At 44.6% G+C, this 57,671-nt stretch carries 41 protein-coding genes, 1 tRNA gene and 1 pseudogene (1 of these 43 running past the window's edge); 23 read left to right on the top strand and 20 right to left on the bottom strand.

Annotated features, from left to right (window positions below; genetic code table 11):
* Window positions 1-682 carry the 5' end (the start) of an acetolactate synthase 3 large subunit gene (locus FTV52_RS09565; protein WP_019836444.1) on the bottom strand. 1,046 nt of this gene lie to the left of the window's left edge, so the window shows 682 of its 1,728 coding nt (coding positions 1-682); its start codon is at window positions 680-682; its stop codon lies off the left edge, out of view.
* A gap of 728 nt (window positions 683-1,410) precedes the next feature.
* On the opposite strand from FTV52_RS09565, the gene FTV52_RS09560 reads away from it, so the two are divergent.
* The 4 genes from FTV52_RS09560 (at window position 1,411) to holA (ending at window position 6,310) form a co-directional block, all read left to right on the top strand.
* Entirely contained in the window at window positions 1,411-1,782 is a 372-nt protein-coding gene (locus FTV52_RS09560; RefSeq protein ID WP_373683423.1) for a DUF4124 domain-containing protein, read from the top strand.
* Between the two features lie 130 nt (window positions 1,783-1,912).
* Window positions 1,913-4,534 (top strand): leucine--tRNA ligase, encoded by a 2,622-nt coding sequence (gene leuS, locus FTV52_RS09555; RefSeq protein ID WP_179990712.1) that lies wholly within the window; start codon window positions 1,913-1,915, stop codon window positions 4,532-4,534.
* A 225-nt stretch (window positions 4,535-4,759) separates the two neighbouring features.
* Window positions 4,760-5,290, top strand: coding sequence for an LPS assembly lipoprotein LptE (gene lptE / locus FTV52_RS09550; RefSeq protein WP_004974973.1), 531 nt, complete (start codon window positions 4,760-4,762; stop codon window positions 5,288-5,290).
* A 21-nt stretch (window positions 5,291-5,311) separates the two neighbouring features.
* The gene (holA, locus tag FTV52_RS09545; RefSeq protein WP_179990711.1) at window positions 5,312-6,310 is read left to right on the top strand and encodes a DNA polymerase III subunit delta; all 999 of its coding nucleotides are present in this window, start codon (window positions 5,312-5,314) and stop codon (window positions 6,308-6,310) included.
* 47 nt (window positions 6,311-6,357) lie between these two features.
* On the opposite strand, the gene FTV52_RS09540 is transcribed toward holA, so the two are convergent.
* Window positions 6,358-6,807, bottom strand: a complete 450-nt coding sequence (locus tag FTV52_RS09540; protein WP_160243533.1) for a bacteriohemerythrin — start codon at window positions 6,805-6,807, stop codon at window positions 6,358-6,360.
* Window positions 6,808-7,220: 413 nt separating this feature from the next.
* Here FTV52_RS09540 and FTV52_RS09535 point away from each other — a divergent pair.
* From FTV52_RS09535 to FTV52_RS09525, 3 genes and pseudogenes are all read left to right on the top strand, one after another.
* A pseudogene (locus tag FTV52_RS09535) lies at window positions 7,221-8,210 on the top strand (efflux RND transporter periplasmic adaptor subunit); the annotation flags it as partial.
* Between the two features lie 346 nt (window positions 8,211-8,556).
* A complete protein-coding gene (locus FTV52_RS09530; protein ID WP_373683422.1) occupies window positions 8,557-10,536 on the top strand; it encodes a MacB family efflux pump subunit in 1,980 nt (659 codons plus the stop codon).
* Window positions 10,537-10,558: 22 nt separating this feature from the next.
* Complete coding sequence (locus FTV52_RS09525) at window positions 10,559-11,995, top strand: efflux transporter outer membrane subunit (protein WP_004974963.1); 1,437 nt, start codon at window positions 10,559-10,561, stop codon at window positions 11,993-11,995.
* A gap of 96 nt (window positions 11,996-12,091) precedes the next feature.
* Here FTV52_RS09525 and FTV52_RS09520 read toward each other — a convergent pair whose 3' ends face one another.
* Window positions 12,092-13,360: a sensor histidine kinase KdpD gene (locus FTV52_RS09520; protein WP_004974961.1), complete on the bottom strand. Its 1,269-nt coding sequence runs from the start codon at window positions 13,358-13,360 to the stop codon at window positions 12,092-12,094.
* 815 nt (window positions 13,361-14,175) lie between these two features.
* On the opposite strand from FTV52_RS09520, the gene FTV52_RS09515 reads away from it, so the two are divergent.
* Entirely contained in the window at window positions 14,176-16,410 is a 2,235-nt protein-coding gene (locus FTV52_RS09515) for an NADP-dependent isocitrate dehydrogenase (RefSeq protein ID WP_179990708.1), read from the top strand.
* 191 nt (window positions 16,411-16,601) lie between these two features.
* Window positions 16,602-16,904, top strand: a complete 303-nt coding sequence (locus FTV52_RS09510) for an HNH endonuclease (protein WP_136144735.1) — start codon at window positions 16,602-16,604, stop codon at window positions 16,902-16,904.
* An 843-nt stretch (window positions 16,905-17,747) separates the two neighbouring features.
* Here the strand turns inward: FTV52_RS09510 and FTV52_RS09505 are convergent.
* The 10 genes from FTV52_RS09505 to FTV52_RS09460 form a co-directional block, all read right to left on the bottom strand.
* A complete protein-coding gene (locus FTV52_RS09505) occupies window positions 17,748-21,224 on the bottom strand; it encodes a DEAD/DEAH box helicase family protein (RefSeq protein WP_257221717.1) in 3,477 nt (1,158 codons plus the stop codon).
* A complete protein-coding gene (locus FTV52_RS09500; RefSeq protein WP_218950472.1) occupies window positions 21,155-24,331 on the bottom strand; it encodes a DNA methyltransferase in 3,177 nt (1,058 codons plus the stop codon). The genes FTV52_RS09505 and FTV52_RS09500 overlap by 70 nt, the downstream gene beginning before the upstream one ends.
* Window positions 24,328-27,279 (bottom strand): SNF2-related protein, encoded by a 2,952-nt coding sequence (locus FTV52_RS09495; RefSeq protein WP_179990706.1) that lies wholly within the window; start codon window positions 27,277-27,279, stop codon window positions 24,328-24,330. Before FTV52_RS09495 ends, FTV52_RS09500 begins: the two co-directional genes overlap by 4 nt.
* The gene (locus tag FTV52_RS09490; RefSeq protein ID WP_179990705.1) at window positions 27,276-27,482 is read right to left on the bottom strand and encodes a helix-turn-helix domain-containing protein; all 207 of its coding nucleotides are present in this window, start codon (window positions 27,480-27,482) and stop codon (window positions 27,276-27,278) included. The genes FTV52_RS09495 and FTV52_RS09490 overlap by 4 nt, the downstream gene beginning before the upstream one ends.
* A 271-nt stretch (window positions 27,483-27,753) precedes the next feature.
* Window positions 27,754-28,227: a hypothetical protein gene (locus FTV52_RS09485; RefSeq protein ID WP_179990704.1), complete on the bottom strand. Its 474-nt coding sequence runs from the start codon at window positions 28,225-28,227 to the stop codon at window positions 27,754-27,756.
* Between the two features lie 739 nt (window positions 28,228-28,966).
* Entirely contained in the window at window positions 28,967-30,154 is a 1,188-nt protein-coding gene (locus FTV52_RS09480) for a hypothetical protein (RefSeq protein ID WP_179990703.1), read from the bottom strand.
* 134 nt (window positions 30,155-30,288) lie between these two features.
* A complete protein-coding gene (locus FTV52_RS09475) occupies window positions 30,289-30,519 on the bottom strand; it encodes a hypothetical protein (RefSeq protein WP_114237816.1) in 231 nt (76 codons plus the stop codon).
* Between the two features lie 207 nt (window positions 30,520-30,726).
* Complete coding sequence (locus FTV52_RS09470; protein ID WP_171338985.1) at window positions 30,727-30,936, bottom strand: transcriptional regulator; 210 nt, start codon at window positions 30,934-30,936, stop codon at window positions 30,727-30,729.
* A 122-nt stretch (window positions 30,937-31,058) separates the two neighbouring features.
* Window positions 31,059-32,480: an integrase arm-type DNA-binding domain-containing protein gene (locus FTV52_RS09465; protein ID WP_179990701.1), complete on the bottom strand. Its 1,422-nt coding sequence runs from the start codon at window positions 32,478-32,480 to the stop codon at window positions 31,059-31,061.
* A 161-nt stretch (window positions 32,481-32,641) separates the two neighbouring features.
* Window positions 32,642-32,728 (bottom strand) — tRNA-Leu (locus FTV52_RS09460).
* Between the two features lie 177 nt (window positions 32,729-32,905).
* On the opposite strand from FTV52_RS09460, the gene queA reads away from it, so the two are divergent.
* Genes queA through FTV52_RS09445 form a run of 3 tightly spaced genes read left to right on the top strand, consistent with a single transcriptional unit; the run spans window position 32,906 to window position 35,586 of the window.
* On the top strand, window positions 32,906-33,943 hold the full coding sequence (gene queA / locus FTV52_RS09455; RefSeq protein ID WP_179990699.1) for a tRNA preQ1(34) S-adenosylmethionine ribosyltransferase-isomerase QueA: 1,038 nt from the start codon (window positions 32,906-32,908) through the stop codon (window positions 33,941-33,943).
* A gap of 25 nt (window positions 33,944-33,968) precedes the next feature.
* On the top strand, window positions 33,969-34,997 hold the full coding sequence (locus FTV52_RS09450; RefSeq protein ID WP_178867885.1) for a hypothetical protein: 1,029 nt from the start codon (window positions 33,969-33,971) through the stop codon (window positions 34,995-34,997).
* Between the two features lie 22 nt (window positions 34,998-35,019).
* Window positions 35,020-35,586, top strand: a complete 567-nt coding sequence (locus tag FTV52_RS09445; RefSeq protein WP_104852521.1) for a LemA family protein — start codon at window positions 35,020-35,022, stop codon at window positions 35,584-35,586.
* A gap of 80 nt (window positions 35,587-35,666) precedes the next feature.
* On the opposite strand, the gene FTV52_RS09440 is transcribed toward FTV52_RS09445, so the two are convergent.
* Window positions 35,667-36,617: a sensor domain-containing diguanylate cyclase gene (locus FTV52_RS09440; protein ID WP_179990697.1), complete on the bottom strand. Its 951-nt coding sequence runs from the start codon at window positions 36,615-36,617 to the stop codon at window positions 35,667-35,669.
* Between the two features lie 622 nt (window positions 36,618-37,239).
* Here FTV52_RS09440 and FTV52_RS14740 point away from each other — a divergent pair.
* From FTV52_RS14740 to secF, 6 genes are all read left to right on the top strand, one after another.
* On the top strand, window positions 37,240-37,548 hold the full coding sequence (locus tag FTV52_RS14740) for a hypothetical protein (protein WP_208012178.1): 309 nt from the start codon (window positions 37,240-37,242) through the stop codon (window positions 37,546-37,548).
* Between the two features lie 74 nt (window positions 37,549-37,622).
* Window positions 37,623-38,681 (top strand): RNA-guided endonuclease TnpB family protein, encoded by a 1,059-nt coding sequence (locus FTV52_RS09430; RefSeq protein WP_167846297.1) that lies wholly within the window; start codon window positions 37,623-37,625, stop codon window positions 38,679-38,681.
* 291 nt (window positions 38,682-38,972) lie between these two features.
* A complete protein-coding gene (tgt, locus tag FTV52_RS09425; protein ID WP_004974942.1) occupies window positions 38,973-40,103 on the top strand; it encodes a tRNA guanosine(34) transglycosylase Tgt in 1,131 nt (376 codons plus the stop codon).
* Between the two features lie 103 nt (window positions 40,104-40,206).
* Window positions 40,207-40,536, top strand: coding sequence for a preprotein translocase subunit YajC (yajC, locus tag FTV52_RS09420; RefSeq protein ID WP_004974939.1), 330 nt, complete (start codon window positions 40,207-40,209; stop codon window positions 40,534-40,536).
* A gap of 51 nt (window positions 40,537-40,587) precedes the next feature.
* On the top strand, window positions 40,588-42,483 hold the full coding sequence (gene secD / locus FTV52_RS09415; protein WP_004974938.1) for a protein translocase subunit SecD: 1,896 nt from the start codon (window positions 40,588-40,590) through the stop codon (window positions 42,481-42,483).
* An 8-nt stretch (window positions 42,484-42,491) separates the two neighbouring features.
* On the top strand, window positions 42,492-43,469 hold the full coding sequence (gene secF / locus FTV52_RS09410; protein WP_179990724.1) for a protein translocase subunit SecF: 978 nt from the start codon (window positions 42,492-42,494) through the stop codon (window positions 43,467-43,469).
* A gap of 90 nt (window positions 43,470-43,559) precedes the next feature.
* Here secF and FTV52_RS09405 read toward each other — a convergent pair whose 3' ends face one another.
* The 6 genes from FTV52_RS09405 to FTV52_RS09380 form a co-directional block, all read right to left on the bottom strand.
* The gene (locus tag FTV52_RS09405) at window positions 43,560-44,213 is read right to left on the bottom strand and encodes a 4'-phosphopantetheinyl transferase superfamily protein (RefSeq protein WP_179990695.1); all 654 of its coding nucleotides are present in this window, start codon (window positions 44,211-44,213) and stop codon (window positions 43,560-43,562) included.
* 75 nt (window positions 44,214-44,288) lie between these two features.
* Window positions 44,289-46,595: a bifunctional (p)ppGpp synthetase/guanosine-3',5'-bis(diphosphate) 3'-pyrophosphohydrolase gene (locus FTV52_RS09400; protein WP_004974935.1), complete on the bottom strand. Its 2,307-nt coding sequence runs from the start codon at window positions 46,593-46,595 to the stop codon at window positions 44,289-44,291.
* Between the two features lie 29 nt (window positions 46,596-46,624).
* Complete coding sequence (gene rlmD / locus FTV52_RS09395; protein WP_179990693.1) at window positions 46,625-48,016, bottom strand: 23S rRNA (uracil(1939)-C(5))-methyltransferase RlmD; 1,392 nt, start codon at window positions 48,014-48,016, stop codon at window positions 46,625-46,627.
* A 6-nt stretch (window positions 48,017-48,022) separates the two neighbouring features.
* Window positions 48,023-48,898: a 3'-5' exonuclease gene (locus FTV52_RS09390; RefSeq protein WP_179990691.1), complete on the bottom strand. Its 876-nt coding sequence runs from the start codon at window positions 48,896-48,898 to the stop codon at window positions 48,023-48,025.
* A gap of 35 nt (window positions 48,899-48,933) precedes the next feature.
* Window positions 48,934-49,866: a cysteine synthase CysM gene (gene cysM / locus FTV52_RS09385; RefSeq protein WP_179990689.1), complete on the bottom strand. Its 933-nt coding sequence runs from the start codon at window positions 49,864-49,866 to the stop codon at window positions 48,934-48,936.
* A gap of 271 nt (window positions 49,867-50,137) precedes the next feature.
* A complete protein-coding gene (locus FTV52_RS09380) occupies window positions 50,138-51,199 on the bottom strand; it encodes an RNA-guided endonuclease TnpB family protein (protein ID WP_179990687.1) in 1,062 nt (353 codons plus the stop codon).
* A 163-nt stretch (window positions 51,200-51,362) separates the two neighbouring features.
* Between FTV52_RS09380 and FTV52_RS09375 the strand changes: the two genes are divergently transcribed.
* The 5 genes from FTV52_RS09375 (at window position 51,363) to rsfS (ending at window position 57,434) form a co-directional block, all read left to right on the top strand.
* The gene (locus tag FTV52_RS09375; RefSeq protein ID WP_179990685.1) at window positions 51,363-54,179 is read left to right on the top strand and encodes an ATP-binding protein; all 2,817 of its coding nucleotides are present in this window, start codon (window positions 51,363-51,365) and stop codon (window positions 54,177-54,179) included.
* A 195-nt stretch (window positions 54,180-54,374) separates the two neighbouring features.
* Window positions 54,375-55,160 (top strand): crotonase/enoyl-CoA hydratase family protein, encoded by a 786-nt coding sequence (locus FTV52_RS09370; protein WP_179990684.1) that lies wholly within the window; start codon window positions 54,375-54,377, stop codon window positions 55,158-55,160.
* Between the two features lie 90 nt (window positions 55,161-55,250).
* Complete coding sequence (locus tag FTV52_RS09365) at window positions 55,251-56,117, top strand: NAD(P)-dependent oxidoreductase (protein ID WP_004974928.1); 867 nt, start codon at window positions 55,251-55,253, stop codon at window positions 56,115-56,117.
* Between the two features lie 45 nt (window positions 56,118-56,162).
* Entirely contained in the window at window positions 56,163-56,957 is a 795-nt protein-coding gene (locus tag FTV52_RS09360) for a hydroxypyruvate isomerase family protein (RefSeq protein WP_096901402.1), read from the top strand.
* A gap of 75 nt (window positions 56,958-57,032) precedes the next feature.
* Window positions 57,033-57,434, top strand: a complete 402-nt coding sequence (rsfS, locus tag FTV52_RS09355; RefSeq protein WP_004974926.1) for a ribosome silencing factor — start codon at window positions 57,033-57,035, stop codon at window positions 57,432-57,434.
* Window positions 57,435-57,671: the final 237 nt, after the last annotated feature.

Below are 57,671 nucleotides of genomic sequence, written 5' to 3'. Positions count from 1 at the left end.
CAGTCAATTGCTCAGATGCATTGCCTTGAACCACGCCACCGCCTGAATAAATAACAGGGCGTTTTGCATTCAACAATTCATCAATTGCTTTACGAATTTGACCTGAGTGACCACGATGCGGTGGCTGATACGAACGCATCTTCACTTTTTCTGGATATTCGTAAGCAAATTTTTCCGCTGGGTTGGTTGCATCCTTTGGAATATCAACCACAACAGGACCCGGACGGCCTGAAGATGCAATATAGAAAGCCTTCTTAATCACTGAAGGAATTTCACTTGCATGGCGCACTTGGAAACTGTGTTTTACAATCGGACGTGAAATACCCACCATATCGGTTTCTTGGAAGGCATCTTCACCAATTAAGTGTGTTGCAACCTGACCAGACAAAATCACCATTGGGATTGAGTCCATATACGCAGTTGCAATTGGAGTTACTGTGTTGGTTGCACCAGGACCTGAAGTCACTAGCACTACACCAGTTTTACCTGTTACGCGCGAGTAGGCATCTGCCATATGACCAGCAGCTTGCTCATGGCGCACGAGGTAATGATTAATTTTGTCTTGTTGAAAGAACGCATCGTAAATATGAAGTACTGCGCCGCCTGGGTATCCAAAAACATGCTCAACGCCTTCGTCCGCCAATGCGCGAACGAGCATTTCACCACCAGATAAAAGTTCCAACGTGATTCACCCTAGTCTTATCACTGCAAAATGGGAGACACCTGCAGTGTTTTGTTCATTAATTCCTGCACTGTTATAGCACACATATTTCATAGTTTTCATGGCAATAGGAAAAATTTCTGATCTGATTACCGTATAAGCAATATGAGATCTAAAACGTGTTGGGGTAAACACATTTTATAAGCTTTGTTCAGCTTCTCGGCTAGAGAAGTTGCCCATTGCATGACATGACACTTATTCGAAGGGTGATCGATCTAAGGCACATAAAACTAAAGTGTGCATTTTTGTAGTTTACCCGACTAAAGTCAAGTTTAAAAATCGGCTTTTTCTGCTTTATTTATAAACTGGGTATTTTTTGCGCTCTGTGTCATCCATCACAATTTAATCCAAAGTCTAATATTTCCATATAAAACAAATAATTTCAGAGATTTGCTGAATTTTTTATAATTTTTTCATATCACATACATAAAAATAAAGAATGAATTAAAAAATATATAAATCGCTTGGTTATGATTCACCAACGCATTTCAGCTTATTTTAACTTGCAAATTGGCAAGCCAATGCTCCAATTTTGAATAGGCACTATTGCAGATAAAAATCATCGAAAAATTGTCAACAAACCCTAGCTTCATGGGGAATTATTGCTAAAATTTAGCCAACATGATTTTTGTAATTGGTTTTCTGCCATTACTCTTTTTTGCTTAGGACTTCCAAACATGAAAACGCCAATGATCCGCTTGAGTTGTCTTTCTGCAAGCTTGATTTTAATTTTTGCCACTAGCTCAGTTTCTGCAAAACAATATTACAAGTGGGTCGATGCAAATGGTTCAACCCATTACACCACGACACCGCCGCCAAAAACTGCCAAGAAAAAAGGTAAAGTCGATACCTATGGCTGGAGAAACTCAGCACCGACTGTTGCCATTCCTGCAAATTCTACTGCGAACCCTGAGCCTACTGCTGCAAATACAACAAACCAACATGCGACACCTACCACAAATCATCCTGCAGGAAATCCAGCTATGGATCAGCAACAACGTGAAGCCAATGCAGCTTTAAATCAGGCACAACAAGAACGTGCCAACCCACAAGTTTTTTAAGTTTTAAGCCATAAAGTACGACTCGCTTAAATTTTCCTGCACAATCCAACGCGCAAAATTCAATTTAGCTGCATTTTGCGCTATGCTGTGTGACACACTTTTTTTAACCGTTTATTCCTGATTTAACCTTATGACTACTCACATTGACCCTGAATATCAAGCCAGTGCGATTGAACCCCAAGTCCAAAGCGACTGGGAATCTCGTAAAGCCTTTAAAGTTGCCGACACAGTCGAAGGTCCACATCGTTATATCCTCTCGATGTTCCCTTACCCAAGCGGCAAACTGCACATGGGTCACGTGCGTAACTACACCATTGGTGATGTAATTAGCCGTTTTCACCGTTTAAAAGGTGAAACAGTCTTACAACCTATGGGTTGGGATGCGTTTGGCTTACCTGCTGAAAACGCAGCGATTGCGCATCAGGTTGCCCCAGCTAAATGGACTTTTGAAAATATCGCCTACATGCGCGACCAATTGAAAAAACTAGGTTTGGCAATAGATTGGGATCGTGAATTTGCCACTTGTACTCCAGAGTATTACCACTGGGAACAATGGTTATTCGTGCAACTGTATAAAAAAGGGTTAATTTATCGCAAACTCTCGACAGTCAACTGGGATCCTGTCGATCAAACAGTTTTGGCCAATGAACAGGTCGAAAATGGTCGTGGTTGGCGTTCAGGTGCATTGGTAGAAAAACGCGATATTCCAATGTACTACTTCCGCATTACCGATTATGCCCAAGAATTATTAGACGATTTAGAAACTTTAAAAGATGGTTGGCCACAGCAAGTCTTGACCATGCAGCGCAACTGGATTGGGCGTTCGCAAGGGATGGAAATCACATTCCCATCGGCAAATCCTGAAATTTATGCAGATGGTCTGACTGTATTTACAACGCGTGCTGACACGTTAATGGGTGCAACTTATGTGGCTGTTGCTGCAGAACATCCTATGGCGTTAAAAGCAGCAGAAAACAATGCACAATTAAAAGCCTTTATTGAAGAATGCCGCATGGGTTCTGTGGCAGAAGCTGACCTTGCCACTGCCGAGAAAAAAGGCATGGCGACTGGCTTATTTGTGAAGCATCCAGTAACAGGTAAAGAATTACCTGTGTGGATTGCCAACTATGTGTTGATGTCTTACGGTTCTGGCGCAGTGATGGCTGTACCTTCACACGATGAGCGTGATTTTGAGTTTGCCAATAAATTCCAATTGCCAATTATTCAGGTGATTGATGCCAAAGGTGCAGACGATGCGGACTTTGACACAACCCAATGGCAAGAGTGGTACGGTTCTAAAGAAGGTAAACTGGTCAACTCAGGCGAATTTGATGGTTTAGATTTCCAAGCGGCTTTTGATGCACTTTTAGCGAAATTAGAGCCACAAGGTTTAGCCAACGTAAAAGTACAATTCCGTTTACGTGACTGGGGTGTTTCACGCCAACGTTACTGGGGTTGCCCAATTCCAATGATCAACTGTGAAAAATGTGGACAAGTTCCAGTTCCAGAAGATCAGCTTCCTGTCATTTTACCTACCGATGTTGTGCCAGATGGCTCAGGCAACCCGTTAAATAAAATGCCTGAATTCTATCAAACCACTTGCCCATGCTGTGGTGGCGAAGCACGTCGTGAAACCGATACCTTAGATACTTTTGTAGAGTCATCTTGGTATTACGCACGTTACGCATCTCCAGACTTTACAGGTGGCATGGTCAAGCCTGAAGCTGCGCAAACTTGGTTGCCAGTTAATCAATATATTGGTGGTGTAGAACACGCCATCTTGCACTTATTGTACGCGCGTTTCTTCCACAAACTTATGCGTGATGAAGGCGTGGTACAAGGCAATGAGCCATTTACCAACTTACTGACTCAAGGCATGGTCTTGGCTGACACCTTCTACCGCGAAGCAGAAAGCGGCAAGAAAACTTGGTTTAACCCTGCCGACATCGAACTTGAAAAAGACGAAAAAGGCCGTGTGCTTTCTGCAAAATATATGGGCGATGGTCAAGCGGTCATTGTTGGCGGTCAGGAAAAAATGTCGAAATCGAAAAACAACGGTATCGACCCGCAAGCGATTATTGACCAATACGGTGCAGATACTGCACGTGTGTTTATGATGTTCGCAGCACCACCTGATCAGTCTTTAGAATGGTCAGATGCAGGTGTTGAAGGTGCTAACCGCTTCTTAAAACGTGTATGGCGTTTGGCGGCAGGCTTCCTTGAAAAAGGCAGCAATGCAACAGCTATTGAAAGCAGCAAACTTGCTACAGCAGCGCAGGACTTACGTCGCAAAACCCATGAAACCATTCAAAAAGTGGGCGATGATATTGAGCGTCGTCATGCATTCAACACTGCAATTGCAGCCTTGATGGAACTCTTGAATGCTTGCAACAAGTTTGAAGCACAAGATGAGCAAGACCTCGCCGTTGAGCGTGAAGCGATTGTGACCTTATTAACCTTGCTTGCACCTTTTGCACCACACTTAAGCCAGACTTTATTGGCACAGTTCGGAATTGAGTTAACTTCAACCCTCTTCCCAACCGTAGATGAGTCTGCCTTAACCCGCAACACACAAACGATTGTGGTGCAAGTCAATGGTAAATTACGTGGCAAGCTAGATGTGGCTGTAGATTCATCTAAAGAGGACATCCTTGCACTGGCCAAAGCTTTACCAGAAGTACAACCTTTCTTGACTGGTCCAACCAAGAAAGAAATTGTAGTACCAAATAAGTTAGTGAATTTGGTAGTTTAAATCCTTAAGTTCCCTCTCCTTTTAGGAGAGGGCTAGGGAGAGGTAAATATATACCCCCTCATCCTCTTGCGGAATATATTCCTCATCCCTGAGGAGAAGGAACTTTCTGAAGGATTTCACAATTTCCAAACAAAGCCCGTTGTCAGTCAACGGGCTTTGCACCTACAATCAAGATATTCTCAACTTCCGCTTTTAAACCTTCAAGAATATTACAGAGGACAACACATGCACTTTAGCCAACGTTTAGCAGTCATTGTTTTAACTTGCGGACTCAGTGCTGGTTTAGTCGGCTGTGGTTTTCATTTAAAAGGCACCAATCCAAGCATTGCGCCAGTGGCCTATTCAAAAATGAGTCTGGCACTCCCTAGCAATGCCGAAGAATTAGAAGAAAAGCTCTCTATTCACATGGGCACAGCAGGCGTCCAACTCAGCAATGACCCTAATGCCTATGTACTGCGTGTACTTGACTATACGCCACGTCGCTTGGAATTGAATGGCAAACTGGTAGAAACCTTATTGCGTTTGAGTGTGACTTTCCGTATTGAAGATGCGCAAGGCAACCCGATCACCGAACCTCGTACCGTCATGGCAACGCGCAGTTATCAATACGATGTCGCAACTGTGAATACCGATGATCAGGAACAAAAATTCTTAAAAGAAGTCATTATTGATGATGTAGCACAGCAAATTGTGCGTCAAATTTCATCTAATCGTTTACCTTTGGTCAACCCACCTGTGTATTCAAACCCTAAATAAGTTTTCGAGTGCGAATTTTTTATGAAACTTGACTATCTACAAGCCCTCAAACGTGTGGATGAAGCACGTGGCGTATGGATTTTGCATGGTCAAGAACCCTTACTCGAACAAAACTTGCTGGATGCTTTTCGTGCCAGTTGGCAAAAACAGGATATTGAACGTCAGCGTTATGATTTAAATAGCGTTAGCGATTGGAAAAATGTATTCAATGCCTTAAACAGTCTGTCACTGTTTTCGAGTCAATTGGCGGTTGAAGTACACGGCAATATCAAGCCTGATGCCAGCACACTAAAACAACTGAAAAGTTATATTCAACACAATGAACAAAACTTGCTGTTGGTGGTAATGCCGAAACAAGACAACAATAGTCTGAAATCCAGTTTTTTTCAGTTGATTGATGCCAATGGGGTCAATGTTGCGCTTACGGCGAATTATCCTAAAGATCGGCAGCAGATTTTAGGTTTGGAAGCAGAAAAGCTTGGCATTCAATTAGGACATGATGCGTGGCAATGGTTGGAACAACATCATGAACACAACCTTTTGGCTGCCAAAAATAGCTTAATGCGGGTCAGTGACACCTTTCCTGAAATTCAGCAGATTCAGATTGAACATTTACATGCCTGTTTACAAGATCAATCTCGTTATAGCACTTATGATTTAAATGATGCTTTACTGACGGGAAATCTAGCGCAAGCTATGAAAATTTTTCAATACCTCATGGCTTCGGGTGAAGCCATGAGTTTAATTTTGTGGAGCATCAGCAAAGAAATGCGCTTACTGATGCAATTATTTGAACAACCACAAAATGCTTTGCAACTGGGTATTTGGAAAAATAAAGTCAGTGTTTATCAACAGGCCTTACGGCGTTTAAACCCAAACTGTTTTTTGTACTGGCCAGCTTTATTATTACGCATTGATGCTGCAATTAAAGGGATGTCCAAAGAAAACCCTGAACATCTGGTGCTTCAAGCGATTGCTGAATTGTGCGGTAAAACCCTGTTTGCGACATCACCTGCCTAATAGCTTAAGTTAAATTCTTAATTTAGACGGTTGATGAAAATTCAAACCTAGCTAAAGAAACGCGCAAACCAACTTTTACCTTTCTTTTGTTCTTGCGAACGCAAATAATGCAGCATATTGTCACGCACAGCATCGACATAGTCCTGATCATCATGCTGAATATGGTTAATCAACCATTTAGACAATAAACGATACAAATCATTTTCTACCGATTCACCATTGGCAAAACGCTGACGGCAATCATTCAGACGTTTCACAAACAATTCATGAATACCGCGGTGCGAAGGCAAATATTGATAATTCACCTGCGCCAATAAGTTTTCTTCAAAACTAAAATGCGATTGTGTGTAATCAATCAAATCATCTAAAACTTCTTTAATTTGTTCACGCGCACCTGTGGCCCGAATTTTTTCTAGCGCATTAATATAGTCCAAAATTTGACGATGCTGATTGTCAATCACATCAATTCCAATATTAAACTTTTCACTCCATTCCATGATTTACCCCTCAGATTTTTTGATTAAAGTCGTGTTTTATCGCATCATCCGGATGCCGTATTATCCTAATGATTAAAGCCATAACTATTTTATGGAATTCGATACTAGCTGCTTTTAATTTTTAAATCCATATAGAAAATAAGTTTTTTTTAATCATCTTAGACCATAGTTGTAGTTTCAACTAAATTTTAATTAAAATTCATAAAAATATCATAGAGATGAACTAAAATAATGCAGGGGTAAATTGACCTAAATTAGGGCAAATTTATGTCACTATGTGGTGCAATTAAAAAGCACTTTAATCCCCCCTAAATCAGATAATAATTCTCATTTGCAATTTCTTTAAAAAATTCACGATTTATCCTTATTTCGCTTCTATAATTCCCTTAATTTATTTTTCTGTTTTTTGACTCATGCCAAAAATAAAATCGACCAAACTTATTCTGGGAATTGTGATTGCCTGTTTAGTTGCACTTGCAACATGGTATTTTTTCAAACCAAAAACAGAGCAGCCGCAATACATCACCGCTGAAGTTAGCCGTGGCGATATTGAAAGTGCGGTTCTGGCAACAGGCGTACTTGAAGCCACCAAAATGGTCAGTGTCGGTGCGCAGGTTTCAGGTCAGGTCAAAAAAATGTATGTCGAGCTGGGTGATCAGGTCAAACAAGGCCAATTGATTGCCCAAATTGATTCGGTACGTCAAGAAAATGAATTTAAAACCGCACAAGCCAGTATTAAAAATCAACAGGCTCAATTGGCAGTCAGACAAGCCAATCTCGCCAAAGTCGCAGCAGAATATCAACGTCAACAAGCCATGTATGCGCAAGACGCCACTTCACGCGCTGAACTGGAAAGTGCTTTAGCCAACTATAAAACGGCACAAGCCGAGATTGCTGCAATTAACGCTCAAATTGAACAGTCCCGTCTAACCTTAGACACTTCTAAAGAAAATTTAGGCTATACCCAAATTCTTGCACCCATGGACGGCACTGTGGTGGCGATTGTGACCGAAGAGGGTCAAACCGTAAACGCCAACCAAAGTGCACCCACCATTGTCAAACTGGCTAAATTAGACACCATGACTGTAAAAGCAGAAATTTCTGAAGCAGATGTGATGAAGGTCGAAGAAGGTCAAACCGTTTATTTCACCACTTTGGGCAACAGTGAGAAAAAGCATTACGCAGCCTTGCGCCAAGTTGAACCTGCACCAAAATCCATTAATACCGAAACCAGTAATAATAGCTCTTCATCATCTAGCAATGCGGTGTATTACAACGCCTTATTTGATGTACCCAATGAAGATGGCAAGCTGCGCATTAACATGACAGCACAAGTGTCGATTGTATTGGCCGAAGCACGTAACGTACTCACAATTCCAGCTGCTGCCGTGCAAGGCTCCAATCGCTCACGTGGTCGTAGCAACAATTCAGACACACCTGCACGTACTGAACGCAACAAAACGGATGAAAAATTGCCAAATCGCCCTGCCCGCTTAGAACTCACGGCCAATGAAAAAGCACTTATAGATCAAGGCAAAGCGTCTTTAGGCACAGTACGTGTTTTACAGGCCGATGGTTCAGCCCAGCCGCAACCTGTATTGCTCGGGCTAAACAACCGTGCAACCGTACAAGTCATTCGCGGCTTAAAACTGGGTGATCAAGTGATTATTGCCGATGGTTCTGATACATCCAACGATGCAGCGAAACGTAGTGGACGTGTTGGCCCTTCGGTGAGAATGTAATATGAGCATGCCGCAGCATCAAACACAGCCACTCTTAGCGGTTAAAGACCTGACCCGAGAATTTCCTGCGGGTGAATCGACCGTACAAATTCTCAAAGGCATTGATCTGGAAATTTACCCAGGTGAATTGGTTGCTATTGTGGGGCAATCGGGTTCTGGTAAATCCACGCTTATGAATATTCTAGGCTGCCTTGACCAACCCACTACAGGCAGCTACAAAGTTAAAGGACGCGAAACCCGACAACTCGAAGCTGATGAATTGGCACAACTACGGCGTGAGTATTTTGGCTTTATTTTCCAGCGCTACCATTTATTGGGTGATTTAAGCGCTGCGGGTAATGTCGAAGTTCCCGCAATTTATGCAGGTGCCGATGCCGCAGAACGCCAAGCACGTGCTACCGCATTGCTGAGTGATTTAGGCTTGGCAGATAAAACCCAGAACAGACCAAGTCAACTTTCAGGCGGGCAGCAGCAACGTGTGTCCATTGCTCGTGCCCTGATGAATGGCGGTGATGTGATTCTAGCCGATGAGCCAACAGGTGCACTCGACAAGAATAGTGGTATTGAAGTCATGCGTATTTTGCGTGAGCTGAATGCCAAAGGTCACACCATCATCTTGGTCACACATGACCATAATGTCGCTAAAAATGCCACACGGATTATTGAAATCAGTGATGGGCTTATTATTTCTGATCAGCCCAACACACCTGCCGATCAGGATGATATTACTCAACAAACCTTGCAACATCCGCCACAAAAAAGAACTTCAGCTTGGCGCTCTGTATTTGATCGTTTAGGTGAAGCCTTCCGCATGGCGCTACTGGCGATGAATGCACATCGCATGCGCACCTTTTTAACCATGCTCGGGATTATTATCGGGATCGCTTCGGTTGTATCTGTTGTGGCACTGGGCAATGGTTCACAGAAACAAATTTTAGAAAACATCAGCAGTTTAGGCACCAATACCATCACCGTATTTCAGGGGCGAGGTTTTGGGGATACCTCTCGCTCCTCTCAAGTCAGAACACTGGTTCCTGCCGATGCCGATGCTTTAGCAGAACAACCTTATGTAGATGGTGTCAGCCCTTCAGTCAACAGCAATGTCACAGTCCGTTTTAAAGACACGGAAGCTTCAGCCACAGTCAATGGGGTAAGTGAAGACTTTTTCTATGTACGCGGCATGAATTTCCAGTCGGGTCAGCCTTTTGACAAACACAGCGTGCTGGAACAAGCGCAAGATGTGGTGATTGATCACAACACCAAAAATACATTTTTTAGTGATGGCAGCAACCCTGTCGGGCAAGTAATTTTATTGGGCAGCGTACCCAGCCGTATTATTGGCGTGGTCGAAGAACAAAAAAGCATGATGGGCAATGCCGACAGCTTAAATGTGTATTTGCCCTACTCTACGGTAATGAGCCGCATGCTTGGCCAAAGCCATGTGCGCAGCATTATTGTACGAGTCAAAGATGAATATCCAAGTGCTGCAGCAGAAAATGCCATCCTAAGTCTGTTGGTACAGCGTCATGGTGCGCAGGATGTATTTACTCAAAATGCCGACAGTATCCGTGAAACCATCCAACAAACTACCGCCACCATGACCTTACTGGTTTCTGCTATTGCAGTGATTTCACTGGTGGTCGGTGGAATTGGCGTAATGAACATCATGTTGGTCTCTGTCACAGAACGCACCCAAGAAATTGGGGTACGCATGGCAGTCGGCGCACGACAAAGCGATATTTTGCAGCAATTTTTAATTGAAGCCATTTTAGTGTGTATTTTAGGCGGTGTACTTGGCGTCTTGCTCGCACTCGGAATTGGGCAATTGATTAATCATGTGGCAGGTGGAACCTTTCAAATGGCGTACTCCACCACCTCGATTGTAGCCGCTTTTGTCTGTTCAAGCCTGATTGGAATTGTGTTCGGTTTTATTCCTGCACGTAATGCTGCCCAACTGAACCCTGTCGATGCGCTATCTAGAGAATAAGGAATTAGAGTAAGGAATGATGATGCGATTTAACCAGAAGTCACGACAATTCAGCCAACTCGTCACTGCGCTTTTTCTTGGCAGCAGCTTAGTGGGTTGTGCAGCCGTAGTCAAAACACCTTATCAGGCACCTGCTGTAAATATTCCTCAACAGTTTGAGCAGCAGCAAAAAAGCCAGCAAGTCCTTGCACAACTAAATACAGACCGTTGGTGGACACTCTTTCACGATGCTGCTTTAAATCAATTGGTTGAACAAGTCTTGGCGCGTAACAGTGACCTCGCGGTTGCAGGACTGAATTTACAACAAGCCAGATTACAAGCCAAACAAAGCCAAAGTCAGCAAGGTGTCCGGATTGGCAATGCAGGTATTTCTACAGGGCATCAATTTAGTTTAGAGGGCAATGGTGATACAGCGCGTGGGATTTCGCTGAATTATCCCGGACTGAGCTATGAATTGGACTTATTCGGTAAACTTGCCAATCAGACTGAAGCTGCACGTTGGGAAGCCTTAGCCACCGAACAAGACTTACAAGCCACCGCACAAAGCCTGATTGCAACCACTGCCAATTTATATTGGCAATTGGGTTATTTAAATGAACGCTATGTTGTCGCACAACAAAACCTTGCCAGTACGCAAAAAACGTATCAATTGGTCAGTGCGCAATATCGCGCGGGTGCAGTTTCAGGATTGGATTTAAACCAAGCCGAACAAGCCCTGCAAAGTCAAAAATCAACCTTGAGCCAAATTGCACAGCAAAAAGTTGAAACACGCACCGCCTTGGCAGTTTTACTGCATCAACCTGTGCAAATGTTGAATATCAATGAACCACAGAGTTTAGCCGCTGTTCGTTTACCGAATATTACTGCTGGCTTACCTGCAGAACTGCTGTCACGTCGTCCCGACTTACGTGCAGCCGAATTACGTTTACGTAAAGCCTTGGCCAATAAAGATGCCAATCGAGCCAGTTATTACCCATCCATCAGTCTTACAGGCACACTCAGTACAGGTGTCGGTACAGGCGCGCATACCTCTTTAAGCGATGCCCTAAAAAACCCAATTGCCACTTTAGGTGCAGGTTTAACCCTGCCATTTTTGCAATGGAATGATATGCAGCGCGATCTAAAAGTGAATGCTTTGGAATATGAAAAAGCCATTGTGCAATATCGACAAACTTTATATAAAGCCTTTGCCGATGTCGAAAATGCACTGTCAGCACGAACCGCGCTGAATCAACAAGTCGCGCTGCAAAGCCGCAATTTAGCACTGGCAGAGAAAACTGAACGCTTAACAGAGGTGCGTTATCGGCATGGTGCGATTGCCTTAAAAAACCTGCTAGATGCACAAGAAACCACCCGCAATGCACGTTTAAGTTTATTGCAGACCAAGCAAAACCAATACAACGCCTATGTGACTTTATTGCAAGCGTTGGGTGGTAGTCCGATTCAAAACATTCAATAATGCAAGAGTTGATCTAAATTGATCACGATAAAAAAAGCCTGTGGATGATTTTAAACATCCACAGGCTTTTGCTTGCTTTGTATATAAACTTTGAAATTAAGTTTTCTCAGATAATAACGCTTCTTTACTTAATACTTGATGGCTACTGGTCGCAATTGGCAAACTGACTTTAAAAGTCGTTCCCACACCTTCTTTCGATTCCACCACAATTTGCCCGTGGTTCAAATCGACAAAACGCTTACACAACACCAAACCTAAACCAATACCCTTTTCACCTGCAGTGCCTTTAAAACTAACAGTAAGTTTAGGCTCGAACAGCGTTTCGAGTTGTTGTGCAGTCATGCCCAAACCCGTATCTTGAATATAAATATCCACACTGGTTTCTGTTTGCTCTGCACGTAAAATGACTTTGCCTGTGCCATCGGTAAAGGTAAATTTCAGCGCATTCGACACCAAATTTTGAATCACCGAGGTAATCATATTGATGTCGGCATAAACTTTAATGCCTTCTTCAACTTGATCAATCAGTTCAATATTTTTCTTGATTGCCAAACTTTTCAACACATCGCAAACAATTTTGGTCGATTGCTTTAACTCAAAATTAATTGGGTGATACACAAAGCGTCCACCCTCTGCCATCGCCCAATTCAATAAACTTTCTAGCAAGTTATAGGTCGATTGTGCTGTGTCGAATAAATAGTCGGCAATATTTTGAATACTAGAATCATCCAAAGTTTCGCGCTCTTGCGCTAAAACTTCCGAAAACCCCAATAAGCCATGAAATGGCGCGCGCAAATCATGCGCAATAATTTGGAAAAATTTGGTTTTACTAAAATTCAATGCAGACTGCTGTTCATACAGTTCTTTTAAGCTTGCATAATCAACTTTTAATTCAATATAACGCACCAAACCTGCAGCAAACTCCGCCACTGTCGGCAAAGCACCTAAACTAAACGCTTCTTCACGATGATCAAATAACAACAACTGCCCAATCGACTCGCCATCGGTTTTGAGTAAATCCAGTGCGATTAGGCGCGCGGCTTCTATCCCCAAACTTGCGATGTGCTGCACAAAATTTGCATATTGAGGATGTTGAGGTTCAATCAGTTGCTGACCTTGAAAGAAAGCGTCTAACCGTGCGTTTGGGTTGGCACGAAAGGCTTTAAAAACTTGATTGGTGGAATACCAGATGTACGGCTCATTTTTAAAAGTCAAAATGGCATGATCTACTTGCAGCATTTGACGGGCAAACTTCAAAAAACCATCAATTTGGTTACTTGGCGTATGTACACCCAATAATAACGAGAGTGTGCAAGCACTGAGTTGCTCCGTTTCAGGACCAATTTCCAGCAACTGTATTTTCATTTTTGCCTCGTTAATTAAAGTGTGCCGCGCCTATGAATTATTTTGTCTACAAAACTCATCCACTGAATTCAGAGTTAACCTACAAACTTTAACACAAAACACAAGCTTTCAAACTAATTTAAAAAACTGCGTAACAACTCGGCATTTCTTCTTTACTACTTGATTTTTCATCTATGGATTAACAAGGGTTTAGCTCACGCTTGATTATGATTTTTGATGGATCAAACGGTGCTACAAACCCGCTAAAAAATACGCTTATTTTTGTAAAATTTGGACCATAAAAATAGATCTAAACTTTTAAAATATAAATCAGGCTTTTTATCTGTAGATTTCCCTCCGTTTTTGAAGAAAATCTCAACTTCTATACAAGAGTTTACATTGCATCACACTGTAAAAAATAGAAGCAACATATTGATAAACATATAAAATAAATAGAATAAATATATTCACCTATCATTTTCATCGGTTATTTATCAAACATTCGACTTAAGTCGAACCCTCAACTGGTTAATTTATAATAAAATATACATATATTTTTGATGTCATATCTTCATCATACGATTTGATTAGTATTTCAACAGTAAATACTCAAGGCGATTTTTAGGTTTAAATAGGCTCATTTTTACATTAAGCCGTGTCTTGACTCGCACAAATGCGACACATCATTTCGTAGCGAAATGGCGTCATCACTGTAATTACGTTGACTGAAATGCATAGAGAGTCGATACTCTCAAGGTTAAATTAGGCAAATCGGTTCGCAGGGGCTGAGTCATCATCTCGCTCCTAAAAAACTCAATCAAAGCAAGGGGCTATATATGGCTGGTGGAAAGTCAAAAATCATTTACACACTGACCGATGAGGCGCCATTGTTGGCGACCTACTCTCTACTGCCGATCATTGAGACCTTTACTAAGCCTGCTGGCATCGAGATTGTCAAGAGTGATATCTCTGTAGCAGCACGCGTACTCTCTGAATTCTCGGAATACCTAAGCGAAGAACAGAAGGTAGCCGACAACCTCGCAGAGCTTGGACGTCTCACGCAAGATCCAGATACCAATATCATCAAACTTCCGAACATCAGTGCTTCAGTTGCTCAGTTAATTGCATGTATCAAGGAATTACAAGCAAAAGGCTATGCAATTCCTGACTATCCTGAAAATGAAAATACTGCAGAAGATAAAGCTTTACGCGCTCGTTTTGGCAAATGCTTAGGCTCAGCAGTAAACCCTGTATTACGTGAAGGTAACTCTGACCGTCGTGCACCTGCTGCAGTGAAAAACTATGCGAAAAAACACCCGCACTCTATGGGTGAATGGAAGCAATGGTCACAAACTCACGTTTCACACATGGATGAAGGTGACTTCTACCATGGCGAAAAATCAATGACGCTTGACCGCGCACGTAACGTAAAAATGGAACTCATCACTCATTCTGGTGAAACCATTGTATTGAAAGAAAAAGTAGCGTTACTTGATGGCGAAATCATCGATTCTATGTTCATGAGCAAGAAAGCGCTTTGCGACTTCTATGAAAAAGAATTGGATGATTGTAAAGAAGCAGGCATTTTGTTCTCTTTACACGTAAAAGCGACCATGATGAAAGTTTCACACCCGATTGTATTCGGTCACTGTGTGAAAATTTACTATAAAGAAGCGTTTGAAAAACACGGTAAATTGTTTGAAGAACTTGGCATTAACGTCAACAACGGTATGGCAGGTCTTTATGAAAAGATCGAAACCTTACCAACTTCTTTACGTGAAGAAATCATCGAAGATTTACACGCATGCCAAGAACACCGCCCTGCACTTGCAATGGTGGATTCTGCAAAAGGCATCACCAACTTCCACTCTCCAAACGACGTAATTGTAGATGCTTCTATGCCTGCAATGATTCGTGGTGGCGGTAAAATGTGGGGTGCTGACGGTAAACCTTACGACTGTAAAGCAGTAATGCCTGAATCTACTTTCGCGCGTATTTACCAAGAAATGATCAATTTCTGTAAGTGGAATGGTAACTTCGACCCACGTACGATGGGTACTGTGCCAAACGTAGGTTTGATGGCGCAAAAAGCTGAAGAATACGGCTCACACGACAAGACTTTTGAAGTTCCTGCTGCAGGTGTTGCAAACATCACTGATATTGACACTGGTGAAGTGTTGATGACTCAAAACGTAGAAGAAGGCGACATCTGGCGTATGTGTCAGGTGAAAGATGCACCTATTCGCGACTGGGTTAAACTTGCAGTAACACGTGCACGTAACTCTGGTATGCCAGCAATTTTCTGGTTAGACCCGTACCGTCCACACGAAAACGAAGTGATCAAGAAAGTTCAAAAATACTTAAAAGATCACGACACGACTGGTTTAGATATTCAAATCATGTCACAAGTTCGTGCGATGCGTTATACACTTGAGCGTGTTGCGCGTGGTTTAGACACCATTTCTGTAACAGGTAACATCTTACGTGACTACCTCACTGACTTGTTCCCAATTATGGAGCTTGGTACTTCTGCGAAAATGTTATCTATCGTTCCGTTAATGGCGGGTGGTGGTATGTACGAAACTGGTGCGGGTGGTTCTGCGCCTAAACACGTACAACAACTTGTTGAAGAAAACCACTTACGTTGGGATTCATTAGGTGAGTTCCTTGCGCTTGCTGCTTCTTTAGAAGAAATGGGTATTAAAGAAGATAATACTCGTGCGAAATTACTTGCATCAACTCTTGATCAAGCGACCAGCAAATTACTTGATAACGACAAGTCTCCATCACGTCGTACTGGCGAACTGGACAACCGTGGCAGCCACTTCTACTTGGCAAAATTCTGGGCAGAAGCACTTGCTGCTCAAGATGAAGATGCTGAGTTGAAAGCGAAGTTTGCACCACTTGCACAAGCTTTAGCTGCAAACGAAGACAAAATTGTTGCTGAACTTGCGGAAGTACAAGGTAAATCGGTTGATATCGGTGGTTACTACGCAGTAGATCAAGCTAAAGTGAATGCAGTAATGCGTCCAAGCGCAACATTCAATGCTGCACTTGATGCAGCTCAATAAGATGATGCAAAACTAACCTAAGTTAGTGATGTAAAAAACCAGCGCTTCGGCGCTGGTTTTTTTACACCCTCATTTATATAGTGTTATGACAACTATTTCATTTTATGCTTAGATCTAAATTTTATGAATGTGAGTTATCAAAGGTTAGGATTTTTCATTCAACTATAGCCATAAAATAAGGAAAACCTAAAATGGCAAATTCATGGGGAATACCAAAGCACATAGAAGATGCGGTCTCGGAGCGAGACCTGTGCTGTGTATATTGCGGCAAAAAGTTTGGTACTGAAAGAGCTAATAAGAAGTCTTGGGAACACATTATCAACGATATAAGAATAACAACCTTATCCAATATTGCATTGTGCTGTGTTGGCTGCAATGCATCTAAAGGCAATAAAGACTTAGCAACTTGGCTCCATTCTGAGAATGCTCGAAAAAGAGGCGTCACCACTGAGACAATTGCAGATGTCATCAAAGTAGCTTTAGATAGTGAATAAAGCTTTTAAGTACTACAAGCCCTATAAGACACCCGATCAATCACATTTGATTATTGTATTGATCTAATAATTTAAGCTTAGCATCTGATTCCACCATGAGTACCAATGAAAAATCAGGTACTCATTTGGGTACTCATTTTCCAAAGTGACCACCTGAATTGTGGCTAATGGAATCATTAAGACTGGAGCTAAAAAATGGCACAACCCATTAATATACAGACAATAAAAAAGCCCCCGAGTCTTAATATGCTTGAGGGCTTTTCCTTTATATGGTCCGAGGGTCAGAACCATATCCTAGACATTATCAATTGATTTATAAGCCAATTTAAAATAAAATCAGCCTGATGTATCTGCACTCGTATCTTTATTCCCGAAGGTACCATAAAGCTAAAATCTAATTTTGGATGACTAAACTATCAACAAAAGAGCCAACAACTCAAGTGACCAAATTATCAACAATCAAGCTTTTCTACCGTTGAATATCCTTACCATCAACAATCTCACCTTTAGCATTAATATGTTTCTAGTGTGCCTACTAGTGTCGCCTTCCACAAGTTGGTTCACCTAGACCGAGCGCAACTCCCATTATACACTTGCAGTTGATCTATTTGGTCGGCTTTGGATTGCGGCTTACGCCATAAAGATACTAGTGGCAGTGCTCTGGGGGCTACTTGCATCTCAGAAGAAAATGGCTACCACTAAGCCTCGCAAAGACCATGCAAAGTACATATATATCTATATCGTCATGGCTCTACTGCCCGACAGCAGCCCCAAAACCATATTCAAAATGGCAAGAGAAGCGGCTAAAGCTGCTTCACTCACCCTCGACTTTCTCCCGCTTCTCTAAACCAAGTTTACAAACAGTTTCTTCAAGTATGTACTTGGGCCATCCTCCATGAACAGAACATTGCGGCTTTCTAGATCAGCCTTCTTTGTTGGATCACCGACATTGAGTAGGTCAGAAAACTTCGTGGGCGACAGCACAAAAGCATTCAAGACAAGCGATGCCTCGCCCGCCTTAGCCTGCGATGCTAGCATTGATTCCAGCATCTTCACTTCCTTGTACAGGCCCAGCTTGGGGTGCGACAAATTGAGATTGTATAGCCCCTTCGGATCGACAAAGGTCAGCCACTGCTTGCCGCTGATATCGTCCACTAACCACAGCAGAAAGTCTGGATAGAAATTACCAGCCAAGGCGAAGCCCAAACCTTTTCCCTCTCGATCTGCATTACGCAGCAGGTACAGGCTGCGCTGACCAATGGCATCCTTACCATCAGGCGAGTTGTAGAATGCTTCCAGATCGCGGACAAACGTCACCTCACTTGGCGCGCCCAGGCCCAAAGGCTTTAGCTTCAATGGGACAATATCTTTGTCCTCATTCTGCTCGAAGCTAAACAAGGGGTAAAACAGGTGCCGGTCGAAGCTAATGGCCACCATGTGTGGTGCGTTCCATGTGCTGGCCTCGCCGATTTTGCCGTCCGCCACCAGCTTTTTCAGCATTTCCAGCTTAGCTAGATACTCCAGACCGTCGTCGCTGTTCTCGATCTCGAACTGGTACAGATTGAGCATCGACCCGTGATCTTCGTCGATGTAGGTGATGTCGTAGAACTGGCCTTCGTAGCCTGTCTTCAGGGCCTTGTAGAAGCGGTCGGTGTAGTCCGTCAGCAGTCGAAGTAGGATGTCTTCCTGCTTGCGGACGTCAGCGAAGGTCGTCACGTTCAGCTCCGCTACCGGAATGAACAGCGTGTACCAATCCTGCGCGCCCGCGCAGAAGTCGATCAGCTTCTGCCGTTCCAGCCGCAGGTTGCTCCAGCTGCGCTGCAACTTGTAATCCTGCAACGCCAGGTAGATGCGATCCCAATTGAAAGCCGGGAACAGCGTCTGATTCAGCTTGCCCTTGTTGCGGGCTTCCGCCGTCGTGGGGGTTGCGCCCTTGTCCTTGCTGGACAGCGCTTCGACACGCGGATACAGGTCGAGTACCACATGGGGGGGCTTGATCTTACCCTGGAACTGCGCGGGTATTTCGTACAGCCACGGAAAGTGCGTGCGCTTGAACCCAAGTTTCTGGTTGTCCTTGTAGCCATCCTTCAGCGCCAAGGTCTTGAGTTTGCCTTTGGGCAGGTTGGCCCGCGTTGGGAAGTCCAGCTCCAGCACTTCGTCATTAGGCGTGATGCCTTCCTCGCGCAGATAGTCTTTGAACGCGGCCATGTAGCTGGCGCGCACGCCGAAGATGTTCAGTGCCTCCAGCTTGTCCAAATGCGTGCCCTTAGGCCGCTCGTGCGGCAGCGTGCGCTTGAGCGAGAAACCCTTGCCTTTGAGGCGTACCCCACGGCCAAACAATTGAATGATTTGCGAGCCTTCGCCCTGCCCCATGTTCAGCAGGCCCATCGTGGACACGCGCCAACTGCTCCAGCCTTCCGTGAACTTGCGCGAGCCGATCAGCACGTTGAGGTTGCTGTCCTTGTTGTTCAGCGTGCCGAACAGTGCACCGCCGAAGTCGTCGCGTTCGCTGTCGAAGGCCTCCACGTCCTCTGCCATCCCGAAGAAGCCCGCATCGTCGCCGATGTTGATGAGGCCAAAGGGCTCTGCATCGCCAACGCGCAATGCCAGCTCACCCTTGCTGCTCTTGATGTTGACCAGCTTCAAGCGCTGGCGGGCCGAAGCATTGAACACGCGCAGCAGGATGTCAGCGTATAGATCATCCACGCGACCGCCGAAGCCCATCAGAGGCGTAAAACGCCCGCTGAAGATATTGTTGCCCTTGGCGTCCAAAATCTGAGCCTTGTTCGCAATCAAGTCGGCCAGCCAGATCTTGATCTGAGCCTCGTTGTTCAGGAACCAAGCAAGAAACTGAACAACTGCCAACACGTCGGAGAGACTGGCCAAATCATCTTCGGTAAGCTTCTGCTTCTTCTTATCATCTGAACCAGTTACCGAGTGGCCTACAAACACCCACAGCGGCTTTTCGATGTTAAAGTCGGCAAGTGCCGAGCGGTGAGTGCTCCACAGCCACAGCTGCTGGTAATAGGAAAGCAGACAGGCCGTGAAGTACTTGCGCGCGTTGTCCGCCTGCCCGTAGGCCTCGCCATTCATGTTGAGGATCAGCGACTCTTTGCCATAGCCGTCTTCATAGAAGAACTTGTAAGAGTAATCGAACAGGATGCACTTGGCGTAAATCTCGCGCGTCGCGGTGATGCGCGCGCGGCGCTTATCTTCAGCGGTCAGGGTAAGGGCTGTATCCGCCTTGGCGGAGGTAAGGTTGAAGCGCTGCCCAGGGTAAGCCAGCTTCCATTTGGACTTGAGGCTTTCTTCTTCCGCCTTTTCAATGGTCATCCCCTTGGCCACGGCTTGCCCGAAGGTGGCCGAGTACTCGAAGGCAAAACCGCCTCGCACCAGCGCATCGCGCCGCGACATCCACGCGCCTGCCGCTGTGCCCGTACCACGGTGACCTTCGTCCACTAGCACCAGGTTGTTGCCCTCAAAGGCATCCACGGCGACGGTCTTGTCGCCCATCTCCTCGCCCAGCTTGTTGATGTCGATGATCTCGATGGTGCCGCGCGCGGGTGACTGGGCCTTGTTGAAGAACTGCGAGAACCCGAAGCCAGACAGGTGTAGCTCCTCCAAGTGCTGGCGTGACAGCCCCTCGTTTGGCGTGAGCAGGATGATCTTGTCGGGAAAGTGATCGCTGCGCCCCGCCTGGAAGTAGTGCAGGTACTGACGGATGTTGACGTGCAGCAGTAGGGTCTTGCCGCTGCCTGTGGCGTTCCAGAAGGCGACCTTGTTCAGGTCGTCCGCTTCGAAGTCACGGAACGGTTCCGCGCCGTTCTCGGCACGATAGCGAACCATCTCTTCGTTCAGGCCATCGAGCAAGTCCTGACGGTGGTTGAAGTACCAGTCCAGATACAGCTCGGTGAACAGCAGCGAGAGGTACTGGAAGTACTTCATCTGCAGTTCGTGGCCTTCCAGCTTGTTGCGCTGGGCGGTGATGGCCTGCCAATGGGCGACGACGTTTAAGTCGTAGCGCCGCAGGTCGGCCTCGGGCACCTTGTTGGGATCGAACAAACCTCGGATCAGTTCGTGGAAGAACTTGGTCTGACCATCCTCGTCGATGCCTTCGAAGCGGTCATCGCTCAGGCGCATCTTGAGCGCCGCCAGCGTGCCGCCCTGAAAGAAACCCAGCACCCAGCGGTTGAGCACCAATTCCTGATGGAAGCTGCGTTTTTTTGATTTTGGTTTTGCTGTGCGTGCCATCAGATGTCCTCCACCGAGAACATGCGCTCCAGAAACTCCGGCTCGATTTGGCGAATCTTCCTTGCCCATGCCTGCCCGTCTTCTCCTTCGGTCGGGGCATAGATGGCAGGCATATTGTGATCGCCATTGATGTATATCACGTCAAACGGATTGTTCTCGCCTTCGAGGTCAAATCGATTACCGTAGCGTTTTAATGTCTCGTAATCGATCTTCTCGCAGTCGCGCCAAATCACTAATGCCGATTCACCAGAAGGAAGCGCACCCTCAACACGAACATAGCCTTCTTTCATGTTGGAATCGATGTGCTTGACCCGCAGGCCAATCAGGTAGTTAAAGGTTTCGACCAGATCGATCTTGCGCGGCTCGAAGGCACCCGCAGAATCCACGGCAACATTGAGGGTGTAGTCAAAGGGTTTCCTGAAGTCCTCGACTGACAGCAGCGAGCCACGGCTTTCCACGTCCAGCAAGTAGTTGAGCAGGTAATCATCCTTGGCCTGCTGCGGCAGCGCATTTAGCAGATCGCCTTGCGCGGACGTCCGGCGCAGTTGCAGGTTGTTCAGAGTATCTTCGTAGCTTTCGAGTTTTAGGACTTTGAAGCAGTGGGAGATGCCCGTTTCCGGCGCTGTCGGCTTTCCATCCGCCCAGTTTGCGGAATACACAACTTTAACGATTCGCTGCTTGATAACAGAGTCCGAGTGAGCTCCCATCTCAACCAGGATGTATTTGTGCTCGCCCCCTAGTTTTCTGTTGCGATTAATTGCTGCATGCGCAGTAGTTCCACTGCCACCAAACAAATCCAGCGTCAACGACTCGTCTTTATCATAGAGAACGGCATCTAAAACTCGCTCCATCGTCCCAAGTGACTTTGGATACGAGAATAGACCGGCATCCCCAAATATCGCGGTAAGCAGATTCGTACCACCAGTTGTTGCGTTGTACTGAGCGCCTTGCCAAATGCTAGGAAGCAAGAGTCGCCTTTCGCTATCGTGATAAACACGATTAATTACAAAGTTTCTCGAACTAACAATTCGTCCTTCAGCAATAGCTTTCCTTCCCCCTTCGTACGAAAGCGACCAAACACGCTCCTCTCCGTTCTCACCGATTGGGTAGACGCGTTTAAGTCCATCTTGCGTATCTTCAAGTGGATAGTTCCCTTTAACGACAGGCTGAGGAGGCGGCTCAGCTCCCATAACTTCAAAAGTTTCCTTGTCTACCAAAACTGCAAAGAAACTCTCGGGACGGCCAGGGTTGCCTATGCGGAAATTGTTGTCACCAGTTCCTGCTCGCCTAAACCCTCTGGTTCTCACCCCATCCTCGACTGAGTCGCCTCGAAGGATGTCAAGCTCTTTGGGGACAGAGAACAGGCAGTACTCATGTGTGCGAGATACATTCGACCTACCTGTTCCCGATCCAGGGTAATGCTCAACGACGCACTGAAAAACATCCCTGTCAGGATTTACTTGCTTCACGATCTCTTTCAGCAATGCCGCTTCAGTGTCATCAATCGCATATGCCGTTACGCCATCCTCAGTCAGCAACTTGCTAGACGCGTTAATGCGTTCGGCCATGAGCGTTGACCATGACGAATCTTTGTAGCCGTTCTTGTAAAGAATGGGGGTGGCATCAGTGTTGTATGGCGGATCAAGGTAAACCAGATCAACTTTCTTTCTGAACCTTTCATCTATCAAGCGCGCTGCTTGAAAATTCTCTGAATTGATCAGCAACCCATCTAGAGCCTCATCAATATCCTCAATACTCGACATCAGTTTGAAACTGAAATCTTCGGAAAATAAACTTGTATCCACCATTCGGTAAGGCGCAGCCTTCAAGTCCTCCAACGTCCCCGGCGCATCGCCATCCCAAACGCCCAGCTGTTTCCACCGCGCCCACTGCTGTTCGTTCGCTACCACTTCCAGCCACAGCGCTTCCGGCACCCGATCCAGCGTGATGCAGTAGTGGCTGGAGACAACGAACTTCTTCTTCAGCCACAGTTTCTTCTGGAAATCCTCCAACTGCGCCAGGAAAGTAATCAGCTCCAGCGCGATGCTGCGCAGGCACTGGATCATGCGCAGGTTCTTTTCGATGTCCGCGAACGCGCCCGCGTTCTGCACATCATCCAGATGCATGACTTCGTTCTTGATATAGAAGTCCAACTCACGGCGCAGGAAACCGCCTAGGTCCTTGTGGATGAAGTAGTCCGCCGTGTTCTTGGTGGTGTAATCACTCAGGTGTTTTTCCAGCAGGGTGCGCTGGGGGTTCTTCTCGGTGGGCGCGCGGTTGCCCAGGGCCAGCCAGCGGGCCTTCACGGCCGCATCGTCAAGCACAGTCTCAACAGCGGCTTTGACCAGCGCCTCCTGCTTAGTGCCTTTGGGCTGGGCGGCGTACTCGAAGCGGATGAACAGTTCCTTGCTACCGTCAGCGGTTTGCACTTCCTCCACTGGCACCAGTTCTTCTTCGGCCTCGTCGCCGTTTTCATCCACGCGGGTAACGGTGTTGGCCGTTACCAAGGCAAATCGGCGCTCCTTGTCGTTGTCCTTGCGGTTGTCCTTGGCAGTGTCGGCGCAAACGAGGCGGAAATGCACTGTGCGACCGTCTTCGAGCTTGAAGCTGTAGTTGCTGAAGTTCTCGCCGCTCTTGGTGTAGTACTGGTCCTTGTTGGCCCAGTGCAGCATCACCTCCTCGCCCGCATAGGGAATGGCGTAGGTGTCGCCCTTGTAGCGGCGCTGGCTGATGAAGTCGCCTTGCTCGTAGTAGCGGGAGAAGAAGGCGAGCAAGTGCGAGAACACGGCATTTTCGTGTTCGCTGGCACCGGTGCTGTACTGGGCTAGTTTCTGGCGCAGCTCCTGCACTTTCGGGACCGTGGCCGGATCGATGCCGTCTGCCTGGTATTGCGCCTCCTTGTCCTTCAGTTCGCGCGCCACCTGCTCCTGCTGTGCAGCGCCACCTTGGCTGAGCGCGGCTTGCACCTTCTCGGCCAGCCGGTTTTGCAGGTAATCGTTGATCTCGCCGGCACGCGCGTTGAGGATGCGGTAGATGCCGAAGTCCAGTTCAGGACGGTCAATCTGGAAGATCTCGCGAAGCTTGGTGACGAGCTCTTCGAATTTGCGATTCTGCTTTGTTATCATGGGTTTCACTGATCTCTGGATTTCTGATTTTTCAAAGGATTTACGTTTCAAGTGACCTGCCAGCGAATGCTGAAAAGAGTCTCATTACTGGTTTTTTCTTGCAGACGTTGCTGGAGCGAGACAATTAATTCATCGCGCTTTGCAATGATCTCATCTTCAACGGCGAAAATTTCCTGACGCAGACGGCGTTGCTTGCGCTCTAGTTCCGATAGTTCACGCTGGATACCGTCTTGCTCCTGCAAGGTGGCGGCCTTGCGAGCGTCGCGCTTCAACTGTACGATGCGTGCTTTGGTATTCCTCAGTGCTTCCTCTGCAGCCAAAAGCTTGTCGTCTGCCCAGCGTTCCAGCTTTTCACGTTCCTCATTGAACAGGCGCTGGTTATCTTCCAGCACATGAGCAATCGTGGCGGCGACCGCACGCTGGCTGTTGGCCAGCAGTGCCTCAGGCACGGAAGTGCTCAAAGGAGTGGGTTTGCCTGCTGCTGGAATAGCCATCAGCTTTTCGCAGGCTTCCTGATCCAACACTTGACCATCGTCAGTGAGACCGGAGAACAGCAGCGCCTCGGTGGTCTCGAATGCGGTAACTTCCACCCGGGCCAGCGTCAGCCAGCCGGACATACCGCGCAGTCTCTCAATGACGGAGACCCGTGCGCCGTGTTTGCTGTAGTCAAGCTTCAAGGTGGCGACGGGCGTTTCCGCATTCAGGCTGGTATCAATGCTCCACTCCCCCAGCGGGTGGCTGAGACGGTAGGCGTGCGCCAGCATGTCCGGCTGCGCCGCGCCACGAATGAGCTGGTAGCGGCCAGGGGGGGCTAGTTGTGCGACTCCAGTTGGCGGCGTGCTCAGAGAGAACGCGTAGGACTGTTCGTCAAAGCGTGCCCAGTCATTGAGCGCATAGCGGGTAACACCCCAGAACCAGCGCCCCAGTTTGTCGAGTCGCGCTTCAGCCTCGTCCAATCGCAGCTTGAGCCGGTCGTGGACATCCTCGTCAAAATTCTCCAGTAGCTGGGACTGCGTGTCTTTGATGCGGTCGGCGATGACTTCTTCCAGCTCCGCTTGCAGGGCATTGAAGGCGGCTTCGATCTGCTCGGGCTGGCGACAAGTGTCGTAGATCTGGAGGATGCGTTTCTCGAAATCGAGGCCGCCCTCGATGCGGCCCAGTACTTCATCGCTTGCCCCAAACACGCCCGAGAATAAGTTGAATTTCTCGGTGAGCAGCTCCAGAACGCGCTGGTCGGCCTGGTTGCGGGTGTTGAGGAAGTTGATGACTACCACATCAAAGCGCTGACCGTAGCGGTGGCAGCGGCCGATGCGCTGCTCAACGCGCTGCGGGTTCCACGGAAGGTCGTAGTTGATGATCAGCGCGCAGAACTGCAGGTTGACGCCTTCGGCAGCCGCTTCGGTGGCGATCATAATCTCAGCGCCGGTGCCGTCGTCCTTCCGAAAATGATCAATCAAGGCAGTGCGACGATCAACCTGAGGCGAGCCAGTAATTCGGTCTGTTCCCTTGTACTCTTCCAACCAACACTGATAGATGGCAGTGGAATCCTCATGATTGTTAGTTCCGCTGAACAGCACCAGCTTGCCTGCGTAGCCGTTCTCGGAAAGAAATCGATGCAGGTATTCCTGAGTGCGCTTTGACTCTGTGAAGATGATGGTCTTTCGTGGAGCACCCAGTTCGGCCATCTTGCCGAAGCCGAGGTTGAGCGCCTTGAGTAACGCCTGTGCCTTGGTGTCAGTTTTCAGGGCTTGGGCGGCATCGACGAACGCAGTCAGCTCCGCGATCTCTGCGGTGATGGCGGCGCGGACGGCATGGGCATCTTTTGCAGCGCTCGGCTTACCTGCTTCGGCTGGTGCGGGCGCCGGGCCTTCGGCGCTCATTTCAATGTTGGCTTCTGCCTCGCTGGCTTCTTCTTCCAGGCAGTCCTGCTCTAGGTCGTCCTCGGCAATGAGCCGCTCGACCAGCTGGCTGCCATCGTCTTGCGCTGTGTCTGCCGTGAGCAAGCCCTGCAGACGCTCGCGGATGGTGACCAAGGTGGCAGCAACGGCGTGCGAACTGGAGGCCAGCAGCTTGCGCAAGATCAGTGCTGTGAGGTGGCGCTGCTGCTTGGGCAGGGCGTAGGAGTCTTCCTTTTGCAGAAAGGCCGAGATGCGCTCATACAGCGCCTGCTCGTCGTCGGTGGGGTTGAACGGCTGGGTGAGAGCCTTGCGCTCAGTGTACTTGATGTACTCCAGCACGTCACGGCGCAGTGTGCGTTTGGCGAAGCTGGCAAGACGCTCACGCAGTTCGTAAAGCCCCGACCCACTGTTTATGAACTGCTTGCGGAAGGCAGCTTCATCGCCGAAAAGGTGCTCGTCGATTAGCGTTGACAGGCCGTATAGCTCCATCAGCGAGTTCTGCAACGGCGTGGCGGTGAGCAGCAGCTTCTTGCGGCCTTGCAGTGCACGTTTGAGCGCCTGCCCAGTGCGGTTACTGGCACGGTGCGCATTACGCAGTTTATGCGCTTCGTCGATGACCACCACATCCCAAGGCACGGCACGCAGTTCGGCCTCCAGCTTGGCGGCAAACTGGTAGGACATGATTACTACCGCCTTGCCAACCTGCCGTTGCAGGGTAGCTAGCATGTCGCCAGCGGACTGCTTGCGCAGAGAAACGGCATCCACCACGGTTGTGGGCACGGCGAACTTGTCGTGCAGCTCCTGCGCCCATTGCTTACGCAGACTGGCCGGGCATATGACCAGCAGCCGACGACGGCGCTCGGCCCAGTACTGGCACACCACCAGCGCAGCTTCGATGGTTTTACCTAGGCCCACTTCATCGGCCAGCAGCACGCCTTCCTGCAACGGGTTGCGAAGTGCGAACAGCGCCGCCTCGATCTGGTGCGGGTTTAGATCGACGCTAGCATCGAACAGCGATTGGGAGAGACGATCTACGCCATCGGCAGCGTGTCGCCGAGTTAGCTCGTGGGCGTAATACTTGGCGTGGTAGGCGGTGATCAACTGTTTAGCTCTTCCGTATCTAACGACTGAGAATTGATCCAGTCGTCAATGTCGGTTTTACGGAAACGCCAGCTCCCCCCAACCTTGAAGGCAGGAATCTTTTTTGCACCAGCCAGCCGATAGATGGTCCGTTCAGTGACCTTTAAATAAGCAGCTACTTCAGCCAGAGTCAGAACGCTTTCACTAGATGCGTTTTGGGTCATTTAGATGCTCAAATTGTCAATATTGTTCAGTCTAGTTCAAATTTTTCAACCCCACAATGATGCCATAGCTATATTCTGAAAATCGTTAGCCTCGCTGAGAGGTAGCTTAATTAGCTGTTTATTCAATAATCTTAATGGCTTTAATAGTGGAAACTCTGTGTTTGCAGCTGAAAAGGTCGACATATACGATAAAAGGATGACATGACCCAAAGCTCAAAATGTGCAGTTTGGGTCTTATCTTAGGTAAAATCTTTAGAAAATCCAAAGACTATTAGTCACAATCACCGAATAGATTATTGATGATCGGAGTTGTATAGATAAGTCTTGCTGATGCTAGCTCGATATATTGGCCATAAAACCAATCCTTATTGAAACTTAACCAACTTTGCCCTGACTCTGACAATCGAATTTGAACTAGGCTCTTTTCATCCTCATCATAAAAATTATAACTTCCAATGAACTTGATAAAGCCTTTTCCTGTTGTAAGGTCATTTTCAACCCACACATGGGCGTCTAGTAGCTCTTGTGCGGCATTGTGTAAATGTTGTGCCGCTAACGAAACATCGTCTATACCCACAACTTTGGCATACTCAATGGCTGTTATTTCCGCAACTAGCTCTAAGTCTCCTCGTTTAAAGTCTTTGTCTTGCTCGATATATTGATCAACATCAATCATGCACAACAATTTGAATGCTAACTCCGCAATATCGACACCAAACCTAATAGCATATTTAGTATCTTTCACCAGCCACACCTTTCCAAAAAAAAGAGGTTAGCAAAAAGCTAATAAACAAAAAATTAATATTACAAAACAAAAACTTAAACAAAGTCACAGGTGACTTACAATTAAACTTATCAAGTCACTTCGCTCACATTCAAAATAACCGCTATTACCGACAAAAACATCATTCTAGAAGCTCACCATTTGCGTTCTAAGCGCGCCTTACCCATCCCGATATACTTTTTCCCACCCCACATCAAAAACGCCCCAAATCGCGTTAATTTCGCATTAAATCTTGATAAAGTTTTGAAGCGAGAAGGCTTATAGTGTTTTACGAGAATTAATCCAAATTTCACTCCCGCTCTAGGTCAAGCAGACAGCCCCCAAAAGATTTAATCACTACCCTTTTCAACGAATTTTCAAAGTATAAGAACATTGCTCCAGACTCTCGGTCGATGAACGCAATACATACCGCATTTGGAGATTTTCCTAGGACTTCGACTGTGATAGTGAATTTAGGTATGACAGAGATTTACCACTGCGGAGCAAGTGGTAAATCGAAGTGATACCAACATTGATCTTGGAATACGTAGCATGTGAAGCTGAACAGGAAAAGTTGGATTCACACCAAAATTTTGGCTTTTTCTTATTACTTTGATACTTAATACTGATACCTAATGTTATTAGGGCAACGTACTAATTTAAATTCAGCGCAAAACCGCATACAGCATGGGTTTGCACTGAATTAGGCTAGTCAAAAAAATCACCGAAATTTGCGCATCGTGAATCGTTCAGCCAACGCTTTAGCTTGCAATCGCTTGATCTCATTCAGTGGACCATTCATCTTAATTGCATCGTGCAGATCTCGTTTACGGCGACTACGACTAGGCGCTAGTAACCGTTCCTGACCATAGGCTTTCACACATTTTCGATATTGTTCTTTCTCGTCTTCCAAAGCTCTCTTATTCAGTCGAGTAAACTCCATCTGTTTGAATCCATGAGTGATAAGACTCGGCAAGTTAAACAGACTACAATCCAAATTTTTTCGCTCAAAGAAAGTCTTTCTGAAAGTCATCTCTAATCTCAACCGATGCTGATCTACAGGGAGTGACTTCCCATTCATATCGGTTCGCTTGAGGTACGCTCTCGTACAAAGCTCATCGAAGCGGTGATCTCCCGATGCGATATTGAATCCATCTTCAATCAACTGAACAAGCTCATGTACTGACTCAGGAATACCCCTAGTCGTCCCCTTAGTCTTATAGATCCTCATTCGGCTACATGCTTTAGGGTATTTTAAAGATTTATGTAGCGCGACAAGGAAAGCAGAACTAGGTGCATTATAAAAGTCAAATGCTAATTCAATGGCTTCCACAGTCATTTCTTCAACCTTGCAACCGTATTGCTCTCTCAAGAGATCAGTAATTTTGCGTAAGGCTTTTCGATTCTTTACATCATGCAGTCTAATAGTAAAGCTTGCTCCATCTTGGACAACATCACTGTCTGCCCGGATGTAATGACGAATGCCCGTATGCTTAGTTAAGTATGCCTTGATATAGCTACGAGCATCTGGCTTACCATAGAATTTACATTTTGATGGATCTACAACAAATTTCAAATCGAGCCAATCAACTACCGCATGTGGTTTAGCTCTCAAATATGCTTCGGTATTGATGTCACTATAAATTTCATCTTCGAACATTTGAGACTCCGCAACATGCTCCATCACTCTTGACTGTAATTCATCTAATGTCTCATTCATTTGGGCTGTTGGAGTTTGTGTTGAAATCGTTAATGTTTTTTTGGGCTTACATCTCATTTCGATTAGACGTTGATACAACGTCCATTCGAACTCACTCTCCAACTCGCGTTCAAACTCTCTTTCGAACATTTTGTCCAAATCAAAATCACAGCCAGTAAATTGATTCAGGCTCTCATTGTAGTTAATCATGCTAATTTCACGTATTGAGTGGCAAACTTCTCGCCAAGTTTTAGCCCGATGAGAAGTTTGTATTTAACTTTAAATGTTTAAGTGGGAGTAATTTTTACTCCCGAATGCTATTGATACTATTCGGAGTGAATCCCCTATTGCGGCACTTTCTGCCTTGAGGGAGTCTTCATGACACGTACGAACTCAAGCAATGCCTCACGACTGTAAGCAAGCTTTCCATTTTCAACATGGACCGTGATCTTGTAGCCATGTTGTTTATGCCAATTCCTAATATTACGTGTCAGGTATCCATACCAACTACGGACTTCACCATTAAGGTGCTGTGCAATTAATTCGGCTGCATGCCATTGATTTAGAAGCTTCATTTAGCCTTCCTTCAAGAATTTTAAGAACGCCTATCTCGTAGGCAAAACATTAATTTGCTTTGAAGTTTGTTCGTGAGTGCTTTGAAGTTTGTTCGTAAGTGCTTTGAAGTTGAATGTTTAGTCGTTTGCTGTTTGGTCGCTTGGCTTCTGCAACTCCGTAGAGCTGTATAACCTTTTTGCTTTCACATTTATAACATTAGCTGTAATTTAGCTATAATGTTGTTTCTTTTGATTTTCGTGCCATTTGATTAGGTCTTGATAATCAAAATATACGGCCGCCTGCCTCGATGGACCGCTTTTTAACGCTCTTGGGAAGTCTGGGTCATTTAACATCAATTTCCGCAATCCTTCTCTCGTCACATCAAGCATACCACACACTTTATTCATCGAAAGGCGCAGAGGTTGAATCGTATCCATGCAAATTCATTCCTTAAATTACAGATGAAAATACTCGTATCTAAATTATAGTTAGGGGTGACTTACTCTTTCTGAAAAAACACGTTCGAATGATTATTTTTAAATCATTCGAACTTTTTTGATCAACTTGCGTTCAACATTGCCATTTGAAACTTGATGAGCTTACCGTACTTAAAGCTTTGGATACCGTTACGTGCATCGGACAATAATCGGTCTCTAAACTCCTGTGGTGAAACATACTTTGTCTTGTTTTCATCCAAGTAATCGCTCCACCATTGCATGAGAATTTTACGCTCTTCTAAATATTCAACGTGGTGCGTGTATGCCCATTCGACTTCGTTTTCACCCTTGTGACTCATTTGACGTTCAATCGCATCTCGATCAAACAACCCACTCAAAGCCAATGCACCACGTGCCATACCTCTAAAGCCATGCAAACACACCTCAGTCTTGGTGTCGTATTTCATGCGAGTTAAAGTCTTATTTACAGTGTTTTCACTAATGAACTTGTTTAAGTCATGATTTGCAGGAAATACATGCTGTCCCATACCGCTATATTGTCTCACCTCCATGAGGATGTCTTTTACCTGACGTGACAAAGGTACGACATGCTCTTTGCGCATCTTTGCACCACGATGCGAACTTGGGCACCCTTTAACGGGTGTGCGTACTGCGGGTATCGTCCAAATGCTTTTATCGAAGTCAAACTCGTTCCAACGTGCGAACATCATTTCACTTGATCGTGCAAAAGTATGGAGCGCAAACTCGGTGTATAACTTAGTTAAAGGAACACCCGTATCATTCTTCAGCCGTGAAAAAAACTCAGGCAACCGATCTAAAGGCAACTTAGGATAATGTTTTTCCTCTTTCTTCTTCGTCAAACCGCCTTTCAAATGCACGGCGGGACTCTCAGGGATATAACCTTTACTAACCGCATAAGCAAAAATAGCTGATAATCTGCGTTTGACCTTATCGTAAACCTCACCAAAACCTGTAGTCTCGATATGTTCAAGAACACGGCTGAGGTCACGTGGCTTAATCGAATCAATTAATTTCTCACCAATAATTGGAAAGACGTACATTTCAAAGTTTCTAAGCGACTTAGCGATTGTAGATTCTTGCGCACCTGATGACTGACCATAAGCCACATGCCAAGCTCTTGTCACCGATTCAAAGTCGAATCTATCCTTCAATTTTTCTTCTTCGAGTTTTATATAATCAATAGGGTCAATGTCATTTGCGATCTGAGCTAAATACATTGTTCTACGGGCACGAGCTTCCTCTAGAGAAATAATCACTCCCTTTACACCCACCTTAGAATAGTCACCAATCGTAATAACGCCGTCGGTTGGTTTGCCTTTGTCATTCAGATATTGCTTTCGACCGTAAATAAACTGCCATGTCTTTGTGCCACTAGGTCTAACGATTAAATATAATCCTTTGCCATCAGCGAGCTTATTATTGACAAGTTTTCCTTGAGAGTTAACTTTGGGCTTTGCCGAAGAACACTTAGTATCGGTAAGAGGTTTAACGATTTTTGCCATGATAAAGATATAAAATTAAAAGATGTCCTGTATCTTTAATCGTATCTTTAAAACTTTTGGATGTGTATAGGTATATGTTGGCATGTAGATACGACAAAGCCCTGAATTATCAGGGCTTTCGAAGCTTATATGCAATGTGCTTGCATATAATTATATATCTGTGGTCCCGAGGGTCGGACTCGAACCGACACGTCATCTCTGACAGCGGATTTTGAGTCCGCCGCGTCTACCAATTTCACCACCTCGGGTAGGTGTTGATGGGTATAATAAACTTTTTTGACAGCTTGTCAACGCAAGTTTTTTGCAATTGTTTAAAATTAAATCAGCTGTCATTTTTTTGATTTATAATCGACCAATTTCATCCATAAAACCTAAAAAAGCATATACTAGGCGCAGTTTTCCCAGTGTTCTAACTTGTTTTTATCATGCAGCTTTCTGACTTTAATTTTAATCTCCCCGATGAACTCATTGCTCGTTACCCACTAGCAAGTCGTAGCGCCTCTCGTCTGCTGCATCTTGATGCTCAAGGTCAGTATCATGACCATCAATTTACCGACCTACTGAATTTACTCGAAGCGGGCGATTTACTGGTACTTAACGATACCAAAGTCATGAAAGCGCGTCTTAAAGGTAAACGTGCCACAGGCGGTGCAGTGGAAGTCTTGGTAGAACGTCTGCAAGATCAATTTATTGCCCATTGCCATATTAAAGCCAGCAACTCACCAAAAGCAGGTGCAGAACTGTTTATTGGGCCTGATGCTGTAAAAGTGACCGTACAAGGTCGCCATGAAAACTTATTTATTGTCGAGTTTTCGCAGCCTATTTTAGACGTATTGGATGCCTACGGTCAGTTGCCGATTCCACCCTACTTTAACCGCGAAGCAGAAGCGATTGATACCGAGCGTTATCAAACCGTATTTAACGACCCAACAAAACTCGCTAGTGTTGCCGCACCCACTGCCAGCTTGCACTTTGATGAAGCCTTACTGCAACAGCTAGCAGATAAAGGCATTCAAAAAACCTTTGTGACCTTGCACGTGGGCGCAGGTACATTCCTGCCTGTACGTACCGATGATATTGCCAATCACATCATGCACAGTGAATGGTGTGAAGTTTCTGAAGCTGCCGTAGCGCTGATTCGTGAAACCAAAGCACGAGGCAACAAAGTTATTTCAGTGGGCACAACTGCCACCCGTGCCGTGGAAAGTGCTGCCCAAGCCCATGCAGGCAAACTTGCAGCGTGGTCGGGTGATACGCAAATTTTTATTTACCCAGGTTATCAGTTTAAAGTGGTGGATCGTCTAATCACCAATTTCCACTTGCCTGAATCCACCTTATTAATGTTGGTATCTGCGCTTTCAAGCCGTGAAAATGTCATGCAGGCGTATCAACATGCTGTGGCGGAACGCTATCGTTTCTTTAGCTATGGCGATGCCATGCTGATTGATCAAGCTCAGACTTAATTTTCAAACTGTAAAAGAAACCGCCATGCCGCTCGATACCGTGCAACACTCCATTCATATTCGACGCAAGAAGAATCAACGGGTATTTCGTAATATCGCGCGGTTATGGGATATTGGAAAAAAAGCACAAAGCCATCAAGATATTTTAGATGGCTTACACCCTTGGCAAGATGACATCACCCTCAAGTTTGAAAATGTTTTGCCTGTCCTGCTTGGCATTATAGGTGTGTTGTTCTGTTTATTGCTCTTGATTCAACCGAGTAATATTTGGCTGCAATTCTGCTTGCTGATTGGGTTAGGCTGTATCTTCTGGGCATTTATTACCTATGAACAAGACGACCCCATTGAAGAAGTCATCACTTTTTTAGAACAAGAAAGCATTGCTCAACGCTATCAACTGGCATGGCAGCAACCACCGCAACATCTTGCCCGAACCCTACAACCCGTTTATTTGATTGCCCATTTAAAAAGTCTGTTCCCTTTATTTAATTTGGGGAATCTGTCCAATGAAATTCGCCGCTACGCCAGTACAGTTTGGCAAGATCAACAAGGCAAGCAGCATCAGGTTTTGGTATTTGAATATCGCTATGTCAGTGAAACCCGCATTAAAGATCAAAATGGCAATGACTACAAAGTACGTGAAGTGGTGCGACATTTATCGGGCGTATTTGTCTTTGATGTGCAGCTACAAGGTTTAGCCGTTACCTCAAACAATAAAACCTTTGGTGCGCCTTATCATGTGCCGTGGCATACCAGTGACATTCGCCTGAATCAAAAACTCAACTTTTTTGGCAGTGATGCAATTCAACTGGCGCGTACGCTCAGCCCTGCAATGGTGTTAAAACTGGATGATTTTTTTCAGCATCAGCAAGGTGATTTGTTATTTCACCCTGAGCGGAACACGCTCTGTTTTTTAGGTAATCGCAACTTGTTTGAAATTTCCAGTAAAGCAAAAAATATTCAAGATATTTCCGCATTGCGTGGACACTTACGCACTTTTAAATTACCTTATTTAGAACAATTACAGACAGATTTGATTGATTTTCTGGACTAAGAAAATCGTCTTGGGGCAAAACATGGGTATCGCAATTTTTCTTTTGGTTGTCATCGTCTTGGTGATGCTGGGCATCATGATTCGTAACAACATCATACGCCACCACAACGCCACCATCCGCGCTTGGGCAGATGTGACCAGTTTTGAACGACAGAAGTTAAAAACGCTTGAAGAACTTGCGCCAGTGGTCGAACAATATGCAGGTATGGAAAAAGGCACTTTAGAAAAAGTGACTGAACTGCGCCAAAATATTATGAACCTAAACATCAACAATGCCGATGTCAGCCAATTACAACGTGTTGAAGCCTTGAGCAAAGAATTGATGCGCAGCTTAAATGTGGTGGTCGAAAATTACCCTGAACTCAAAGCCGACCAACTGTATTTAAAAATGATGCATGAAATTGATGAGCAGAACGAAAATGTCGGTGCTGCGATTACTATTTATAACCGCAATGTCGAGTTATTTAATAACTATATTCAGGTCTTTCCTAACAACATGATTAACACTGCAACCACAGCGAAAAAACCTGTGCGCGCCTTTCGGGACAACAGTGCAGCACAAAGTTTTGATTATCGTCCAAACTTTTAAGCCATTTAATTCTAAGCCGCTCCTTTGAAATTATTTATAAAAACAGCAAGCACGAAGCTTGCTGTTTTTTCAGATTTCGACTAAACACAAGACTGTGTCAGATACTGCACCTGATTACGTCCTTTGTTTTTTGCCAAATACAACAATTCATCGGCTGAATGCAGAAAATCGACCACATTGTGATACTGCTGATTTTGGTGATAGCTATTTACACCAATACTCACAGTAACTTGGGTCGTCTCCCCTGTCTTGGTATGTGGAATTTCCAGCGCATATACTGCCTGTCTAAAGTTTTCAGCAAGTTGTACAGCATCTGCCAATGGTGTTTCAGGCAACAGCACCACAAACTCTTCGCCACCAAAGCGAGCCACAAAGTCAGATGCACGAGCAAAGTGTTGTTTAAGCAACTGCGCCACACTAATCAAACAATGATCACCCTGTAAATGTCCATAATTGTCGTTATAAGGCTTGAAATGGTCGATGTCGATAAACAAGAGAGACAATGCATGTTGATGACGCACAGCACGTTTAAATTCGTTTTCTATACGCTCACTAAGCGCCTTTCGATTGGCAACCAAGGTCAGCGGGTCTTGTAAGCTCAAAGCCAGATTTTTGCGACTCAACGCTTCGAGTTCCAACTCCATTTGTTTACGCGCAGAAATATCAAACATAAACCCAATAATCGCCACAGTTTCGTTATTTTCACGAATCACATGCACCACATCACGAATCCAGACATAATCTCCTGTAGCGGTTAAGGCACGATAATCCGCTTCGTGGTATGTGCCTTGATCGGACAGACTCACACACATATTCACGGTCTTGTCCCGATCTTCAGGATGCATCCGATCAATCCAATCTTGTGCAGTTTTCCAGCTGTCTTGCGTCCAACCCAGTAAAGACTCAATTTGTGGGCCAATATAGCTAAAAGCTTTGGTTTTCCAGTTAATCTGCCACGGAATTGCATTCGTGGTTTCCAAAAGTGTTTTATAGAATTGGTCTTCTTTTAGTGCACTGTTTAATTCACTCATAGCCCACCTCTATGAATTGATTTTAATTACAATTTAACAACTTAAGTGAGCTTTGACTACAATTTGTTTTGTCTTATTGACATTTTTCTCAGCTTTGACACAATCATGAGGTTGAGCAAAATATAAACAACAATTGCTCAAAACATAAATCCCAAAATAAAAAGTAAGCCGATAAAATGTTAGAACATATTCAGAACCTGAAAAACCCCTCATTCAAGAGTTTTTCCAACTCTATGAGCAATATGAACAAGACCAAATTTATGCCTGTGTACTGGTCTTTAATGAATATCTTGGGGTCGATTATTTAGCTGTTTCAAGCCAACGCAGCCTGTTTAATGAACAGGAAGATGAAGCACAATATTTATCTGAAGTAAATAAATGGAATATAGAAAAATGGCGTTATCGCACTCAAGCCAACAATTCTAGCGGTCTGCATCAATTTAAAAATATTTTTGCAGATTATTTTAAACAGCGACATATCTATGGCAATCCTCTGCTGAATTCCAATGACACGCTGCAATACAACCATCTTGAACTTTTACTGGATATATTTCAGCAGGCTAAACAATCTTTATCGGGCGCTTATGGCTTAGATTTAAGCCAAATTCTGTTTTTTATTCATGTGCCCAAACAGGTCGATGTAGAAATCCACTCAGCGCAATTTCTAAACGCTCCAAGTGCTTTGCTCGATGAATTCCTGCACAACAAAGCGCCTCAAACCACGATGGAACAATCCACCGCACAACCCAAGCTCAAACTACAACAAGTGGATAAAGACTTGCTGATTGATCTGGCACAACTTTTAGAAGTGGAACCGTATGATTATTTGAGCATTGCACATGAAGCCTATTTGCTCACATTAGAACCGAGTTTTATCACTTGGAGCGTAAAACCTCGTGGTTCAGCACGAGGATATAAGCGACTGGCGTAAGCCATACGACATGGAATGTCGTATTAAATATCTTTGTTGTTCATTACTTAAAATATTATTGTTAAAATAAGCACATGAAAACACTTAAACTCCGCATAAAAGACAAACACGCAAAGGTGCTGATTAAATTAGCATCTGAGGTGAACTTTGTTTGGAATTATGTGAATGATTTAAGTTTTAAGCACCTAAAAAGAAAAGGTGAGTTTCTATCTGCATTTGATATTGCTCAATACACCAAAGGCGCATCTAAAGAGTGTGGTTTGCACAGCCAAACCATACAGGCTGTCACCGAAGAATTAATCACACGCAGAAAGCAGTTTAAGAAAGCCAAACTCAAATGGCGTGTTAGCAACAAGAAGTCAGCAAGAAAATCACTTGGATGGATACCGTTTAAGAAAGTAGCGATCAAATACGCTGATGGATATGTTCAATATGGTAAACATCAATTCAAACTATGGGATAGCTATGGATTAAGCAAATATGCTGTTAGAACTGGTTCATTTGTTGAGGACAGCCGTGGGCGTTGGTACGTGTGCCTTGTGGTCGATTCATCGAATCAAGAAAAACCAACAGCAACCAAAGCCATAGGTATTGATCTAGGTTTAAAAGATATTGCAACCTGTTCTGATGGTACGGTTATTTCAAACCCCAAGTTCTATCGCCAATACGAAAAGAAATTAGGTATTGCTCAACGAGCAAGGAATAAAAAACGTGTACGTGCATTACACGCCAAGATTGCAAATTGCCGTAAAGACCATTTGCATAAGGCAAGTACATTACTTGTTAAAAATAATGCACTCATAATTGTAGGTGACTTAAGTGCCAAAAAGCTTGTAAAAACTAAAATGGCAAAGTCTGTTTTAGATACAGGGTTTTCAGCACTAAAAACAATGCTCAAGTATAAATGCGAGAACGCAGGGGTAATGTTTGAAGAAGTCAATGAAGCCTATACCACCCAAATCTGTTCGTGCTGCGGTGAGATCACCTCAAGTAGTCCGAGAGGTAGGACAGGTCTTGGAATAAGAGAATGGTCATGTGAGTGTGGTGTCACTCACGATAGGGACTTAAATAGTGCCATGAACATTCTTGCGCTTGGGCATAAGCGTCTAGCTGTAGGAATCACCTCCGTTTAAGGGAGGTGAGGATGTCAATGACAGTAATTTATATATTCAGCGTTTAATTCAGCACGTTGCTGCAATGGACAATCATGAACAAGGTGAAATTGCCTTACATAAAGAAATTACCCAACGTATTCAGCAATTTTACGCCATGTAAGCACAATGGATTTGAACAAAATATTTACTCGCAATTTTTACCAAGGAAAACGTATCTCAACTGGCAATTCCGTGCAGAATCTAGGAAAATATTGCACTTTTAGCATGAACAATCAGCGAACTGTTTTTTCGCCTTGATTTGGAACATATATGAAGTTTGAGAAATTAGGTCAGTCGGGGCGCGCCCGTCGTGGTCGTTTAACACTTGCTCATGGTGTGGTAGAAACCCCTGTGTTTATGCCTGTGGGGACGTATGGCACAGTCAAAGGCATGCTGCCACGCGATATTGAAGAAATTCAGGCACAGGTTATTTTAGGCAATACCTTTCATTTATATTTGCGTCCAGGGCTAGAAGTGATTCAGCAACACGGCGGTCTACATGAATTCATCAAATGGGATAAGCCTATTTTGACTGACTCTGGTGGCTTTCAGGTGTTTAGCTTAGGCGCAATGCGTAAAATTAAAGAAGAAGGTGTGACCTTCCGTTCGCCTATTGATGGCTCAAAGGTTTTTCTTTCGCCAGAAATCTCGATGGAAATTCAAAAAACCTTGAACTCTGACATCGTGATGATTTTTGACGAATGTACGCCTTATCCTGCAACACATGAAGAAGCGCAAAAATCTTTGCAATTGTCTTTACGCTGGGCAAAACGCTGTAAAACCCATCACCATGATGAACTACAAAACAGCAACGCGCTGTTCGGGATTATTCAAGGCGGTATGTACGAAGATTTACGTGTTGAATCTTTAAACGGCTTACTTGAAATTGGTTTTGATGGTTATGCCATTGGCGGTCTTTCGGTGGGTGAACCGAAAGAAGAAATGATCAAAGTACTGGATTATTTGCCAGCTAAAATGCCAGAAGATAAACCACGTTATTTGATGGGCGTCGGCAAGCCAGAAGATATTGTGGAAGCAATTCGTCGTGGCGTCGATATGTTCGACTGCGTGATGCCAACCCGTAATGCGCGCAATGGTCATTACTTTGTAACCGATGGCTTGGTGCGTATTCGTAACAGTAAGTATCGTCATGACCAAAGCCCGCTCGATCCGCATTGTGATTGCTATACTTGCAAGAACTTTACCCGCGCTTATTTGTTTCATTTAGAAAAATGTGGCGAAATGTTGGGGTCAATGTTGGGCACTATTCATAACTTACGTTATTACCAACGCTTTACCCAAGATATTCGCAATGCCTTAGATAACGGCACTTTCGATGAATTTGTACAGGACTTTTATGCCCGTCGTGGCCTAGAAGTACCGCCTTGTCCTGAAGATTAGTCTTTTCAGTATTTGCGCTGAGTAAAAAGACAAGGTAAATTGCAGAACAAACCCAATTTATTATCAGATCACTGATCGCCAGTTTTTAGTTTAGGAAAATGAAATGAGCCTTTTTATTTCGACCGCTCACGCAGCAGGTGAAGCTGCACAACAACCAAGCCTTGTGGCTAACCTTTTAATGATTGCAGTCTTCATTGCAATTTTCTACTTCCTGATTTGGCGTCCACAATCAAAGCGTGCCAAAGAGCATCGTACACTGATTGAAAGCTTGGGCGTAGGCAGTGAAGTGGTATTCGCAGGTGGTCTTATGGGTAAAATCACGAAAATTGAAGGTGATTTTGCAGTGGTAGAGCTGAACCGTGGTGTAGAAGTAAAAGTACAACGCGCGAGTGTCATTTCAGTTCTTCCTGAAGGCACATTAAACAACCTCTAATCAAAAAGAGTCGTGCTCACGCACGACTTTTTCATTTTAAGAAGAAAATAAATGCGTTACCCAGCATGGAAATATCTGCTCATCCTCGTTGTTCTTGTGGTGAGTACATTATATGCCCTGCCTAGCTTGTATCCAGATGAACCTGCTGTTCAAATTTCAGGTGCCAAAGCTGGTACCCAAATTGATCAAAGCATCATACAAAAAGCAGAGCAAATTTTACAATCAGAAAATATTGCCAGTCATGACAACAGCTTTACCAACAATGCTGCATTGTTGCGTTTAGACACCTCAGAAGCCCAACTCAAAGCCAAAGAAGCTTTACGTCGCGGTTTAGGTGATGACTATGTCGTGGCACTGAACCTTGCGCCAACCACACCAGAATGGCTACAAAAAATTGGTGCAAAACCAATGAAACTCGGTCTGGACTTACGTGGTGGTGTGCACTTCTTATTAGAAGTGGATATGGACAAGGCCATCAGCCAGCGTATGGAAACTTCAGCCACCGATTTACGCCGTCAATTGCGTGACAACAAGCTGAAATTTAATAGCCTTTCGCTGAATAACAACACCATCACCCTACAGTTTGCCAATAATGCAGACCGTGATGCAGTGATGGATTTCTTGCGTCGTAACGGCAATGAATACACACAGCAAGCTGTAGCCACCACAGAAGGTTCTAGCTTACGTCTGAACTATACCGATGTCCGTAAACAGGAAATTCAGTCGTATGCGGTCAATCAGAACTTAACTACTTTACGTAACCGTATTAACGAGTTAGGTGTGGCTGAAGCTTTGGTACAAACTCAAGGTAGCAACCGTATTGTAGTGGAATTGCCAGGCGTACAAGATACGGCTGAAGCGAAGCGTGTACTCGGTCGTACTGCGAACCTCGAATTCCGTTTGGTGTCTGACTTAAATGATCAATATATTGATCCGTACACAGGTCAGGCGACAGGTACAGTACCACCTGGCACAGAAGCGTTTGCCTTTGAATCTTTGGACAGTGGTCGCCAATTATTATTGAACCGCAGCCGTATTTTAACGGGTGAGCGTGTTCAAAATGCGTCGAGTGGTTTTAGCCAAGATACAGGCGGTGCAGAAGTTAACATTACCCTTGATGCTGCGGGCGGTAAGCTCATGGCAGATGCGACGCGTAACGCTGTGGGTAAACGTATGGCGGTATTGTTTATTGAAAACAAACAACGCATTAGCTATGTGACCGATGAAAATGGCACACAAACTGAAGTACGTACGCCATACACCGAATCTGTCGTTATTAATGCTGCAACCATTCAGGCAGTATTGGGTTCGCAGTTCCGTATTACAGGTCTAGATTCTCCACAAGAAGCCTCTGAATTGGCCTTAATGCTTCGTGCTGGTGCTTTGGCAGCGCCAATGTACTTTGTCGAAGAACGTGTGATTGGCCCAAGCTTGGGTCAAGAAAACATTGATAAAGGCGTATTGTCGACTCAGATTGGCTTCATTTTGGTCGCAATCTGGATGGTGGTGTTCTTCCGTCTGTTTGGTCTGATTGCCAACTTCGCTTTAGTGTTTAACTTAGCCATGATTTTAACCGTCATGTCTTGGATTGGTGCATCACTTACCTTGCCGGGTATTGCGGGTATCGTAATTACCATTGGTATGGCAGTGGATGCCAACGTCTTGATTTGTGAGCGAATACGAGAAGAAATTAAGTGGGGTGCCTCGCCAAAACAAGCCATTGTGGCAGGTTATGACCGAGCGTATAACACAATTTTCGACTCGAACTTAACCACATTCTTGGTGGCATTCATTCTGTTTGCGATTGGTACAGGCCCAATCAAAGGCTTTGCTGTGACGCTCATGATTGGTATTGTCTGCTCGATGTTTACTGCGATTACAGTGACCCGTGCAATTGTACAAATCATCTACGGCAAAAAACGTAACTTGAAAAAGTTGAGCATTTAAGGAGATCACTGATGACTGAGAATACTCAACTGCCTTCAAAAAAATATGGCCGCCCTGATGATGAGCGCGTGATTCCGTTTATGAAGATTGCTTTGCCTGCGGCATTGCTTTCTATTCTATTAACGGTTGCCAGTATCTTCTTCATTGCCACCAAAGGTTTAAACTTAGGTTTGGACTTTACTGGGGGTATTGCTGCAGAACTCAACTATAGCAATCCAGTAAAAGCCACCGATGTTTCTAACGCATTGGTCAAAGCAGGCTTTAACGACCCTGTGGTACAAACGCTTGGTTCAGACCGCGACCTAATGGTACGTATGCCTGTGCAAGAAGATGTTGAAGCAGAAGACTTAACCAAAGCAATTACTGCTGCGGTACAACTACCAAATAACACGGCAACTGTGCCAAAGGTAGATGTGGTTGGTGGTCAAGTCGGTAATGAGCTGTACGTACGTTCTGCGGGCGCTGTAGCTTTAGCGCTGTTATTGATGTTGGTATACGTCACCATTCGCTTTGAATTCAAACTGGCAATGGGTGCGGTACTGTCATTGTTCCACGATATTGTGGTGACACTGGGTATTTTTGCCATGATGCAATGGCCATTTGACCTGACTGTATTGGCAGCGTTATTGGCGATTATTGGCTTCTCACTCAACGATAACATTGTTGTATCTGACCGTATTCGTGAAAACTTCCGTAAAATCCGTGGTGCAACACCACTTGAAGTGGTAAACATTGCGCTGACAGAAACTTTACGTCGTACCATTCACACCTCTATGACCCTATTATTGGTTGTAGTCGCGATGATGCTCATGGGTGGTGATGGTCTGAAATGGTTCTCGATTGCGATGTTTGTGGGTGTATTTGTCGGAACATATTCATCTATTTACATTGGTACAGCCTTTGCTTTATGGCGCGGTTTGAACCGTCAGGACTTCATTGTTCAAGTCAAACCTGAATTTGAAGATGAAGAGCAAGAAATTCCATAATGCATTTCTGCTGACACCAACATTCAAGCCTATCTTCGGATAGGCTTTTTTGCGCCTTAGCATTGCGATATTTGCGCTGACGTTGCGATGTTAATGCTGAATAATATGAATCTGTGGAAATTGAAAGCCTGCGCAAGATGGTGCTGCTCGCCATGCTACGGTCAACATACAATCTGATAAACGAAAGTTTTGATAGGCAAAATGCCCAATCTGTGGATGATGACAAATGCCGCCCTGTGCATTGGGATGCATACGAGTATCCAACTCATTCAGGCTTAAACGAATCCCTAAACCTGATGCTTTCAGCACTGCTTCTTTAGTTGTCCAGACACGAAACCAATAATCAGCGTCGTGTTCCAAATCTTGCCAGTATTGGAGTTCATTGGGATGAAACGCATGTTGTGCCAAGGCATCGAAACGCACCTTACGGTCTAAGTCCTCGACATCTACGCCAACATCGAGCAATTCAAAACTGCTTACCAAAGCATAATGCTGACGGCTATGACTATGGTTAAACTGCAATTGAGGGAATGCTGTCAAAAATGGCTTGCCATGTGGGTTACGCTCAATATCGCTGTTTTGAATATCGCGTTCTAAGTATCCAGAAAGCAATTGATTCCGATGCCGATAAATAGCCTGTTTTTGCTGTTGAATCTGTTCACTGCGTACAGCACTTGGATCGGGACTAAAAATCTGCTGAATGCGGCTAACATTCACACAAATTTTTTTAGGTGTTTTATTCATCCGCCCTTCTCCATTTTGGCTGAAATACGATAGAAAAAAACCAGCAAACATGCTGGTTTTTTAAAGCGTGCTCGCTTAGCTGCCTTGCACCAAACGACGTGCGCTGATAATCCCTGGTTGCTGCTCTAAACGTGCCAACAAACGAGAAAGTTGCGCCAAGCCTTTAACCTCAATTAACAGTTTCATATTGGCGATACCATCACTTTCAGAAATAGTATTCACCTGACGAATGTTAATTTGATCGGCAAAAATCACTTGGGTTAAGTCTTTGAGCAAACCACGGCGGTCATAGGCTTCCACCACAATTTGCACGCTTTGACCACGGGTTGGCTGCATTTCCCAATCGGCTTCTACCGCACGTTCAGGTTCGTTGCCAATCATACGCACATAGTCCGAACACGCAACTTTGTGAATACTCACACCACGGTTCAGGGTAATATACCCCGCAATCGCTTCACCATGCACAGGCTGACAGCATTGTGCGATATGCAGTTCAACGTTATCCAAACCATCAATCAAAATGCCATGTGCCGATAAGGTATGGCTGGCACGTGGGTTCAAGGTTGGCTTCAACACCAGTTCAGGTTCATCCTGATCTAAGTGCATGTGACGATTGACCTGATTAATTAAGGCATGCAGGCTAATATCACCATTCACCAAACCAATCAGAATGTCTTCACCTGTTTTGACGTTAAAGTGATTGCAATAATCATTTAAATCAATACTTTTTGGATGAATCGCCAAACGTGACAATTCTTTATTGAGCACTTCACGCCCAACTTCCAGATTTTTACTGCGGTCTTGCTGTCTAAACCAATGACGCAGCTTATCGCGCGCACGTGCTGTCTTAATATAACCTAAAGAATTCACCAACCAATCACGGTTCGGTTCACGGTCTTTTTTGGTCAAAATCTCGACCTGCTCGCCTGTTTTTAAAGTATAGGTGAGCGGCACATAGCGCTGATTGACCCGTGCGGCATAGCATTTATTGCCGACTTCGGTATGCACATGATAAGCAAAGTCCAGCACCGTTGAGCCACGTGGCAATTCTTTAATATCACCATCACGGCTGAACACATAAATTTTCTCAAAATCTTCAAACTCTTGGATTTGTTCAAAATTTTCAGAATCATCATCTTCTTTATGTGCGCTGGCATCGTTACGTTCCTGATAATGCTCCAAAACAGAACGCAAAGAATGTAAACGATGATTGAACGAATGGTCTGTGGCTTTAGAACCTTCTTTATAATTAAAGTGTGAACATACCCCAAGCTCGGCTTCTTCGTGCATATCTAGGGTACGAATTTGCACTTCAAGCGACTTGTTTTCTGCAATTACGGCAGTATGCAATGAGCGATAACCATTGGCTTTTGGATTGGTAATGTAATCATCAAACTGGTGCGGAATATGCCGCCACAATTGATGTACGATGCCCAAAGAGTGGTAACACTCTGGAATGGTTTTCACCAAAACACGTACAGCACGAATGTCATAGAGCTGATCGAAGCTGAGGTTTTTACTCTTCATTTTTCGATAAATCGAATAAATGTGTTTCACCCGCCCGCTAATTTCGGCATGAATACCATTATTGCCCAGCTCTGTACGCAATTGCTCAATTACGTTTTGAATGTAGTTTTCACGCTCCAAACGCTTTTCATTCAGTAACGTCGCAATTTCTTTATAACGGTCTGGCGCCAAATAACGGAAGGCTAAATCTTCGAGTTCCCATTTCAGTTGGGCAATGCCTAAACGGTGTGCCAATGGCGAGTAAATGGTTAAAATTTCTCGCGCCACACGCTCCTGACGTTCTTTGGAAGCTGTTGCCAACTCACGTAATGAATAGGTACGTTCTGCCAGTTTAATTAGCACCACGCGCACATCTTCCGTCATGGAAATCAGCATTTTATAAATGCCTGTTAAATGTTCACGCTGGTTATTATTAAAATGGTCTTCTAAACGCTTATTTTTCTCAATCAGTTCAGACAACTTACCCATCGACAAGGTGCCTTTGATCAAGCCATAAACTGCTTCACCAAATTCTTCACGCACTTCATCTAACTGCATGACATTTTCACGCACGCTACGATAGAGCATGGCTGCAGACAAAGTGTCTTCATCGACATGCAAGTGCGCTAAAATATTCGCCATCTCAATACCTGTATATAAGGTATGCGATGGATGACTGACGTCTGTTTCCAGCTCTTTTTTCAGGGTGTAATTGGCAACGCGTTCTAATTGTTCAAGTGCCGCCCCATCGTAAATCCCGCGTACTCGGTCTAGCCATTCTGCTAAATCCTGTCGGGCTTGCTCGGCATGTTCTACAGTCGTTTCCTCAGACAGTTCATTTAAACGTCCAGGAAGTTGTTCACGTACTGTGACCATACCCTTCTCCTACCTCTATGTACTTCATATTATAAATCGTTTATTTGCTTTTCTTTCTCAAACAAGGCAATGGATTCGACATGCCCCGTATGCGGAAACATATCCATCACGCCTGCTTTTTTCAATTGATAGCCCTGCTTGACCAATACACCTGCATCCCTTGCGAGTGTGGCTGGATTACAAGACACATAAACGATTCTATCTGCGCCAAATTTGGGCACATAATACATCACTTCCTCTGCGCCTGAACGCGGAGGGTCAATTAATAATGCCTCAAATCCTTGATTTGCCCAAGAATGATGCGAAAAATCTTTTGTTAAATCTTGTGAATAAAACTTAACATTGTCTAAATCATTACGTTGTGCATTCTCTGCACCACGCTGCACCATTTGCTCTGAACCCTCTACAGCAACCACCTTTCCTGTTGCACCTACACAACGTGCAAGCGGCAATGAAAAGTTGCCTAATCCACAAAACAGATCAAGCACCCGATCACCTGATTTTAAGTTAAGCAAATCACATGCCAGCTTAACCATTTGTGGATTAATTGTAGAATTGACTTGGGTAAAGTCTTGGGGATGAAAGCCAAAACTCACATCAAAATCATCTAAACGATAATGCAAACGCATTGCTGCATGCGGATCATCAACCCGATGCAAACTGTCTGGACCTTCAGGCTGCAAATACAATTGCCAGTGTTTCTGTAACGCAAACTGCTGTAACTGGTTGATATCGGCTGCAGATAGTTGTTCTGTATGCCGCACCACCAAAGCAATCTCTGGATCTCCCATCGCCAATTCTATATGACCAATATGGGCCTTGCCTGTTAGACTTTGGAGTAGCTGCTTGATTCGTGTTAACGAACCAAATGCCTGATCCAACACCATACAGCGGTCAATTGAGGTCAGTTTATTGCTATTGCGCTCACGAAAACCGACCACCAATTTGTCTTGACTGGCAATATAACGCACCCCAACACGGGCTTTGCGGCGATAATCTTCACGCTGTGAACGCAAAGGCGCTAACCATTCTTCAGGCTGAACTTGCGCAAAATGTTGCAGATGCGACTGCAACACCTGTTGTTTGAGATGAATCTGCTCATCCAACTGAATATGCTGCATGCTACAACCACCGCAACTCTGATAATGTGGACATTGTGGCGTAACCCGTAATGTCGAAGGCTCACCCAGCACTTCTAGACACTCGGCTTCTTCTAAGCGTTTGTTACTATGCGTAATTTTGGCGCGTACTGTTTCACCAGGCAATGCGCCCTCTATAAAAACTGTTTTCCCCTGCTTCTCGGCTGGATGACCCGACTGAGCTGTGTAGTGTGCAATCCCGCGCCCTTCATGTGACAACGATTCCACCTGAAAGCAATATTCAGCCTGCTGCGTGGTACGGTTTTTACTGCGATGTTTCATATCAGTCTAAATATCGGAAGATGGGGAAGATTGAAAAGGCATCACGGATTCATTTGAAGGCGTGGTGACACTTTGTTCAGGAAAATCTGTACGGGTAAATTCAATTTGCTGCGAACTGTGCTGCCACACGCTTAAAAAGTCTGCATGCTGCGGCTGAGTATGCAAATATTGAATGGTATGCTGTACCCATAAAGTATGCTCTTCAAGCAGCAATTGCCCTTTGAGCAGCAGCCAACGCAAATAAATCAACCAAGTATTTAAGACATCGCCTTCACAATAACGCGTCAGCCTTGACCATTCGCCGCTTTGCATAAATGCAGGAACATGATAGCCCGCATCTACACGTTTACCCGGAAAACCTAGCAAATACGCAATGTCATCCAACTTTTGAAAATGACGACCATTAAACATTGCCATCACATCCATTAAATCGACATGACGCTGATGGTAACGGTTTTGATAATTGTTATAGCGCTTTTGCTGATCAATCTCGCCCTGATCAAATAAACTTGGTGCAGACAGCCCGTGATACATGGCGCGGAATAAAATCACTGGCAAGTCAAACTGCGAACCGTTCCAACTGACCAAAGTCGGATGACGCTTATCAAAAATAGACAAAAACTTTTTCAGCATTGTCGCTTCGCTGTCATGTTCACGGCTAAAGGAAAACAGCTTCATGCCGTGTTCATCAATCCACAAGCCTGAAATACACACAATTTCATGCAAAGGCAAACGCTGAAAATCGGTGCCCGCCTCTTGGCGACGCAACTTCATTAATGCTTGTTCAAGCTCTGCTTCGGGTAAATCGAGTTGATATAAATGCGCGCCTGACTTCAAATCGGTAACGGTTTCTATATCGAAAATCAGCACAGGTAAACGCATAAAATCTTACTCAATGGGTTATAGAAAAATGAATATCACAATTCAGTATCTTGAACAGAGAACAAACCTGTCGATAAATAACGATCACCACGGTCACAAACAATACAAACAATCACTGCATCTGGATTTTCTTCGGCAATTTTTAAAGCTGCCCATACCGCACCGCCCGATGATGTGCCTGCGCTGATGCCTTCTTTTTGCGCCAGTTTACGCATGGTTTTTTCCGCTTCAATTTGCGGAATATCAATAATACGATCAACACGACTACGGTCAAAAATGGTTGGTAAATATGCTTCAGGCCAACGGCGAATCCCTGCAATACTTGAACCATCTGAAGGTTGTAAACCAATAATTTGAATCTCTGGATTTTGTTCTTTTAAGTATTTAGACACCCCCATAATGGTGCCTGTTGTGCCCATAGAGCTGACAAAGTGGGTAATTTTACCGCCCGTTTGCTGCCAAATTTCAGGCCCTGTGGTCAGGTAATGTGCTTCAACATTATCTGGGTTACCAAATTGGTTCAGCACCAAGCCTTTGCCTTCGCGTTGCATTTGCAAAGCCAAATCGCGCGCGCCTTCCATGCCTTGTGCTTTAGTCACTTCAATCAATTCTGCACCATAGGCACGCATGGCATCTTTACGTTCTTGGCTCATATTGTCAGGCATGATCAGCTGCATTTTATAGCCACGCATAGCTGCAACCATCGCCAAAGCAATGCCGGTATTGCCACTGGTTGCCTCAATTAAAGTATCGCCCGGTTGAATTTCACCGCGTTTTTCTGCCTGCATAATCATGTTGTAGGCAGAACGATCTTTAACAGAACCCGCAGGGTTATTGCCTTCCAGTTTTGCCAAAACCGTTGCCTGCGTATGACTTGCCAAACGCTGCAAACGCACCAATGGGGTTTTGCCCACATAATGATCTAACAAAAATTCATCACTTTGGAAATCTGATTGGGTATCAAGCATGGTCTGCACCAATATCAAGGTGGGCTTATTGTATGAAAATTTGCACCTTCCTGCACGTTTTTCACAGGCTTTTTATCAAAACAGCAATACTCTGCCGACAATTTATGCATCACTCACTGCCTACACAATTCTAGGCAAGATGAACACAATTTCAGATTGTCTTTTGCGGGATGGATGCAAAAAAATGCACACCGATTGATTGCGAGATGCAGCTGAACCACTCGCACCAAACAGATGAAAACACAGTCAGGAGAATTGACATCCTCCCCCCTTAAAAGAGGGTGATTCCTACAGCTAGACGCTTATGCCCAAGCGCAAGAATGTTTAGAGCTGAGTTTATATCTCGATCATGAACTGTACCACAGCTCATGCACTCCCATTCTCTTATTCCAAGATCTGTACTACCTTTGGGACTACTTGAGGTGATCTCACCGCAGCACGAACAGATTTGGGTGGTATAGGCTTCTTGGACTTCTTCAAACAATACGCCTGCGTTCTCGCATTTATACTTGAGCATTGTTTTTAGTGCCGAAAATCCTGTATCCAAAACAGATTTTGCCATTTTGGTTTTTACTAATTTTTTAGCACTCAAGTCACCTACAATAATCAATGCATTTTTATTCACAAGCTTGGTGCTTGCTTTATGCAAATGATCTTTTCGACTATTTGCAATCTTGGCGTGTAATGCACGAACACGCTTCTTATTCCTGGCTCTCTGAGCAATACCTAATGTCTGCTCATATTTTCGATAGAATTTTGGATTTGAAATTACAGTGCCATCAGAACAGGTGGCAATATCTTTTAAGCCTAGATCAATACCAATCGATTTGGTTGCTGTCGATTTATCTTGCTTAGGCGATTCAACAACAAGACATACATACCAACGCCCACGGCTATCCTCTACAAATGAACCTGTTTTTAACGTGTATTTGCTTAAACCGTAGCTATCCCAAAGCTTAAATTGGTGTTTTCCATACTGGACATATCCAGTGGCATATTTGATAGCCAACTTTTTAAAGGGAACCCATCCCAAAGAGCGCCTTGCTGATTTTTTATTGCTGACACGCCATTTCAGCTTTGCCTTTTTAAATTGCTTTCTTCGGGTGACTAATTCTTCAGTTACAGCCTGAATGGTTTGACTATGTAAATTACATTCTTTGGATGTGCCTTTCGTATATTTGGCAATATCAAAAGCAGAGAGAAATTCACCTTTCCGCTTCAAATGCCTAAACCCTAAATCATTGACATAATTCCAGACGAAGTTCACTTCTGATGCTAGTTGGTCTAACACCTTGCAATGTTTGTCTTTTATACGTAATTTAAGGGTTTTCATGTACTTATATTAACAATCAAAACTCAAGAAAAATAGTCCTTAGTTAAATCAAACGACACTTCATGTCGTGTCGCTTATATCTCTGACCTGAAGGACTGAGTTTTACGCTCCATTTGATAAAGCATGCTAAACTGCCAAACATAGGGATTAAACTGCGTTAACCATGTCAAATATCAATAAAAAGTTATTTAAGCGCTTACATTTAAATCATGCTTATGGACAGCTGATTGCACTTATTTTTGTGCCAATTATGGTTTTGGCATGCGTCGGCACGATGCTAGTTTTATCTGAAACCTCGAATGCCGCAAAAGCACAGCAGCGACAAATGGCAATTGCGATTTTGACCCGTTTTGAGTTGCCATCTGAAGCAGCTTTGCATCAACTGGCTAGCTTTCCGTGGAAGTACGAAAAAGCACGTACTTTTATGCAAAATATGATGAACGAAAAGCACTTGATTCGTACTGCACTGATTGATGCTTCAGGTACGCGCCGTTTAAGCATGGGTTTTCAAGACGAAGCCGAATGGCCCAAATTCCCTAAAAATGCCGATTTTTTTGGCCCAATTCTGTATAAAAATAATCATGTGTATGGCATGCAAATTCAGCAAGACATCAACCGTCCTGCATGGTTGCTGATTGAACTGGACAATCAGCCATTACAAATTGCCCGTTATCGGGTCATGATTGTATTAATTGCCACAGGCTTGCTGACCCTGTTGTTGTTATTGCTGTGTCTGAATTTCTATTCACGACGCTGGATTGCACCCATGTATGAAATTCGCATGCAGCTACAACGCCTGAATGCCGATACGCTCGATCAACACATGGTCATTAACAGTACTGGCGAATTACGCTTACTGCAGCGGGATATTGCCAATGTGGTAAAACGCCTGCATTTCAGCTTTTTAGAACTCAAAGAACATACCGAACAAACCGAAGATGACTTGCGCCGCACCCTCGATACTTTGGAAGTGCAAAACATCACTTATCGTCAGGCACGTGACCAAGCGATTTCTGCCAACCAGTCTAAATCGGTATTTTTAGCCAACATCAGTCACGAACTCAGAACACCACTGAACAGTATTGATGGCTTTATTCACCTGTTATTGCGTCAGGAAAATCTTAGCAATGAACAGAATTTATATTTACAGACCATTCGTAAATCATCGGCGCATCTTTTAGCACTCATTAATGACGTATTGGATTTTTCTAAAATTGATGCAGGCAAACTGGAACTGGATACCGCACCCTTTGATTTAGAAGAAGCCATTTTTGATGTGATGGATATGCTCTCGCCTTTGGCTGCGCAAAAACACATCAACATGGCCTTTTATTTTGCCGATAACGTGCCGCAATATGTGCTGGGCGATACTTTACGTTTCAAGCAAATTTTAACCAATTTAATTTCCAATGCGATTAAATTCACCCCCGATGGTGAAATTATTGTACGGGCGCGGGTAGAACATGACGATATTGGACAATGCTTAATTCACTTTAGCGTCCAAGACAGTGGCATTGGCTTAAGCGGTACAGACCGTAAAAAATTGTTTGAGTCTTTCTCTCAAGGTGATACTTCGGTCACGCGTCAATTTGGTGGTACAGGTTTAGGTTTGGCCATTTCCAAACAGTTGGTGCATTTGATGCAAGGTCAAATTGGCTTTGAAGACAATCAGGAACGCGCCCCAACCGAAAAAGGCTCGACCTTCTGGTTTACTGCCATGTTTGCGGTAGATGAAGCGCATGCACAGCAGCATCCAAACTTTAAAGAGATTCAGGTGGTGTCGTATTTGGCGCACCCTGCCACAGCGAATGTCTTGCGTCATTATCTTGAAAATTATGCGGTGCGACATATTGAAGCCGCTTCAATTTTAGATTTATTTAGCCGCTTAAAAGATGTATCCGACCTGCAAGACAATACTTGGTTGATTGTTGATCATAGTGGCGACACCGAAGCTTTATTAAAAGAAATTCGTACCCGTTATCAAGGTAACTTGGCAGTGTATGGCTATCAAATGGCGCTAGACCCAAGTCTGTTAAATGAATATCGTGCGCGCGCTTTGTATCAACCGCTCAGTCGTTCAGCCTTAATTGACTTACTCAACAATGAAAACAGTTTTGATGAACAGGAGTCTGCATCATTTGATGGTAAAGGCCTGCACGTTTTAGCGGTGGATGACCATCTACCAAACCTGATTGTACTCGAAGCCTTGTTGGGCGAACTGAATGTGACCACCACCAAAGCGCAAAGTGGTCAGGAAGCTTTGGGGATTTTACAGCAACGCATTGAGCAGGGACAGCAACCATTTGACCTGATCTTTATGGATATTCAAATGCCTGTGATGTCGGGGGTAGATACCACCCGTGCGATTCGTTCTTTAGAATCGACTTTGGAAAATCACAAACGCTTACCTATTATTGCCCTCACCGCGCATGCTCTTGCCGATGAAAAGCAAAAATTACTCAAAGTCGGTATGGATGACTATGTCACCAAACCGATTCAGATTGAACAAATCATCCAAATTTTAACCCATTGGACCACGCAAAGTTTTAATAAGCCACCTGCAGTCGATAAAGCCATTGTGATTGAAGCGCTAGATCCACAGGTGTTGGATTGGCAACAAAGCCTAATGCTGGCAGCCAACAAAGAAGACCTTGCAGTGGATTTACTGAAAATGCTAGTGGATAGCTTTGCCACAGAATTACATGAAATTGAACAGCTGATTGAACTGGAAGATTTCCCACAACTCGAGCATGTGTTGCATCGTCTGTATGGTGCGACCCGCTATGTTGGCACACCGGACCTGCAAGAAGTAACAGGCTCATTTGAACAGTTTGTTTCGACCTTACGTAAAGAACGTCGTAAAGCCGATGATCTGTTTGTGCAAGAGGTCTTAAACCGTTATCAGGAATTACAAACCTGTATACAGCAAGTTGAACATGCAGCAGAACACATTTTTACCAAACATAATGCGGTGAGTTAGCCAACATCAAAGTGACATTCACCGCGAACGCCTCAACGAGAAGATACAGTTTGTAAGCACGACTCACCCAGCACTATTCACAAAAAAAGTCACGTAATCAAAGGCAAGGTCGCAAGGCTTTGCCGTGACTCTGCTGTCATTTATCGCACTGCTGCCCATGTTATGCTTTGCCCAGTAAAAACAAGAGCTCACATCATGACCTTACTTCGTATCGAAAAAAATAACGGCATCGCCACAGTTTCCCTGAACCGCCCAGACAAACGCAATGCCATGAGTTTTGCCCTACTTAAAGAATTGGTGCGGACTGCCGAAAAACTTAAAAAAGACCGCAGCTTACGTTGTGTAATTTTAACAGGCGAAGCAAAGGTATTTAGTGCAGGCATTGACTTGGCCGACCTCAACAATCCACAAAACCGTGCATTTGCGGCTTGGGAATTAATTAAGCCAGGGCAAAGCCTGTTTCAAAAAGCATTTCTCGTTTGGCAACAATTGCCTGTACCTGTAATTGCTGCAATTGAAGGGTATTGTTTTGGCGCAGGGATGCAATTGGCTTTGGCTACAGATATTCGTATCGCGCATCCTGACACGCAAATGTCGATTATGGAAAGCCGTTGGGGCTTAGTGCCTGATATGGGGCTAAGCCGTTCATTAAAAGGTTTAATTGGTTTAGACCTTGCCAAAGAACTGACCTTAACTGCACGTATTTTTGATGCCAACTATGCCAAAGAAATTGGTTTGGTCACGCATTTAGATGCAACCCCCTTACAAAAAGCACAAGCCCTTGCTGAAGAAATTGCACAACGCTCCCCAGATGCATTGGCTGCAGCCAAACAAGTGCTGGATGCTATGGAACATGCGCCAAATAAATCTTTACGTTTAGAAAAAATTTGGCAATTAAAATTATTGCTGGGTAAAAATAGCCAACTGGCACGTAAAAAGGACAAGAACCCTGAAGTGACCTTTGCACCGCGTCAGTTTTGATTCAGTTCAAACACAACAGACTTTGACCAAAGGCTAAATTGACATTTCAAGCCAGACTTGTACTGTAGGCAAAAACGGAGAATCAGCGCTATGCATTTTGATCGTGACACAAAAATCGCTTTTTTAGGTATGGGACTTATGGGGACGCGCATGGCAACCCGCTTAGTTCAGGCAGGTTTTGAGGTCGCGGTGTGGAATCGTAGCCCTGCGGCTTGCGAATCTGTGCTCAGTCTAGGGGCAAAGTCGCTGCAATTGAGCGAGATCGGACAATATCCAGTGATCTTGAGTTGCCTTGCCGATGATCATGCCGTCCAAGCTGTATTAGATCAAATTGAGCCATTTTTGACTGCTCAACAAGTTATTGTCGATTTTTCCAGTTTGTCTGTAGATCAAACCCAAAAGCTAGCGCAGCAAGCCAGCCTCAAACAGGTCACATGGATTGACTCACCTGTATCGGGAGGCACTGCGGGAGCCGAACAAGGTAGTTTGGTGATTTTTGCAGGGGGTGATGCAAACACCATCGAAAAATTAAGCCCGATTTATCATGTGCTGTCACAACGTGTAACCCGTATGGGTGAAACAGGCACAGGACAAGCCACTAAAATCTGCAACCAACTGATTGTTGCTGCCAACAGCACCCTAATTGCCGAAGCTGTTGCCTTAGCAGGACAGGCAGGCGTAGACACCCGTTTACTTGCACCTGCTTTGGCGGGTGGTTTTGCCGACTCGAAACCGTTTCAGATTTTAACTCCACGTATGGCAACTCACAGTTTTGAGCCTGTGCAATGGAAAGTCCAAACCCTGTCTAAAGATTTAAACAATGCCTTACAACTGGCAGCGCAATTTCAGTTACAGATTCCTGTGGCAGAAAAAGCCCTTTCACAACTGCAAGCCCATCAAGCCAAAGGTTTTGCAGAAGCAGATTTAGCCACCATTATTCATCAGGTCGAAGCTTAATCGGCTTGATTCCTGATCCAACCTTTGCCTGCAAGGAGCACCTGCATGTCTAAACTGGCGGTTAATCTGTCGATGATTTTTACCGAAGTGCCTTTAATTGAACGCTTTGCCCTTGCACGCGAACATGGTTTTCAGCATGTTGAAATTCAATTTCCCTATGAGCTGAGTATTGAGCAGATTCAAACCCAACTCACACTCCACCAACTCAGCCTGTGTTTAATCAATGTCCCTGCGGGTGACCTCATGCAAGGCGGCAATGGTTTGGCGGGCGTACCCGGAAAAGAGATTGAATTTCATCATGCCTTAGAGTTAGCCATCCGCTATGCCACGGCATTAAATGTCCCTAGCGTCAATATTTTGGCAGGCAAACAACCTGTCGATGCCGATTTACTGCCTTGCTTAAACACACTGGCAGAAAACCTAAAACTGGCCTGCTCGATGCTCACTCAACATCATATTCAGCCTGTCTTTGAAATGATTAATGGCACCGACATGCCACGCTTTTTAGTACAAAATATTGCGCAAGCTCAAGAGATGCTAGAAGCAGTCAAACATCCTGCTCTTAAAATGCAATACGACTGTTATCACATGGCGATGATGGGTGAAGATGTGCTGAGCGCATTGCAAGAAAACATTCAGGATATTGGTCATATCCAGTTTGCCGACAATCCAGGACGCCATGAACCCGATTCAGGCGAGCTAGACTATACTACTATTTTCAAATGGTTACAGCACAGTGCTTATTCAGGCTATATCGCTGCAGAATACCGCCCAAGTCTGGCGTCAAATCAATCATTTGCATGGAAAGACAAATACTTTCCCTCAAATCAAAGTGGTTAAAATTAAACCGATTTGAAATTTCAGGCTAAAACAGCTATATTAGACGATGAATAATTTTAGGAAATTATACACCCCATGAATTTAGAACCATCGCCCGGCGCTTCTAATTCTCACGATCTTGCAATGAATACCCAAAAGCATGACGTACAAACTTGTCTTAAAGTTGTACATGAAGCTCTCCTTGATGTAAAAGCCAAAGAAATTGTTGAACTTGATGTCAGCAGCATCAGCAATGTTTCAGATGCCATTGTGATTGCTAGCGGTACATCAACTCGCCACGTAAAATCTCTTGCCGACAATGTTGCCGAAGAAGCGCGCAAAGCAGGCTTCCGCCCAATTGGTATTGAAGGTGAACGTGATGCAGAATGGATCTTGGTCGATCTTGGTATGGTAGTGGTTCACATCATGCTACCAACAGCACGTAAATTCTATGACCTAGAAAGCTTATGGCGCACTACGCCTGAGTCTGTTGCTTAATACAACAGCTCACTTGAGCAGCCTTAAAGATACACAAAAAGCGACTTTCAAATAAGTCGCTTTTTTAATGCGGATCTTTTGAAGTTTAGATCTCTAATCGTTTTTATATCCGCAGATTCAAATCCCAAGTGCAACACATTTGTAGTTAGTTGAAAAAGTTAGGTGTATTCATAGAATCATTAGACTTTTTCAACTCGCAATTGGAAAGCACACAATGAAGAAATACACCCAACTTTC

Origin of the sequence: Acinetobacter sp. YH1901141, assembly GCF_013416935.1 — a bacterium.
In the GTDB taxonomy this organism is placed as follows: domain Bacteria; phylum Pseudomonadota; class Gammaproteobacteria; order Pseudomonadales; family Moraxellaceae; genus Acinetobacter; species Acinetobacter towneri.
This window is presented reverse-complemented; position numbering and strand designations above follow the sequence as displayed.

Bases quoted from the DNA above. Each gene is read 5' to 3' on its own strand.
- FTV52_RS09560 (WP_373683423.1), top strand. From the start codon at position 1,411: ATGATCCGCTTGAGTTGTCTTTCTGCAAGCTTGATTTTAATTTTTGCC.
- leuS (WP_179990712.1), top strand. From the start codon at position 1,913: ATGACTACTCACATTGACCCTGAATATCAAGCCAGTGCGATTGAACCC.
- lptE (WP_004974973.1), top strand. From the start codon at position 4,760: ATGCACTTTAGCCAACGTTTAGCAGTCATTGTTTTAACTTGCGGACTC.
- holA (WP_179990711.1), top strand. From the start codon at position 5,312: ATGAAACTTGACTATCTACAAGCCCTCAAACGTGTGGATGAAGCACGT.
- FTV52_RS09540 (WP_160243533.1), bottom strand. From the start codon at position 6,807: ATGGAATGGAGTGAAAAGTTTAATATTGGAATTGATGTGATTGACAAT.
- FTV52_RS09530 (WP_373683422.1), top strand. From the start codon at position 8,557: ATGCCGCAGCATCAAACACAGCCACTCTTAGCGGTTAAAGACCTGACC.
- FTV52_RS09525 (WP_004974963.1), top strand. From the start codon at position 10,559: ATGCGATTTAACCAGAAGTCACGACAATTCAGCCAACTCGTCACTGCG.
- FTV52_RS09520 (WP_004974961.1), bottom strand. From the start codon at position 13,360: ATGAAAATACAGTTGCTGGAAATTGGTCCTGAAACGGAGCAACTCAGT.
- FTV52_RS09515 (WP_179990708.1), top strand. From the start codon at position 14,176: ATGGCTGGTGGAAAGTCAAAAATCATTTACACACTGACCGATGAGGCG.
- FTV52_RS09510 (WP_136144735.1), top strand. From the start codon at position 16,602: ATGGCAAATTCATGGGGAATACCAAAGCACATAGAAGATGCGGTCTCG.
- FTV52_RS09505 (WP_257221717.1), bottom strand. From the start codon at position 21,224: ATGGGCAAGGAAGATTCGCCAAATCGAGCCGGAGTTTCTGGAGCGCAT.
- FTV52_RS09490 (WP_179990705.1), bottom strand. From the start codon at position 27,482: ATGACCCAAAACGCATCTAGTGAAAGCGTTCTGACTCTGGCTGAAGTA.
- FTV52_RS09480 (WP_179990703.1), bottom strand. From the start codon at position 30,154: ATGATTAACTACAATGAGAGCCTGAATCAATTTACTGGCTGTGATTTT.
- FTV52_RS09475 (WP_114237816.1), bottom strand. From the start codon at position 30,519: ATGAAGCTTCTAAATCAATGGCATGCAGCCGAATTAATTGCACAGCAC.
- FTV52_RS09470 (WP_171338985.1), bottom strand. From the start codon at position 30,936: ATGGATACGATTCAACCTCTGCGCCTTTCGATGAATAAAGTGTGTGGT.
- FTV52_RS09465 (WP_179990701.1), bottom strand. From the start codon at position 32,480: ATGGCAAAAATCGTTAAACCTCTTACCGATACTAAGTGTTCTTCGGCA.
- queA (WP_179990699.1), top strand. From the start codon at position 32,906: ATGCAGCTTTCTGACTTTAATTTTAATCTCCCCGATGAACTCATTGCT.
- FTV52_RS09450 (WP_178867885.1), top strand. From the start codon at position 33,969: ATGCCGCTCGATACCGTGCAACACTCCATTCATATTCGACGCAAGAAG.
- FTV52_RS09445 (WP_104852521.1), top strand. From the start codon at position 35,020: ATGGGTATCGCAATTTTTCTTTTGGTTGTCATCGTCTTGGTGATGCTG.
- FTV52_RS09440 (WP_179990697.1), bottom strand. From the start codon at position 36,617: ATGAGTGAATTAAACAGTGCACTAAAAGAAGACCAATTCTATAAAACA.
- FTV52_RS09430 (WP_167846297.1), top strand. From the start codon at position 37,623: ATGAAAACACTTAAACTCCGCATAAAAGACAAACACGCAAAGGTGCTG.
- tgt (WP_004974942.1), top strand. From the start codon at position 38,973: ATGAAGTTTGAGAAATTAGGTCAGTCGGGGCGCGCCCGTCGTGGTCGT.
- yajC (WP_004974939.1), top strand. From the start codon at position 40,207: ATGAGCCTTTTTATTTCGACCGCTCACGCAGCAGGTGAAGCTGCACAA.
- secD (WP_004974938.1), top strand. From the start codon at position 40,588: ATGCGTTACCCAGCATGGAAATATCTGCTCATCCTCGTTGTTCTTGTG.
- FTV52_RS09405 (WP_179990695.1), bottom strand. From the start codon at position 44,213: ATGAATAAAACACCTAAAAAAATTTGTGTGAATGTTAGCCGCATTCAG.
- FTV52_RS09400 (WP_004974935.1), bottom strand. From the start codon at position 46,595: ATGGTCACAGTACGTGAACAACTTCCTGGACGTTTAAATGAACTGTCT.
- rlmD (WP_179990693.1), bottom strand. From the start codon at position 48,016: ATGAAACATCGCAGTAAAAACCGTACCACGCAGCAGGCTGAATATTGC.
- FTV52_RS09390 (WP_179990691.1), bottom strand. From the start codon at position 48,898: ATGCGTTTACCTGTGCTGATTTTCGATATAGAAACCGTTACCGATTTG.
- cysM (WP_179990689.1), bottom strand. From the start codon at position 49,866: ATGCTTGATACCCAATCAGATTTCCAAAGTGATGAATTTTTGTTAGAT.
- FTV52_RS09380 (WP_179990687.1), bottom strand. From the start codon at position 51,199: ATGAAAACCCTTAAATTACGTATAAAAGACAAACATTGCAAGGTGTTA.
- FTV52_RS09375 (WP_179990685.1), top strand. From the start codon at position 51,363: ATGTCAAATATCAATAAAAAGTTATTTAAGCGCTTACATTTAAATCAT.
- FTV52_RS09370 (WP_179990684.1), top strand. From the start codon at position 54,375: ATGACCTTACTTCGTATCGAAAAAAATAACGGCATCGCCACAGTTTCC.
- FTV52_RS09365 (WP_004974928.1), top strand. From the start codon at position 55,251: ATGCATTTTGATCGTGACACAAAAATCGCTTTTTTAGGTATGGGACTT.
- FTV52_RS09360 (WP_096901402.1), top strand. From the start codon at position 56,163: ATGTCTAAACTGGCGGTTAATCTGTCGATGATTTTTACCGAAGTGCCT.
- rsfS (WP_004974926.1), top strand. From the start codon at position 57,033: ATGAATTTAGAACCATCGCCCGGCGCTTCTAATTCTCACGATCTTGCA.